Annotated in this window: 51 protein-coding genes and 1 riboswitch (1 of these 52 running past the window's edge); of the genes, 30 read left to right on the forward strand and 21 right to left on the reverse strand. The window is 72.2% G+C overall.

Annotation, left to right across the window (positions count from 1 at the left end):
• Positions 1-453, forward strand: a 453-nt coding sequence (locus BMY61_RS00005; protein WP_177240370.1) for a methionine adenosyltransferase domain-containing protein, incomplete at its 5' end; no start/stop codon positions are given.
• 72 nt (positions 454-525) lie between these two features.
• Here the strand turns inward: BMY61_RS00005 and BMY61_RS00010 are convergent.
• Complete coding sequence (locus tag BMY61_RS00010) at positions 526-1,947, reverse strand: hypothetical protein (RefSeq protein ID WP_042461448.1); 1,422 nt, start codon at positions 1,945-1,947, stop codon at positions 526-528.
• A gap of 155 nt (positions 1,948-2,102) precedes the next feature.
• Positions 2,103-5,264: an FG-GAP repeat domain-containing protein gene (locus BMY61_RS00015; protein ID WP_143094107.1), complete on the reverse strand. Its 3,162-nt coding sequence runs from the start codon at positions 5,262-5,264 to the stop codon at positions 2,103-2,105.
• Between the two features lie 842 nt (positions 5,265-6,106).
• On the opposite strand from BMY61_RS00015, the gene BMY61_RS47290 reads away from it, so the two are divergent.
• From BMY61_RS47290 to BMY61_RS00030, 3 genes are all read left to right on the forward strand, one after another.
• Positions 6,107-6,571 carry a hypothetical protein gene (locus BMY61_RS47290; protein WP_052439584.1) on the forward strand — a complete coding sequence of 155 codons (465 nt, stop codon included), beginning with the start codon at positions 6,107-6,109 and terminating at the stop codon, positions 6,569-6,571.
• Positions 6,572-6,639: 68 nt separating this feature from the next.
• The gene (locus BMY61_RS00025) at positions 6,640-8,796 is read left to right on the forward strand and encodes an SPFH domain-containing protein (protein ID WP_052439583.1); all 2,157 of its coding nucleotides are present in this window, start codon (positions 6,640-6,642) and stop codon (positions 8,794-8,796) included.
• 72 nt (positions 8,797-8,868) lie between these two features.
• Positions 8,869-14,001 carry a DNA repair ATPase gene (locus BMY61_RS00030; RefSeq protein ID WP_075003697.1) on the forward strand — a complete coding sequence of 1,711 codons (5,133 nt, stop codon included), beginning with the start codon at positions 8,869-8,871 and terminating at the stop codon, positions 13,999-14,001.
• Here BMY61_RS00030 and BMY61_RS00035 read toward each other — a convergent pair.
• The 3 genes from BMY61_RS00035 to BMY61_RS00045 all read right to left on the reverse strand — a co-directional run bounded on the left by BMY61_RS00035 (position 13,929) and on the right by BMY61_RS00045 (position 16,331).
• Positions 13,929-14,999 (reverse strand): PucR family transcriptional regulator, encoded by a 1,071-nt coding sequence (locus BMY61_RS00035; protein WP_425314651.1) that lies wholly within the window; start codon positions 14,997-14,999, stop codon positions 13,929-13,931. The two genes, BMY61_RS00030 and BMY61_RS00035, sit on opposite strands and share 73 nt — an antisense overlap.
• A gap of 70 nt (positions 15,000-15,069) precedes the next feature.
• Positions 15,070-15,747 (reverse strand): class F sortase, encoded by a 678-nt coding sequence (locus BMY61_RS00040; RefSeq protein ID WP_236656335.1) that lies wholly within the window; start codon positions 15,745-15,747, stop codon positions 15,070-15,072.
• A 155-nt stretch (positions 15,748-15,902) separates the two neighbouring features.
• Positions 15,903-16,331, reverse strand: coding sequence for a hypothetical protein (locus tag BMY61_RS00045; protein WP_042453530.1), 429 nt, complete (start codon positions 16,329-16,331; stop codon positions 15,903-15,905).
• Between the two features lie 366 nt (positions 16,332-16,697).
• Here BMY61_RS00045 and BMY61_RS00050 point away from each other — a divergent pair, with 366 nt between their 5' ends.
• Positions 16,698-16,904: a DUF4287 domain-containing protein gene (locus BMY61_RS00050; RefSeq protein ID WP_042453532.1), complete on the forward strand. Its 207-nt coding sequence runs from the start codon at positions 16,698-16,700 to the stop codon at positions 16,902-16,904.
• Between the two features lie 25 nt (positions 16,905-16,929).
• On the opposite strand, the gene BMY61_RS00055 is transcribed toward BMY61_RS00050, so the two are convergent.
• Both BMY61_RS00055 and BMY61_RS00060 read right to left on the reverse strand, forming a co-directional pair.
• On the reverse strand, positions 16,930-18,372 hold the full coding sequence (locus BMY61_RS00055) for an acyl-CoA synthetase (protein WP_042453534.1): 1,443 nt from the start codon (positions 18,370-18,372) through the stop codon (positions 16,930-16,932).
• A 34-nt stretch (positions 18,373-18,406) separates the two neighbouring features.
• Entirely contained in the window at positions 18,407-19,720 is a 1,314-nt protein-coding gene (locus BMY61_RS00060; protein WP_042453536.1) for a D-arabinono-1,4-lactone oxidase, read from the reverse strand.
• Positions 19,721-19,844: 124 nt separating this feature from the next.
• Here BMY61_RS00060 and BMY61_RS00065 point away from each other — a divergent pair, with 124 nt between their 5' ends.
• Positions 19,845-21,086 carry an amino acid deaminase/aldolase gene (locus tag BMY61_RS00065; protein WP_042453538.1) on the forward strand — a complete coding sequence of 414 codons (1,242 nt, stop codon included), beginning with the start codon at positions 19,845-19,847 and terminating at the stop codon, positions 21,084-21,086.
• A gap of 67 nt (positions 21,087-21,153) precedes the next feature.
• A complete protein-coding gene (locus BMY61_RS00070; protein WP_042453540.1) occupies positions 21,154-21,747 on the forward strand; it encodes a TetR/AcrR family transcriptional regulator in 594 nt (197 codons plus the stop codon).
• A 4-nt stretch (positions 21,748-21,751) separates the two neighbouring features.
• On the opposite strand, the gene BMY61_RS00075 is transcribed toward BMY61_RS00070, so the two are convergent.
• The 5 genes from BMY61_RS00075 to BMY61_RS47300 form a co-directional block, all read right to left on the reverse strand.
• Positions 21,752-22,237, reverse strand: coding sequence for a group II truncated hemoglobin (locus BMY61_RS00075; protein WP_174514537.1), 486 nt, complete (start codon positions 22,235-22,237; stop codon positions 21,752-21,754).
• Between the two features lie 139 nt (positions 22,238-22,376).
• Positions 22,377-22,652: a hypothetical protein gene (locus BMY61_RS00080; RefSeq protein ID WP_042453543.1), complete on the reverse strand. Its 276-nt coding sequence runs from the start codon at positions 22,650-22,652 to the stop codon at positions 22,377-22,379.
• Positions 22,653-22,758: 106 nt separating this feature from the next.
• Positions 22,759-23,754, reverse strand: coding sequence for an EamA family transporter (locus BMY61_RS00085; protein WP_042453545.1), 996 nt, complete (start codon positions 23,752-23,754; stop codon positions 22,759-22,761).
• Positions 23,755-23,973: 219 nt separating this feature from the next.
• Entirely contained in the window at positions 23,974-25,185 is a 1,212-nt protein-coding gene (gene kynU / locus BMY61_RS47295) for a kynureninase (protein ID WP_439646592.1), read from the reverse strand.
• Entirely contained in the window at positions 25,185-26,000 is an 816-nt protein-coding gene (locus tag BMY61_RS47300) for a tryptophan 2,3-dioxygenase (protein WP_042453548.1), read from the reverse strand. The genes kynU and BMY61_RS47300 overlap by 1 nt, the downstream gene beginning before the upstream one ends.
• Before the next feature lie 153 nt (positions 26,001-26,153).
• On the opposite strand from BMY61_RS47300, the gene BMY61_RS00100 reads away from it, so the two are divergent.
• From BMY61_RS00100 to BMY61_RS00135, 8 genes are all read left to right on the forward strand, one after another.
• Positions 26,154-26,591, forward strand: coding sequence for an Lrp/AsnC family transcriptional regulator (locus BMY61_RS00100; protein WP_042453550.1), 438 nt, complete (start codon positions 26,154-26,156; stop codon positions 26,589-26,591).
• A gap of 14 nt (positions 26,592-26,605) precedes the next feature.
• Positions 26,606-27,397: an alpha/beta hydrolase gene (locus tag BMY61_RS00105; protein WP_042453552.1), complete on the forward strand. Its 792-nt coding sequence runs from the start codon at positions 26,606-26,608 to the stop codon at positions 27,395-27,397.
• Positions 27,398-27,667: 270 nt separating this feature from the next.
• Positions 27,668-29,089, forward strand: coding sequence for a family 2B encapsulin nanocompartment shell protein (locus tag BMY61_RS00110; protein ID WP_042453554.1), 1,422 nt, complete (start codon positions 27,668-27,670; stop codon positions 29,087-29,089).
• Between the two features lie 18 nt (positions 29,090-29,107).
• Positions 29,108-29,866, forward strand: coding sequence for a bestrophin-like domain (locus BMY61_RS00115; RefSeq protein WP_042453556.1), 759 nt, complete (start codon positions 29,108-29,110; stop codon positions 29,864-29,866).
• Positions 29,867-29,942: 76 nt separating this feature from the next.
• Positions 29,943-30,488, forward strand: coding sequence for a DinB family protein (locus BMY61_RS00120; protein WP_042453559.1), 546 nt, complete (start codon positions 29,943-29,945; stop codon positions 30,486-30,488).
• Between the two features lie 124 nt (positions 30,489-30,612).
• A complete protein-coding gene (locus BMY61_RS00125; RefSeq protein WP_042453561.1) occupies positions 30,613-31,119 on the forward strand; it encodes a SigE family RNA polymerase sigma factor in 507 nt (168 codons plus the stop codon).
• A 24-nt stretch (positions 31,120-31,143) separates the two neighbouring features.
• Positions 31,144-32,394 (forward strand): hypothetical protein, encoded by a 1,251-nt coding sequence (locus BMY61_RS00130; RefSeq protein ID WP_042453563.1) that lies wholly within the window; start codon positions 31,144-31,146, stop codon positions 32,392-32,394.
• A gap of 40 nt (positions 32,395-32,434) precedes the next feature.
• Complete coding sequence (locus tag BMY61_RS00135; protein ID WP_042453565.1) at positions 32,435-33,079, forward strand: GNAT family N-acetyltransferase; 645 nt, start codon at positions 32,435-32,437, stop codon at positions 33,077-33,079.
• On the opposite strand, the gene BMY61_RS00140 is transcribed toward BMY61_RS00135, so the two are convergent.
• Complete coding sequence (locus tag BMY61_RS00140) at positions 33,036-33,521, reverse strand: hypothetical protein (RefSeq protein ID WP_042453690.1); 486 nt, start codon at positions 33,519-33,521, stop codon at positions 33,036-33,038. The two genes, BMY61_RS00135 and BMY61_RS00140, sit on opposite strands and share 44 nt — an antisense overlap.
• A 53-nt stretch (positions 33,522-33,574) precedes the next feature.
• Between BMY61_RS00140 and arfB the strand changes: the two genes are divergently transcribed.
• Complete coding sequence (arfB, locus tag BMY61_RS00145) at positions 33,575-34,009, forward strand: alternative ribosome rescue aminoacyl-tRNA hydrolase ArfB (protein ID WP_143094109.1); 435 nt, start codon at positions 33,575-33,577, stop codon at positions 34,007-34,009.
• A gap of 147 nt (positions 34,010-34,156) precedes the next feature.
• On the opposite strand, the gene BMY61_RS47305 is transcribed toward arfB, so the two are convergent.
• A complete protein-coding gene (locus BMY61_RS47305) occupies positions 34,157-34,729 on the reverse strand; it encodes a flavin reductase family protein (RefSeq protein ID WP_042453567.1) in 573 nt (190 codons plus the stop codon).
• 259 nt (positions 34,730-34,988) lie between these two features.
• Here BMY61_RS47305 and BMY61_RS00155 point away from each other — a divergent pair, with 259 nt between their 5' ends.
• Positions 34,989-36,770: a sensor domain-containing diguanylate cyclase gene (locus BMY61_RS00155; RefSeq protein ID WP_042453568.1), complete on the forward strand. Its 1,782-nt coding sequence runs from the start codon at positions 34,989-34,991 to the stop codon at positions 36,768-36,770.
• Positions 36,771-36,963: 193 nt separating this feature from the next.
• Entirely contained in the window at positions 36,964-37,896 is a 933-nt protein-coding gene (locus BMY61_RS00160) for a carbohydrate-binding protein (protein ID WP_052439068.1), read from the forward strand.
• Between the two features lie 69 nt (positions 37,897-37,965).
• On the opposite strand, the gene nagA is transcribed toward BMY61_RS00160, so the two are convergent.
• Positions 37,966-39,213, reverse strand: a complete 1,248-nt coding sequence (gene nagA, locus BMY61_RS00165) for an N-acetylglucosamine-6-phosphate deacetylase (protein ID WP_082015326.1) — start codon at positions 39,211-39,213, stop codon at positions 37,966-37,968.
• A complete protein-coding gene (locus BMY61_RS00170) occupies positions 39,156-40,085 on the reverse strand; it encodes an ROK family protein (protein ID WP_042453574.1) in 930 nt (309 codons plus the stop codon). Before BMY61_RS00170 ends, nagA begins: the two co-directional genes overlap by 58 nt.
• Before the next feature lie 584 nt (positions 40,086-40,669).
• On the opposite strand from BMY61_RS00170, the gene BMY61_RS00175 reads away from it, so the two are divergent.
• From BMY61_RS00175 to BMY61_RS00185, 3 genes are all read left to right on the forward strand, one after another.
• Entirely contained in the window at positions 40,670-41,893 is a 1,224-nt protein-coding gene (locus BMY61_RS00175) for an extracellular solute-binding protein (RefSeq protein ID WP_042453576.1), read from the forward strand.
• Positions 41,894-41,984: 91 nt separating this feature from the next.
• Positions 41,985-42,953 carry a carbohydrate ABC transporter permease gene (locus BMY61_RS00180; protein WP_075003698.1) on the forward strand — a complete coding sequence of 323 codons (969 nt, stop codon included), beginning with the start codon at positions 41,985-41,987 and terminating at the stop codon, positions 42,951-42,953.
• Position 42,954: 1 nt separating this feature from the next.
• The gene (locus tag BMY61_RS00185) at positions 42,955-43,839 is read left to right on the forward strand and encodes a carbohydrate ABC transporter permease (RefSeq protein WP_042453578.1); all 885 of its coding nucleotides are present in this window, start codon (positions 42,955-42,957) and stop codon (positions 43,837-43,839) included.
• A gap of 82 nt (positions 43,840-43,921) precedes the next feature.
• On the opposite strand, the gene BMY61_RS00190 is transcribed toward BMY61_RS00185, so the two are convergent.
• The gene (locus tag BMY61_RS00190; RefSeq protein WP_042453579.1) at positions 43,922-44,266 is read right to left on the reverse strand and encodes a cupin domain-containing protein; all 345 of its coding nucleotides are present in this window, start codon (positions 44,264-44,266) and stop codon (positions 43,922-43,924) included.
• 96 nt (positions 44,267-44,362) lie between these two features.
• On the opposite strand from BMY61_RS00190, the gene BMY61_RS00195 reads away from it, so the two are divergent.
• Positions 44,363-44,605, forward strand: a complete 243-nt coding sequence (locus BMY61_RS00195) for a DUF3263 domain-containing protein (RefSeq protein WP_342342501.1) — start codon at positions 44,363-44,365, stop codon at positions 44,603-44,605.
• Here BMY61_RS00195 and otsB read toward each other — a convergent pair.
• Positions 44,577-45,485, reverse strand: coding sequence for a trehalose-phosphatase (otsB, locus tag BMY61_RS00200; protein ID WP_082015327.1), 909 nt, complete (start codon positions 45,483-45,485; stop codon positions 44,577-44,579). The two genes, BMY61_RS00195 and otsB, sit on opposite strands and share 29 nt — an antisense overlap.
• A 157-nt stretch (positions 45,486-45,642) precedes the next feature.
• On the opposite strand from otsB, the gene BMY61_RS00205 reads away from it, so the two are divergent.
• Positions 45,643-47,325 carry a protein kinase domain-containing protein gene (locus tag BMY61_RS00205; RefSeq protein WP_075003699.1) on the forward strand — a complete coding sequence of 561 codons (1,683 nt, stop codon included), beginning with the start codon at positions 45,643-45,645 and terminating at the stop codon, positions 47,323-47,325.
• Positions 47,326-47,341: 16 nt separating this feature from the next.
• Positions 47,342-48,226: a hypothetical protein gene (locus BMY61_RS00210; RefSeq protein ID WP_052439071.1), complete on the forward strand. Its 885-nt coding sequence runs from the start codon at positions 47,342-47,344 to the stop codon at positions 48,224-48,226.
• A gap of 1 nt (position 48,227) precedes the next feature.
• Here BMY61_RS00210 and BMY61_RS00215 read toward each other — a convergent pair whose 3' ends face one another.
• Together BMY61_RS00215 and BMY61_RS00220 are read right to left on the reverse strand one after the other, a co-directional pair.
• Complete coding sequence (locus BMY61_RS00215; RefSeq protein ID WP_042453582.1) at positions 48,228-49,655, reverse strand: alpha,alpha-trehalose-phosphate synthase (UDP-forming); 1,428 nt, start codon at positions 49,653-49,655, stop codon at positions 48,228-48,230.
• A gap of 18 nt (positions 49,656-49,673) precedes the next feature.
• On the reverse strand, positions 49,674-50,660 hold the full coding sequence (locus BMY61_RS00220; protein ID WP_042453584.1) for a glucosyl-3-phosphoglycerate synthase: 987 nt from the start codon (positions 50,658-50,660) through the stop codon (positions 49,674-49,676).
• Between the two features lie 177 nt (positions 50,661-50,837).
• Positions 50,838-50,980: riboswitch (SAM riboswitch) on the forward strand.
• Here BMY61_RS00220 and thrC point away from each other — a divergent pair.
• From thrC to BMY61_RS00250, 6 genes are all read left to right on the forward strand, one after another.
• Positions 50,974-52,275 (forward strand): threonine synthase, encoded by a 1,302-nt coding sequence (thrC, locus tag BMY61_RS00225; protein ID WP_075003700.1) that lies wholly within the window; start codon positions 50,974-50,976, stop codon positions 52,273-52,275. (Overlaps the previous riboswitch by 7 nt.)
• The gene (locus BMY61_RS00230; RefSeq protein WP_042453588.1) at positions 52,272-52,550 is read left to right on the forward strand and encodes a MoaD/ThiS family protein; all 279 of its coding nucleotides are present in this window, start codon (positions 52,272-52,274) and stop codon (positions 52,548-52,550) included. The genes thrC and BMY61_RS00230 overlap by 4 nt, the downstream gene beginning before the upstream one ends.
• A gap of 379 nt (positions 52,551-52,929) precedes the next feature.
• On the forward strand, positions 52,930-53,133 hold the full coding sequence (locus BMY61_RS00235; protein WP_042453589.1) for a cold-shock protein: 204 nt from the start codon (positions 52,930-52,932) through the stop codon (positions 53,131-53,133).
• A gap of 348 nt (positions 53,134-53,481) precedes the next feature.
• Positions 53,482-55,104 carry a chaperonin GroEL gene (gene groL, locus BMY61_RS00240; RefSeq protein WP_042453590.1) on the forward strand — a complete coding sequence of 541 codons (1,623 nt, stop codon included), beginning with the start codon at positions 53,482-53,484 and terminating at the stop codon, positions 55,102-55,104.
• 120 nt (positions 55,105-55,224) lie between these two features.
• Positions 55,225-55,581, forward strand: coding sequence for a hypothetical protein (locus tag BMY61_RS00245; protein WP_042453591.1), 357 nt, complete (start codon positions 55,225-55,227; stop codon positions 55,579-55,581).
• Positions 55,578-55,835, forward strand: a complete 258-nt coding sequence (locus BMY61_RS00250) for a DUF4031 domain-containing protein (protein ID WP_042453593.1) — start codon at positions 55,578-55,580, stop codon at positions 55,833-55,835. The genes BMY61_RS00245 and BMY61_RS00250 overlap by 4 nt, the downstream gene beginning before the upstream one ends.
• On the opposite strand, the gene BMY61_RS00255 is transcribed toward BMY61_RS00250, so the two are convergent.
• A protein-coding gene (locus tag BMY61_RS00255) for a YcxB family protein (RefSeq protein ID WP_042453594.1) crosses the window boundary here: on the reverse strand, positions 55,832-56,054 show its final stretch. Its footprint extends 239 nt past the window's final position; 223 of the gene's 462 nt are visible here — the last part of the coding sequence; its start codon lies beyond the right edge, outside the window; the stop codon is at positions 55,832-55,834. The two genes, BMY61_RS00250 and BMY61_RS00255, sit on opposite strands and share 4 nt — an antisense overlap.

Raw genomic sequence — 56,054 nt, forward strand, 5'->3', positions numbered from 1 at the left:
CCGATGGGCGACGCCGGCCTGACCGGCCGCAAGATCATCATCGACACCTACGGCGGCATGGCCCGCCACGGCGGCGGCGCCTTCTCCGGCAAGGACCCGTCCAAGGTCGACCGCTCCGCCGCCTACGCGATGCGCTGGGTCGCCAAGAACATCGTCGCCGCGGGCCTGGCCACCCGCGCCGAGGTCCAGGTCGCCTACGCCATCGGCAAGGCCGAGCCGGTCGGCCTCTTCGTCGAGACCTTCGGCACCGAGACCGCCCCCGTCGGCAAGATCCAGGAAGCCGTCACCAAGGTCTTCGACCTGCGCCCGGCCGCCATCATCCGCGACCTGGACCTGCTGCGCCCGATCTACTCCCAGACCGCCGCCTACGGCCACTTCGGCCGCGAGCTGCCGGACTTCACCTGGGAGCGCACCGACCGCGTCGAGGCCCTGAAGAAGGCCGTCGAGGCCTAGGGCCTGTCCAAGACAGCCCGAAAGGGGCACGGAGCGACAGCTCCGTGCCCCTCCTCTCTTCTGCCGTCCGCGTCAGTTGACGGTGAAGTAGTAGTCGTACGGGGCCAGCTGGATGCCGTCCTTGGTGGTCGCGTAGACCTCCAGGTCGTACCAGCCGCTCTGGGGCGGGGTCCAGGAGATCTGGGCCGAGCCGCCGGCGATCGCCTTGACGGTGGTCGGGGTGCCCCAGTTGAAGGAGTAGGTGTAGCTGGCCACGCCCTTCACCTTGGGTGCGAAGGTGAAGGTGCCCGGGACGCCCGAGCCGCCGCTGGAGCCGTTCTCGGCGTAGATGTCGGAGCTGACGGTCGGGCTGGTGTCGACCGGGCCGGTGGTCCACCAGTAGGAGGAGCTGATCCAGCCGTTGGCGCTGGTGCTGGAGACGTAGAAGAAGTCACCGTAGGCGCCGTCCAGGGTGAGGTTCACCTCGGCGGAGCCGTCGCCGGCCGCCTTGACCTGGGTGGTCTGCTGGCCGCTGGCGCCGAAGGTCTGCAGGGTGTAGCTGACGACCGGGGAGATCGCCTGGACGCCCGGGTTCGGGCTGAGGCGGAACGGGGTGACCTTGTCGAACTGGACCTTCGGGACCAGCGGCGTGGCCGTCGGCCCGTCGTACTTCACGAAGAACATGTAGCTGGTCTCGTCCGACGGGTTGCCGGCCCGGTCCAGGCTGCGGACCCACAGGCGGTACAGCCCCGAGCCCTCCGGCGGGATCAGGCTCGCGGTGGCGGAGCCGCCGAGGGTCGTCGCCCGGGCGAAGTGCTTCGGGTCGCTGTACGGGTCCGTCGGCTGCGGGATGCCGTGGTCTCCGATCGGGACGCCGATGACCCCCAGGTCCTGCTGCCAGTCGTACTCGTAGCCGGCGACGTCGCCGACCCCGTTGGCGCCGAAGCTGAACTGGACCGCAGAGCCGCCCTGGTTGAAGACGTTCGGCGGGTAGTTGGGTGAGGTGACCGTCGGCGGCTGGTCCGGGCGGACGTTGTCGACGGTGAAGTAGCAGCTCGCGGACCAGTCCGAGGCGGAGGCGCCGGACACGGTCCGGGCCTGCCAGACGTAGGTCTGACCGTCCGTGAGGGCGGTGGACGGGACGACCGCACCCGCTTCGTTGCCGACCGTGGCGTAGGAGTTCGAGACGGTGGTGACCTGGGTCGGGTCGGAGACCGGCCAGGCCCGGTACTGCACGCCCATGAAGCCGCTGCCCGTCGGGTTCGACGGCGGCGTGCCCTGGGCGACGCCCTCGACGAAGACGCCCTCGCCTCCCCACAGGAAGGTCGGCGCGGAGGCGTCGGTGGAGCAGTGCTGGTAGCCGTTGAAGAGATCGGTCGGCGTGGTGGCGGTCCCGTCGTCCGCATGGGCCGGACCGGTCCCGACCAGCGCGAGCGCGAGCGCGCCGAGGGAGACCAGCCCGGCACGCCATCGGGCGCTGGGCGCGGGTCTCTTGGGTTTCCTGGTGTCAGACAAGGTGTTCCCCCTTCGTCCGGGCCCGACGGTCACCGGTCCCGGACAGTGGGGCCGGGCCGCGGGCGGCGGTCGGAATGCTAGTTGAGCCCGGCCGTCGGCCGGTCCCCATTTCTGTCGCCTGCCGGGCCGAGGCGTGCCGGGATCAGGCGGGAGGATCAGTAGAGGTTGCTGTAGATGTTCCAGCCGCCGCCGACGCGGATCCGGGGCTCGAGGGCGCCGGAGGCGGTGAAGTCGTAGCGCCACAGCACACCCGCGGTGTCGCGGGCGACGACCGAGTTGAGGCCGTGGCCGTCAACGTCGCCGACGCCGACCATCGCGTTGTAGATCCAGTAGCCCGTTCCGAGCTTCACGCGGGCGTCGAAGCCGCCCTTGCCGTTGCCGAAGTAGCGCCACAGGCCACCGTGGGTGTCGACCGCCAGGAGGTCGCTGATGCCGTCGCCGTTCAGGTCGCCGACGCCGATGATCCGGGCGTACGTGTTCCAGCCGCCGCCGATGGCGACCCGGGGCGCGAAGCCGCCCCTGCCCGTGCCCGGGTAGAGCCACAGCTCGCCCGAGGCGTCGCGGGCGAGCAGGTCGTCGTGACCGTCGCCGTTGAGGTCACCGACCGAGACCAGGCTGTTGTAGATGTTCCAGCCGCCACCGATGGTCCTCGGTGTGGCGTTGTTGAGGACGTCGCCGGCCGGCTGGTTCGGGTAGTACTCCAGCTCGCCGCTGCTGGTGCGGACGACGACGTCGTTGTAGCCGTCACCGTTGACGTCGCCGAAGGGCACGACCGCGTTCAGCTGCCCGGGGCCGGTGCCGAGGTTCCAGTACGTCGAGGCGACCGGGCTCGCGTAGGTGCCGTTGCCGTTGCCCGTGTACTCCATGCCGTAGCCGTACCCGTACCCGAAGGCGGGCTTGTTCAGCACCCCGAGCAGGGTGGACTGGCCGTTCTCGCCGTAGGAGTGGAAGGGCATCCGGCCGTAGTAGACGCCCATCGTGCCGGTGGCGGACTGGGTCGGGGTCGTACCGGCGGCGTCCGCGGGGACGGTCAGCAGCTGCCAGTCGTAGGTGCCGTCGAAGGCGGGCGTCCCGCCCTGCAGGAGGCCGTTCCAGCTGTTCGCGCCCGAGGCGGCGGTCGCGCCGCCGGTGTAGCTGTAGACGACCTGGCCGGTGGTGGCCCGACGGATCACCAACTGCCAGCTCGCCAGCGGACGGCTGGCCTCGAAGCCGAAGCCCCACTGCTGCCCCGGCGTGATGCCGTTGTTCCAGGCACCCCCGGTGGCCGTGACCGTGGACGCGGGCACGCCGGTGGTCAGCACGTGGACGACGTTGTCCGTGCCCGTGTACGCGACGTCGCCGGAGGTGCGGTCCACGGTCCAGTCGATGCCGCGGTCGTCGCTCGTGCCGGCCGGCTGCGGGACGGTGGCCAGCACGGAGGTCGCGCCGACGGAGTCCGTGTGGATGTCGGTCAGGCGCAGCTCACCGCTGGCCGCGTCGTGACGGACGAGGTAGCCGTCACCGAGCAGCGCGGGACCGGGGTCGACGCCGAACTCCGTGTCGGTGGACAGGTCGTAGATCCCGGCCGGGCCGGTGCTGCCGCAGCTCCAGTAGAGCCAGTGCTGCGCGACCTGCACCTCGGTGGCCGTGCACGTGGCCCCGGTGCTGATGGTCCGCTTGACGGCGGGGGCGACGGCCAGGCCGTTTTGGGGCAGGCTGGCCTGGAACTGGCCCGGGCCGGTGGCCCGCCACAGCGTGCCCATCCACAGGGCCGCGCCGTTCGCCGTCCCGAGCGTGATCATCGCGTTCTGGCCGGGCTCCCACAGGTGCTGGGTGCCGGCCGAGTCGATGACCACGTAGCTGCTGTCCACGTCCACGACGCGGGTGTCGGGCGTGGTGAAGTTCTCCCCGAACTCCAGACCGTTGACGAACACATCGGCGCTGGTCGCCGTTGTGGTCGTGTAGACCGGCCCGTAGAAGTTGCCGTCCGCCTCGCGGACGCAGGAGGCGTCCAGGGCGCAGGGGCCGGCCTGGAGCGGCGTGAAGCCGCCGTTGTTGAGATAGCCGGTCGAGGTCTTGCCGACGCCCGAGCCGGAGCCGGCCAGCGGGGTGGTGGCCGCCGCGAAGCGCGTGGCCGCGTTGAGCTGCGGGACGGTGAGCATCTGGCGCACCTGGCCGTGCGCCATGGTCAGGGTGACGGTGGTCTCGGCGGGGGCCGGCAGCCCGCGCACGGCGGTGACGTCGACGGTGCCGTCCGCGGCCGCGGTGAGGTGCTGCACCGCCAGGCCGCCGCTCGGGCTGGTGGCGCCGATCGCCAGGATGCCCCCGGGGCCCTGGGCCAGGTAGCCGGGGAACTGGTTCGAGGGGACCGGCAGGGACACGGTGGCGTCGAGCTGGACGGCCGGGCCCCCGGCGATCGGGACGGCGGAGAGCACCTGCGGCGCGCCGGCCGCCACCTGGGTCAGCATCACGACCTGCTGGCCGACGACTCCGTAGTCCAGCAGGGAGCCGGGATTGGCCGGTGACGCGACCTGCGTGGGGGTGGCCGTACCCGCGAGCAGGTCGGCGACCTTGACCACCGAGACGCCGCCGGTCGAGCGCCAGATCAGGTAGTCACCGCGGACGGTCGCGGAGGTGGCGGACAGCGGGATGCCCGAGACCGAGGTGGCCGCGCCCGTGTCCAGGTTCAACAGGTAGTACCCGACCGTGCCGCTGACGCCGCTCTTCGGCGTGCTGCGGACCAACTCGTAGTCGCCCGAGTTCTGGTAGCCGAGAGCGCTGTTGGTGTAGCCCGTGCCGGACGGCAGGCCGGTCAGGGGGAGCTCGGTCGTCGTGCCGTCCGCGTTGAGCTGGAGCAGGTGGGAGATGCCACCGATCTCCTGGACCAGGGCGCGCGTCCCGTTCTGGCTGACGTCGCCGACGATGTGGACGGCGCCGAGAGAGGAGAGGTCGTAGGTGACCCAGCTGCCGGCCACGGTCGGGTCGCCGACGCCGAGCTTCGCACCGTTCTGATAGGCGACGTGGTCGCCCCCGGCCGAGAGGAAGGTCGTGCCGGACGCCGGCACGGCGCTCAGCTGCGGCTGCGCGGTGTCGGTCCCTGACGCGTAGTCGGTCCAGGTGTAGCCCGGGAGTCCCTGCTCCTGGTGAAGGAAGCCGGTGGCGCCGGCGACCAGCGGAATGTCCGCCCGTGAGGCGGCGAGCTGCGGCGCGGGCAGCGTCGCGACCTCCGCCGGGGAGCCGCTCGTGCTCGTCGTGCTCGTCGTGCTTGCGGCAGCGCTCCCCGGTACCGCGCCGGCGATCGCCGCCGCGACCACAAGAGTCGCCAGGCCTGCTGTCAAGCCCCGTCTATGAGCCACGCCCTCACCCACCCCATCGCCGTCCGAAATGTTCGAGTCGCTCCGGTCGCGGCTGGTGGTCACGGCACGGCCGCGGTCGCGGAGCAGTCGGGAGCGTAACAAGGCGAAGTGGCCGTCCTGGTGGCCGGAACCGGACGCTTGCCGGAACGTGATCGCCTTCGTCCTTTTTGGGATGCTCCGTCTGCGGATTCTTGCCCTGCTCTTACACGGGGCCCCAGGTCCTCGGGGTCTCACGCCTGGTCAGCGCCTGCTGGGGGAGACGGCATCGATCCGTCCGGGCCGGTGCGGCGCCCTGAGGTGTGAGCTGAACCAGGACGCTAAGAGGGCGCTAAGACTGCCGGGATCACGCACTGCGGGTGTGCCGCTCGCGCTGCCACCCTGACGCTGCGGGGCCACGGTGTGTGGCCCTTCGGGGGACGTGCAGAGGCAGGCGAGAGCAAGTGCGGGGCTTTCTGGGGGCGGTCACGGGTTTTCCGACCGTGGTCTTCACCTTCGCGCTGGTCGTGGTGGTGGGGTACTGGGTCCTGGTGCTCGTCGGGGGAGCACATCTGCACGGTGCCCGGGGTGGGCACGTCGGCGGTCACGGGGGTGGCCATGGTTCCGGGCACGGGGGTGCCGGTCACGGGGGTGGCCATGGTGCCGGGCACGGGGGTGGTGGGCATGGCGGGGGGCATGCGCACGGGGGGCAGGCCGGCCAGGCCGGCCAGGGGGCCCACGGGGGGAGCGCGCCGCACGGGGGGCACGCGCCGCAGGCGGGCCACGGGGGGAACGGGGAGCAGGCGGCCCACGGCGCGGCGCGCCACAGCCACGGGGGGTGGCAGCGCGTGGTGGGGCTGGGCGGGGTGCCGATCACGGTGGCGGTGTCGCTCGTCGTGGCGTTCGCCTGGTTCACCTCCCTGGCCGGCCGTGCGTGGCTCGGCGGAGGCGGGAACCCGGACGGCAGTGGTGGCGGCAGCGCGGGATGGCTGCTGCCCGTGGCGCTGGTCGGTGGGTGGGTGGGGGCCCGCCTGCTCGCGGTGCCGCTCGGCCGGCTGATGCCGGAGCCGCCTCCGCCGCCGTCCCGGCGGGACTTCGTCGGGCTCGCCTGTGTGATCCGGACCGGTCGGGTGGGGCCCGACTTCGGGCAGGCCGAGGTCCGGTCCGCCGACGGCTCCGCCGCCGTCGTGCAGGTCCGTCAGAGCGTCGACGACGCGGCGGGCGAGGGCCGGGCGCTGCGTACGGGAGCCTCCGCGCTCATCTACGACTACGACGCCGACGGCGAGTTCTTCTGGGTCATGCCGGCGCCGTAGGTGTCCGGATCGATCAGCCACATCCAACTCATTCGCAGCACCAGTGAAGTCCATCCAAGGGAACAGCCATGTCTGTCGTCACCATCGGTATCGGCGTGCTCGTCGCCGTCCTGCTGCTCATCGGTCTGGGCACGCTGCTGCTCTTCGGACGGCTGTTCCGCAAGGTCGTCCAGGGCGAGGCCCTGATCGTCTCCCGACCCAAGAGCGTCGACGTGAGCTTCACCGGAGCCCTGGTGCTGCCGATGATGCACCGCGCCGAGGTCATGGACATCTCGGTGAAGACCATCGAGATCACCCGCACCGGACGTGAGGGGATGATCTGCAAGGACAACATCCGGGCCGACATCCAGATCACCTTCTTCGTCCGGGTCAACAAGACCGTCGAGGACGTCATCAAGGTCGCCCAGGCGATCGGCACCGAGCGGGCCAGTCACCAGGAGACCCTGCAGAACCTGTTCAGCGCCAAGTTCGCCGAGGCGCTGCGCACCGTCGGCAAGCAGCTCGAGTTCGCCGACCTCTACACCCACCGCGAGGAGTTCCGGGACCGGATCATCGCCGCCATCGGCACGGACCTGAACGGCTACCACCTCGAGGACGCGGCCATCGACCACCTCGAGCAGACCCCGATGGCCGAGCTGGACCCGACCAACATCCTGGACGCCCAGGGCATCCGGAAGATCACCGAGCTGACCGCCCTCGAGCACATCCGCACCAACGACTTCCAGCGCAACGAGCAGATGGAGATCACCCGTCAGGACGTCGACGCCCGGGAGGCGGTCCTGGAGCTGGAGCGGCGGCGCGCCGAGGCGGAGATCCGGCAGCGCAAGGGGATCGAGACGCTGAAGGCGCAGGAGGAGGCCGCCACCGCGATGGTCCAGGAGGAGGAGCGGCTCAAGGCGCACGGCGCGCTGCTGCGGACCGAGGAGCTGCTCGGGGTCCAGCGGGAGAACCAGCAGCGGGAGATCGCCGTCGCGGAGAAGAACCGTGAGCGCGTGCTGGCGGTGGAGTCCGAGCGGATCGAGAAGGACCGGCTGCTGGAGGTCGTCAACCGCGACAAGGAGGTGCAGCTCGCCAAGGCCGAGATGGAGAAGCAGGTCGAGGTCGAGCGTCGCGGCGTGGCCGAGGTGGTACGCGAGCGGATCGCGGTGGAGCGGACCGTCGCGGAGCAGGAGGAGGAGATCAAGCGGGTCCGCGTCGTCCAGGAGGCCGAGCGCACCCGGCAGACGGTGATCATCGCCGCCGAGGCGGAGGCGCAGGAGCAGCTGGTCAAGGACATCAAGGCGGCCGAGGCCGCCGAGCAGTCCGCGCACCTGAAGGCCAAGGAGCAGCTGGTGCTGGCCGAGGCCGCGCAGAAGAGCGCCGAGCTGGAGGCGTCCGCCAACGCGCGGCGCGCCGAGGGCGAGCGGGCGTTGGCCGGGGCCGCCGGACTGGCGCAGGCCGAGGTGGCGGAGCGTCAGGCGATGGCCGAGGCCACCGCGATCCGCGCGAAGCTGGAGGGCGAGGCCGCCGGTATGAAGGAGAAGGCCGTCGCCATCGAGAAGGTCGGCCTGGCGGAGGCGGCCGTGGCGGAGAGCAAGGCCAACGCCGAGGCCGCCGCGATCCGGGCCAGGCTGGAGGGCGAGGCGGCCGGTATGAAGGAGAAGGCCGTCGCCATCGAGAAGGTCGGCCTGGCGGAGGCGGCCGTGGCGGAGAGCAAGGCCAACGCCGAGGCCGCGGCGATCCGCGAGAAGCTGCTCGGCGAGGCGGCCGGCCTGGAGAAGAAGGCCGCGGCGATGGCGGCCCTCGACGAGGTCTCGCGGGCGCACGAGGAGTTCCGCCTCCGCCTGGCCGCCGACAAGGACGTCCGGCTCGCCGCGCTGGAGGTGGAGGCCAAGGTGGCCGAGGCGCAGGCCTCGGTGCTGGCGGCCGGCCTCAAGAGCGCGAACATCGACATCGTCGGCGGGGACAGCGTCTTCCTGGAGAAGGTCGTCGGCGCGGTGTCGTTCGGCAAGTCGATCGACGGCGCGATCCAGGGGTCGGAGACCGTCAAGGCGCTGGGCGCCGACTGGTTGAACGGTGAGCGGAGCTTCAGCGACGACGCGACCGAGGTGCTGCGCTCGCTCGCGGCCGGCGGGCCCTGGAACCTGGCCCTGCTGATGAAGCTGCTGAACGGCGCCGGCGCCGACGGCACCCTGCCGGTGGACCCGTCGCGACTGCTCAACGGCTCGACCGGGACCGGCAAGTAGCACACGACAGGTAGCAGGCAGCAGTCAGCAGGCAGCACGTTCAGGCACAGGCAAGGGATACGGGAAGCAGTGATGGGCGTCGAGGACGGCACCTACCAGATCCTTCGGGCGCGGCTCGCCGAGCGCGCGACGGAGCTGGGGCGGCGGGCGGCGGAGGTGAACTCCGCGCGGCAGGAGGCGTTCGGCTCCCGGGCGTTGGAGCTCGCCGCCTCCGCCCGGCCGCGGACCGCGGGCGAGGGCAGGGCGTGCGGCGTGGTCGCGGTCCGACCGGACGTGCTGCTGGTGGGCACGTCGGCGCCGGACCTCGACGCGGGCCTGCTCTCGCTGCACGGGCTGGACGGCTCGGCGCTGGACCCGGGCACCGTGCCGGGCCTGCTCGACGACGAGCGGTTCCACCGGGACCTGGCCGAGCTGCTGCGCTACTACCGCGACGCACGGCTCGTCGACCTGGTCAGGACGGCGACGGGACGGCTGCTGGCGGTCTTCCGCACCGGCGAGAACGACGGCGACCAGCGGGTGCTGAGCTGGCAGCTGGGCGACGGTCAGGTCGAGTATCTCGGCAACCACGGCGAGCGCGACCTGCCGCAGCCCCCCGTCTACGCCCTGCCGTGGACGACGGTCGGCCGTGAGCACCACGACCACGGGCGGATCCGGATCGAGGGTGGTGGCGGAGCGGTCGCGGTCGCCACCACCGGCGGCAGCCTGACCGTCCGGACGGTGCCCGGGGACCGGGTGCTGTTCGAGGAGCCGGTCGACGAGCCCCTGCAGTCGCTCGCCGACGCGACGGTGGCCTACGCGGAGACGGGCCCGCTGCTCCTGCTGCGGATCCGCCCGTACAACGAGCCGGCCGACCGCCACCTGGTCGTCAACGTCCGCACCGGATCGGTGCGCCGACAGGACTCACTCGCTCTCGGCGCCCGACTGCTGCCGGCCGAACAGGGCCTGATCTTCCCCGGCGGCTACGAACTCGCGGACGGTACCCACCGCGCCTTCCACGTCGACGGCGGGGACACCGCCGCGACGGCGACCGGCGAGGGCCAGGACGCGCTGCGCTTCGACGCCGTCGTGCCGGCGCCCAACGGCGAGGACCTGCTCTACGTCCTGCGTCGGCCGGGCCGCGCCCAGGTGCTGCTGCTGCCGTGGAACACGGTGCGGCGCGAGGCCGGCGCAGCCCTGCACGGGGCCGCGTACACGCTGCTCCCCGACGGCACGCTGGTGCTGCTCAAGCCGGACCGCGAGCCGGTGCGCACGCACGAACTCCAGCGTTGGGACACACCGTTCCAGTCCGCCGACCATGCCGCCGCGCAGCCGGTCGGGGACGGGCCGCTGGCCCGCATCGGCAACGCCGACCTGGTGCGCGGCATCGCCGACTGCCTGGACGTGGTCCGCACCGCGGCCGTCGCCGCGCAGGACAGTGAAGCAGCCTCCCGCGCGCCGGAGTTGATCCTCGACGCGTGCGCGAGGGCGGTGGACCGCCACTACTGGCTCGCCGACACCGGTCTGCTCCGGCCACTCGAAGAACTGAGGGATGCCGCGGAGCAGTTGGCCGCCGAGCAGGCCCGCGTGCGGGGGCTCGCCGCCCGCGCCGCGCAGGCGCTGGAGCAGGCCCGCGAGGAGGCGGCGTCCCTCGTCCGCCGCTCCCACGGCGAGCCGCCCGTCGACGCGGACGGCTGGACGCGGCTGCTGGCCGAACTGCGCCAGAGCCAGGGCCGCACCCGCCTGCTGCGCGAGCTGCCGCAGCTGGACGTGGCCGCCCTCGACCGGATCGAGGCGGACCTGGCCGCCGAGCTGACGGCGGCGACGGAGCGCGCCTTCGCGTTCTTCGCGAGCCCCGACGCGTTCGCCGCGCCGCTCGCGACCGCCCGGCGCGCCGCCGAGGAGGCCGAGGCCGTGGCCGGCTCGACGGAGGCCGGTCAGCTCGCCGACCGGCTCGCCGAGCAGGCCGACGCGCTCGCCACCGTCACCGACCTGGTCACCGGCGCCGTCGCCGCCGACCCGGCGGCCGGGACCGCCGTCCTGCTCGCCATCGGGGAGGTGCTGGCGGCCGTCAACCGCGCCCGCGCCGTGCTGGCCAACCGCCGCCGCGCCCTGCTCGACGCCGAGCACCGCGCCGCGCACGCCGCCGAGTCCGCGCTGCTGGCCCAGGCGACCACGGCCGCCCTCACCGCCGCCGACAGCCCGGCGAGCTGTGACGACCAGCTGGCCCGGCTGATGCTGCGGGTCGACGCGCTGGAGGCCCGCTTCGCCGAGGCCGAGGACCTGGCCGCGGATCTGGCGCTGCGCCGCGAGGAGATTCAGCAGGCCTTCGCCACCCGTCGGCAGACCCTGCTGGACGAGGCCGCCGCCCGCGCGGACCGCGTCGCCGCATCCGCGCGGCGCGCGCTGGAGGCGCTGCGCCGCAGGCTCGCGGGCCTGGGCTCCGCCGCCGACATCCACGCCGCCGAGGCCGCCGACCCGATGGCGGTCCGCGTCCGCGCGGCCGCAGGGGAGCTGCGCGGCCTCGACGACCAGGTGCGCGCCCAGGAGTTGGAGGACGGCCTGACCGGGGCCGTCCGCACCGCGCTGCGCGACCTGCGCGACCGCGCCGACCTCTCCGGCGACGGCGGCGCCAGCGTCCGGCTGGGCCGTCACCGCTTCGCGGTGCGGCGCGAGCCGGTGGAGCTGACGCTCCAGCCGGACGGCGACGGACTGGCCTTTCTCGTCACCGGGACCGGCTACCGCCGCCCGGCGCGGCTGCCCGAGCTGCTGGGCGGCCGGGAGTTCTGGACGCAGCCGCTGGTGAGCGAGTCGCCGACGCTGTACCGGGCCGAGTACCTCGCCGCCGCGCTGCTGCGGGACGCGAGGGCGCTGACGGGCCCGGACGTCGGGCCGGACGTGACCGCCGTCCCCCTGCTCGACCAGGTGCGGCGCGCCGCCGAGCGCGCCTACGACGAGGGGTACGAGCGTGGCGTCCACGACCACGACGCCGCCCTGATCCTGGACGCGCTGCTGCGGCTGCGCGCCGGGGCCGGCCTGCTGGAGTACCCGGCGCAGGTGCGCGCCGCCGCGCAGCTGTTCTGGGCGCACGGCGCGACGGACGCGCAGCGTGCCGCGTGGCAGCGCCGGGCGCGGTCCCTGGTCCTGGCGCGCGCCCAGTTCGGCGCGGCGGGAACGGTCGGCGCGCTGACCGAGCTCGGCGCGGAACTCGCGGCGGCGGTCGCCGCGTTCACCGACCCGCTCGGCCTGCCGGGCGCGGCCCGCGCGGGCGACTACCTGGTCGCCGAGCTCGCCGACCCGCGCGACGGCTTCGCCACCGGCCTCGCCGCCCGTGCCCTCCTCGACGGCTTCCGCCACACCGATGCGGCCGCGGCCCTCACCGCGGACCTGCGCGCCCTCGACGCCGACCTGCCGGCCCGCCACCAGCTCGCCACCGCCTGGCTCGCCGCCTACGCGGCGTCCCGCGCGGACGGTGGGGGCAGCGGGAGCGGAGCGGGCGCCGCCGGCGCCGTGGCCGCGCCAGCCGCCGCCTCCGGCGCGGCGCGCACGACCGGCGTGGGCGACGCGGCCGCTTCGGGCGCCACCTTCGACGTGACGCGCACGACCGGCGCCGGGCACGCGGCCGCAGCAGCCGACGCCTTCGGCGCGTCGCGTGGTCACGGCGTGGGGGACGCGGCCCTTTCGGGCGACGCCTTGGGCGCGGCGCGCGGTCACGGCGTGGAGCGCAGTCCCGCGGGCGGCTCCGGCTCCGGCGGCTGGGCCGCGGGAGTGGACGGTCTCGCGGAGGCCGTGGCCGCGCTCGTCGCGCCCGCGCTGACGCGCTACGAGATCACCGCCGCCGTGAGCGAGACCGTCACCGGCCTGCTCGGTGCGCACCCGCGGGTCCAGGACGGCCGGCTGGTCGTGCGCATCGACGAACTGCCCCACCGCGCCCGGGTGTTCCGCGAGGAGCGGGCGCCGGCCTTCCGCGCCTTCCAGCGACAGCGCGCGGACGTGCTGGCGGCCGAGCGGACGCGGTTGCGCCTGGACGACTACCGGCCGCGCCCGCTCGCCGGGTTCGTCCGCAACCAGCTGATCGACCAGGTCTACCTGCCGCTCGTCGGCGACAACCTGGCCAAGCAGCTCGGCACCCTCGACGCCACCGCCACCACCGACCGCAGCGGCCTGCTGCTGCTCCTCTCCCCGCCCGGTTACGGCAAGACCACGCTGCTGGAGTACGTCGCCGACCGGCTCGGCCTGCTCATGGTCCGGGTCGACGGGCCGGCGCTCGGCCACGGCACGACCTCGCTCGATCCGGACCGCGCGCCCGACGCGGCGGCCCGTCGCGAGGTCGAGAAGATCGTGTTCGCGCTGGAGGCGGGCAGCAACGTGCTGCTGCACGTCGACGACATCCAGCACGTCTCGGCCGAGCTGCTGCAGAAGTTCATCCCGCTGTGCGACACCCAGCGGCGCGTCGAGGCCGTCAGTGACGGCGTTGCCCGCAGCTTCGACCTGCGGGGACGGCGCTTCGCGGTCTGCCTGGCCGGCAACCCCTACACCGCCAACGGACAGCGTTTCGAGATCCCGGACATGCTGGCCAACCGCGCCGACGTGTGGAACCTCGGCGAGGTGCTGACCGGGCACCAGGGCCTGTTCGCGCTGTCGTTCCTGGAGAACGCCCTCGCCGCCAACCCGGTGCTGGCCCCGCTCGCCGGCAGCGATCCGGCGGACCTGCGGTTGCTCGTGGCGCTGGCCGACGGCGACCCGGCGGCCCAGGCCGACCAGCTCGGCCGGCCGGTGCCGGACCTGGACCGTGCGGTCGCCACGCTGGCCCGGCTGCGCCGCGTGCAGGAGACGGTGCTGGCCGTGAACGGCGCCTACATCGCCTCCGCCGCGCAGGAGGAGAGCTCGCGCACGGAGCCGCCGTTCCTGCTGCAGGGCTCCTACCGGACCATGGCGCAGCTCGCCGCCCGGATCGACCCGGTGCAGAGCGACGCGGAGGTCCAGGCGCTGCTGGACGACCACTACCTGGCCGAGGCGCGCACCCTCGGCAGCGCCGCCGAGGCGAACCTGCTCAAGCTCGCCCAGCTGCGCGGCCGGGCCACGGCCGAGCAGTCCGCCCGGTGGAAGGTGCTCTGCTCCGGCTACGGCCCGGGCGGCTCCGGCGTCTCCAACGGCTACGGCTCCGACGGCTGGGCGGCGGGCCACCCCAGCAGCCTGGCGCCGAACACGGCCGTCTCCAGGGTGTAGCGCTGCAGCGCGTCGTCCGGGTCCAGCCCGGTCAGCCGGACGATGTGGGCGATCCGGTAGGCCAGCGCCCGGACGCTCAGGCCCAGCCGTCGGGCCGCCTCGGCGGTGACGTAGCGGGACTCGGCGTAGGCGGTGAGGGTCTCCAGCAGCGGCTGCGGTCCGCCGCGCGCCTTGTGCAGCGGCCCGAGCACGCTGCGCACGAGCTGCTCCAGCGCCTCCCGGTCGCGCAGCAGCACCGGCAGCACCAGCAGGTCGGCCGCGTGCAGCAGTCGTTCCGGCAGGCCCAGTTGGTCGGCCTGCTCCAGCGCGGACCGGGCCTCCTCGTAGGAGTGGACCACCCCGCCGGGTCCGCTGTGGGGGCGGCCGACGACCACCCGGCGGCCCTGGGTCAGCTCGGCGAACGCCTTGACGGCCGCGTCCTCGCCGGGGCCGGAGGGCACGATGCACACGAGCCGTCCGTGCTTGACCGCGAGCAGCACCTCCTGCTCGCCGAAGCGGCCCAGCAACTGCCGCTCCAGGGCGCGGACCAGCGGGTCGTCGAGGTCGTAGCCGTCGCCCGCGGCCACGGCGACGACGTGGGCGCAGGCCAGGTTGAGGCCGAAGCGTTCGGCGTGCTCGGCCAGGCGCCCCAGGTCGCTACGGCTGCTCAACAGGTCGGCGACGAACTCGCGTCGCCCCGCCTCCTCGCGGCGCAGCCGCTCCCGGTAGGCGCGGCCGTGCCCGGAGGCGAGCGCGGCCACTCCGGCGCGCAGGGCCGCGAGCGACGCGGCGTCGACGGTGCGTCCCTCCCAGATCCTGCCGGTCGCGGCGAGCCGCTCGTCGATCAGCTCGGCGAGGGCGCGGCCCTCCTCGGCGGCGCGGTCACCGTACTCGCGCAGCGACTCCAGCTCCTCGCGGCGCAGCCGGCGGCCGCTGTGGGCGACGTCCTCCAGCAGCCGCGTCCAGGCGACGTCCTCGGGACCGGACGGCATGTCCGACTCCGCTCTGACGGTGGCCAACTCCCGCTTCCTCCCCCGTGCGCACAGCGACAGCGACGGGTCAGCCTACCCGTCGGGACGGCGGGTCACCCTACTGGTGGGTCCAGGAAGTGAGGTGGGCGAAGACGACGACGTTGCCGAGGTAGTGCTGCGTGGCCTTGTCGAAGCCGGCACCGCAGGTGATCACGCGCAGCTCGGGGCGGGTGGACTGGCCGTAGACCTGCTGGGTGGGGAAGTTCTGGTCGGAGAAGGCCTGGACGGCGTCGATGGTGAACACGGCGGTGGTGTGGTCCGCGCGGACGACGTCGATGGTCCAACCCTTCTTCAGCACGCCCAGGTTGTAGAAGACGGCCGGCCCCTGCTCGTTGTCGACGTGGCCGGCGATGACGGCGGTGCCGGTCTCACCGGGGGTGATGCCCGCCTGGTACCAGCCGGCGAGGTTGCGGTCGGCCTCGGGCGGCGCGGCCAGCTGCCCGCTCGGCAGCAGGGAGAGCCCCGTCAGCGGCGCGTCGACGTTGATCACGGGGATCTTGATGCGGGTCGGCGCGGCGGCGGACATCGGCTGCACCGGCGGCGAGGCGCTCGCGCCCGCCGCGGTGGAGGGTGAGCCGGAGCCGAGGCCCTGGGCCGCCGCCGGCTGCGGGGGCGGCGCGAAGCGCTGACGGCCGTGGACGATCAGGGCGGCGCCCAGCAGGGCGATGATCGCGAGGAGCGCGATCAGCAGGACGGGGTGGTGGCGGCTGGGCCGCGAGGTGTCCACGGTGCTCACGCGGGTCTCCGGACATGCGAACGACGGGAAGGCGGGGAGGGGAAGGCTGGGAGGGGAAGGCGGGGAGAGGGCTGAGTGCCGACACGGGCCCGGCCCCGGGTGCGGGCGCGGCGGGAGCCGCGGCACGCACACGGGGCCGTCAGGGACAGCGAGGGTCAGGCGCGGCCGGCGGCACGACGGCGCTTGACCAGCACACCACCGCCGACACCCGCCAGGGCGATGAGGGCGGAACCGGCCGCGAGGTCGGCGGTGTTCGATCCGGTGCTCGTGGAGCCGACACCGGTGCTCATGCCGCCGCTCGGGGTGACCGGGCAGTCACGCGAGGCGTCCGCGGCGAGCATGTTGGCCCGCTCGCGCAGGTCCTCCAGGTTGGCGCGCTCGGCCTTGCCGGGGTGGCCGCCGTGCTTGATCTGCCACTTGAAGTCCGCCAGTGCCTTCTCGAACGCGTCCTCGGCCTTGTTCGCCTTCCAGACGGCGCGCTTGCAGCCGTCGTGGTCCCAGGCCGTGGCGGCGTGGGCCGGGGTGGCGACCAGCAGGCCGGCAGCGACGACCGCCGAACCGGCAAGGGTGGAGATGGTGCGCATGATGGACCTTTCGTCGAGGGGGTGGGCGGACGGTCCGCCGACATCCCTGTCTGAAATTCATAAGAAATGCCTTTGTGTCCTGATGCATGTCGATCCGTGGCCTGACGGGATGTCGTCTCACGGCGTGTCAGAGAACGAAATGGCAGGTCAGAGGTGATATGTACGGCCGTCGGAGCGGGCCTGGTGATCCCCTCCATCGGAGTAAGCCCAGGTAGCCCCAGCGGGGGAGAGGGGGCCTGGATGAAGATCCTCTGAGAAGTCGGGGCGTGGACTCGTTGTCACACCCGCCCCATAGACTCCGAACAGACTCGACGGCCGCCACCAGGGGCACGCCGGCGTGGCCAACTTACTTACGGGAGCACGCAGATGACTGAACCGGTGAAGGGCCCCGCGAGCTATTTCCCCGCCATCGAGAAGAAGTACGGCCGCCCGGTCTCCGAATGGCAGGAGCTGGTCCGGGCCTCGCCGCTGACCAAGCACATGGAGCTGGTCGCCTGGTTGAAGGCCGAGCACGGGCTCGGCCACGGGCACGCCAACGCGGTGGTTGCCGCCACCCTGGCCGAGCGGGGATGAGGTTGCGTCAGTGGGTGAGGTGGTGTCAGGCGCCGAGGGCGCGCTTCATCACCTTGCCCATGTCGTTGCGCGGCAGTGCGGCGAGGTGACGCACCTCGCGCGGCCGCTTGTGCGGGGCGAGGTGCGCGGCGACGTGGTCGGCCAGCACTTCCAGTGAGGGCGGATCCGCCGGATCGGCCGGGACGATCCAGGCGATGATCCGCTCGCCCAGGTCCGGGTCCGGCTCGCCGGTGACCGCGGCCTCGGCCACGGCGGGGTGCTCCTGCAGCACGTTCTCGATCTCGCCCGCGCCGATCTTGTAGCCCCCGCTCTTGATCAGGTCCGTGGACTTGCGGCCGACGATGCGGACCGCCCCGTCCGGCTCGATCACCGCCATGTCCCCGGTGCGGAACCAGCCGTCCTCGGCGAACGCCTGCGCCGTGGCGTCCGGGCGGCCCAGATAGCCGCTGAACAGGTTCGCGCCGCGCACCTGGATCTCGCCGACGGTCTCACCGTCCCGCGCCTCGAAGGGCAGCCCGCCCTCGTCGACGAGCCGCAGCTCCACGCCGTCGAGCGGGGTGCCGACGGTTCCTGGACGGTGGGCGGCGCCGGGCCGGACGGCGGTGCTCATCAGCGTCTCCGTCATGCCGTAGCGCTCGATCACCTGCCGCCCGGTGGCCTCCTGGATCGCCCGGTGGTCGCGGGTCGCCAGCGCCGCAGAGCCGGAGACCAACAGCCGCGCCCCGGCCAGCGCCTTCACCAGCGCGGGATCGGTGGCGACGTCCTGCGCCAGCCGGTGGTACATCGTCGGCACCCCGAACAGCATGGTGGCCCCGCCGGACAGCTCGTCCCGCACGCCCGCGGCCGAGAACCGGCCCAGGTGCCGCACGGCACCGCCGCGGCGCAGCGGCCCGAGCACGCCGAGGACCAGCCCGTGCACGTGGAACAGCGGCAGGCCGTGGACCAGCACGTCGTCCCCCGTCCACGCCCACGCCTCGGCCAGCGCGTCGAGGGTGGTGCGAACGGCGCGGCGGGAGATGACCGCGCCCTTGGGCGGCCCGGTGGTGCCGGAGGTGTAGATGATCAGCGCGGTCGCCTCCGCGTCCGGCTCCTGCGGCCACGCGCCGTCCGGTCCGGTGCCGGTCACCTCCGGCGCGACGACCGGCAGGCCCGCGAGGTCCACGTCCTCCCCGGCCAGCACGAGCTCCGGCGCGCTGTCCCCGAGCACGTGCGCGAGCTCCCGCTCGCCGCTCCTCGGGTTCAGCGGCACGAGCTCGACGCCTGCGGCCAGCGCGGCGACCGCGCCCACGGCGGTCTCCAGCGTCGGCGTCGCCCACAGGGCGACCCGCCGCGCGCCGTGGATGCGCTCCGCCGTGGCGAGCACGGCGCGACGCAGCTGCGCGTAGGTGAGCTCCCGCTCCCCGAAACGGACCGCTGACGCGGTCCCACCACGGGCCAACGCGGGGAAGAGCGGACGGTCGCTGCTCACGTGTGTTCCTCCTGGGGGCGGCATCCCCTGGAGGCTACGCCCCAGGTGCCCGGCCCAGGACGCGGTCGAGGTACGGGTTGGTGAACAGGCCGGTGGGGTCGAGCTTGTCGCGCAGGGCGACGAAGGAGTCGAAGTGCTCGTATCGCGGTCGGAGCGCCGCCGCGTCGAGGTCGTGCATCTTGCCCCAGTGCGGGCGGCCGCCGTAGCTGCCCAGGATGGACTGACAGGCCTGGAAGTACTTCTGATAGGGCATCCGGTGGTACTGGTGGAACGCGATGTAGCAGTTCTCCCGCCCCTGCGCGGTCGACAGCCAGATGTCGTCCGCCGCCACGAACCGGACCTCCAGCGGGAACGAGACCCGCTCGTCGTTGCGGTCGACCCACTGCTTGATCTCCCGCAGCGCGTCCACCGCGTGCTCCCGCGGGATGGCGAACTCGCCCTCCAGGAACCGCACCGGGCGGGACGAGGCGAAGATCTTGTAGGAGAGGTCGGTCCACTCCCGCGCCGACATCGCCTTGGCCGCGAAGCGGGCGATCGGGCGGACGGTCGACGGGAAGCGCGTGCCGATCCGGCACAGCGCCTCGAAACCGGGGCCGTTCAGGGCCTCGTCCAGGCGGGCGGAGAACGCGCCGACGGGGGTGAGCGGAATGTTCGCCGGCAGGCGGGTGAACTGGCGGGTCAGCGCCACCTCGCTGTGCGGGAACCAGAAGAACTCGAAGTGGTCGTGCTCGTCGGCGAGCTCCTGCACACCGTCGAGGACCTCGGCGACCGGTCGCTGGGTGTCCTGCGCGTGCAGCGCGAACAGCGGGACGCACTGCAGCGTCACCTTGGTGATCACGCCGAGCGCGCCGAGGCCGACCCGGGCGGCGGCGAAGAGGTCGGGGTGGTCGGCGGGGCTGCACTCGACCACCGAGCCGTCGGCCAGCACGAGTTCGAGCGCGCGCACCTGCGTGGCGATGCCGCCGAAGCGGGTGCTGGAGCCGTGGGTGCCGGTGGAGATCGCGCCGGAGATCGTCTGCCGGTCGATGTCACCGAGGATCTGCATGGCCAGGCCGTGCTCGGCCAGCAGCGGGTTCAGCTGCCAGAGCGGCATGCCCGCGCCGACCGTCACCAGGCCCGTCTCGGCGTCGACCGAGATCAGCTGGTTCATCCGGTCCAGCTGCAGCTGCACGCCGGGCGCGACGGCGGTGGGGCTGAAGGAGTGCCCGGCGCCGACCGCCTTGACCCCGTGCCCGTCACGGACGGCGGCGGCGACCTCGGCCGCCACCTCGCCCGCGTCGGCCGGCCGCGCCACCCGCACCGGGTGCGCCAGCTCGTTCCCTGCCCAGTTGCGCCACGCGTTCGTCATGGCACCGAAGACTGAACTTGTTCACTTGTCCAAGTCAAGAGTCCGACACCCTTGACTTGGACAAGTGAACAAGTCACGCTGCGGATCTGCGCACGGCTCCGGCAGTCCAGCGAGAGGCCCTTCGATGACCACCGAAACCGAGATCGTCAAGAACCACACGCCCGCCTCCTTCGCCCAGCTGGAGCAGGCGACCGCCGAGCTGCGTCCGCCGTTCGCCGTCGTCGACCTCGGCGCGCTGCGCGCCAACGCCGAGCGGATGGCCGCCCGGGCTGGTGGCAAGCCGATCCGGCTGGCCAGCAAGTCGCTGCGCTGCCGCACCCTCATCGAGGACGTGCTGCGTACCCCCGGCTACCACGGGATCATGGCGTTCACCCTGCCCGAGGCGCTCTGGCTGGCCCGGACCACGGACGAGTCGCTCGGCGACATCCTCGTCGCCTACCCCTGCGCCGACGTCGCCTCGCTGCGTGAACTCGCCGCGGACGAGCGCGCCGCCGCGCGGATCGCGGTCATGGCCGACTCCGTCGAGCACCTCGACCTGATCGCCGCCGCCGCGCAGGCGGCCTCCGCCGACGGTCCGCAGGTGCGGGTCTGCCTGGACCTCGACGCCTCGCTGCGGCTGCTCGGCGGCCGGATCCACCTCGGCATGCGCCGCTCCCCGATGCACGACCCGGCGGCGGCCGGCGCGCTGGCCCGCGCCGTGCTGGACCGGCCGCGCCTGCGGCTGGTCGGCGTGATGTCCTACGAGGGCCAGATCGCCGGCCTCGCCGACAACCAGCCCGGTTCGCCGCTGATGCGGGCCGGTGTCCGGCTGATGCAGCGCCTGTCGACGCAGGAGCTGCGGATCCGCCGTGCCGCGGCGGTGCGCGCGGTCCAGGAGGTCGCGCCGCTGGAGTTCGTCAACGGCGGCGGCACCGGCAGCCTCGAATCCACCTCGTCCGAGTCCGCCGTCACCGAGCTCGGGGCGGGCTCCGGCATCTACGCGCCGCGCCTGTTCGACCACTACCGGGCCTTCGACCCGCTGCCCGCCGCCTACTTCGCGCTGACCGTGGTCCGCCGCCCCGCGCCGCGCCACGTCACCGTCCTCGGCGGCGGCTGGATCGCCTCCGGCCCGGCCGGCGCGGACCGGCTGCCCACGCCGGTCTGGCCGCAGGGACTGGGCCTGGTCGGCACGGAGGGCGCGGGCGAGGTGCAGACGCCGCTGGTGGGCGAGGCGGCGGACCGGCTGCGGCTCGGCGACCGGGTCTGGTTCCGGCACGCCAAGGCCGGCGAGCTGTGCGAGCGCGTGGACCGGCTCCACCTCGTCGAGGGCGACCGGATCGTCGGTGAGGCGCCCACCTACCGGGGCGAGGGCCACGCCTTCTTGTGATCGATCCGCCGATCTCGCTGGGGTAGCGTGCCCCGAACGTCCCCTACTGCTCGCACCTGGAGTCCCGATGGTCCGCCGATCCGCCGACGAGCGCCGCGAGGAGCTGATCGAGGCGGCGCTGAAGGTGATGATCCGCGACGGTGTCGCCAAGGCGACGACCCGCGCGATCGTCGCGGAGGCGGGCCTGCCGCTCGGGGCGTTCCACTACTGCTTCCGCTCCAAGGAGGAGCTGCTCCACAGCGTCGTCGAGCGCATCATGCAGGGCGCACTGGCGCCCGCTGTCGCGGCGGGTGTCGAGGGCGCCCCGGTCGCGGAGGTCATCCGCTCCACGCTGCGCGCCTACTGGGCCCGGATCGAGGCGACCCCCGAGGAGCACCTGCTCACCTACGAGCTCACCCAGTACGCACTGCGTCAGCCCGGCCTGGCGGAGGTGGCGCGCCACCAGTACGCCCGCTACCTGGCCGTGAACGGCGAGTCCCTCGCCACGATGGCCGGCCTCGCGGGCTTCGAGTGGACGGTCCCGCTGCCGACCCTCGCCCGCTACGGCCTCGCCGTCCTCGACGGCCTCACCCTCACCTGGCTCATCGACCGCGACGACGCGGCCGCGGCGCAGGCCCTGGACGAGTACGCGACCTACCTGATCTCCGTGGCGAAGCAGTAGCGGCTCAGGAGGAGGGGATCCAGGGCGGGGTCTGGTTCCAGGACCAGCGCGGCACGTCCGCGGCGTCGATCGGCGGCGGGTTCTCGCCCGAGTAGACCAGCGCCATCCGGCTGCCCCACTCGATGTAGTAGACGAACACCGCGCGGAACTCCGGGTCCGTCGGCAGGCCGACCTCGTCCGCGGCGTCCAGCAGCAGCGCGACCCAGCGTCGGCGCTGTTCCTCGGTGATGCCGCGACCCAGGTGCTGCCGGGCCATGTGCGGGTGTCCGCCGCGCTCCTCGGTGTAGTGCCGGGGCGCGTCCGGCCCCCCGAAGACCTCGGCCAACCAGAGTGCGACGTGCTGCGGGTGCTCGCTGTCCATGCCGGCGAAGACTGGTGCGAGCAGGGGGTCCTTGAGGACGTGATCGTAGAAGGCGGTGGTGAGCCGCTCGAGTGCCTGCGGACCGCCGGCCCACTCCAGGACGGACGGCGTGCGCTTCTGCTCGCTCACGAGGATGCTCCTCTTGCGTGGCTCCGGATCGCGGTGTCGTTGTAATCATGATTACGTCGTTGCACCGGGCCGCGCAAGCAGTTCGCGCACAGGAGAACCCAGCCCTGCGGCGGGCCGCAGGGCTGGGATCCGGGTGACGTCAGTTCACCGAGGGCGCGGCACCGCGCCAGGCGTCCAGGCCGGCCTGCGAGGCCACCCGGGCCTGGTTCAGGGTGCGCTGAGCCAGTTCGGTGGGCGGGGTCTCCCAGGTCTGGACCCAGCGGCGTCCCGCCACGGCGAGGGAGAGGCCGACGGTGGCGGCTCCGGCCGCGATCACGATCGCACCGACACCGGTCAGTGTGGCGCCGAGAGCGAGCATGCGCCCGTTGGGCTGGAAGCTCGCGGAGTTGCTGTTCGTCATCTGCAGTGCGCTCATGGGACCACGATGCGCGCACCCGCCCGGTCCCGCACGTCGAACCGTCCATCAGCGGGAGCCCCACCGGGCGCCGGCCCGGACGCCGGCCCGGACGCCGGCCCGGACGTCAGCGCGACGCGGTCTCGCTGACCTGCGCGATCTCGCCGTTCACGGCGACCTCGGCGGAGCCCTGCACCGGACGGCTGGTCTGCGCGACGAACGCACCCACCAGTACCAGTGCGCCGCCCAGCAACTGGGGCGTCGCCAGGTGTTCGCCGAGCAGGAACCAGGACAGCACGGTGGCCACGACCGCCTCCAGGAAGGCGACCACGGAGGCGACCGGCGCGGAGAGCCGACTGACGGAGGCGACCCCGGCGAGGTAGGCGACCACGGTGGAGACCAGCACCATCCACAGCGCGAGCACGAACGCCGGGACGCGGTGCGAGCCCATGGTGGCCTCGCCGCCCAGCACGTGCCAGGGCAGGGACCACGGCTGCGCCAGCGGGGCCACCAACACCGCCCCGATCAGCAGGCCGAAGCCGCTGAGCGCGACCGGGTCGATCCGCGCCTCGGGGTCCGCGGAGCCGGCGGCGCGGCCCGCCTTCTCGGAGATCACGAAGTAGCCGACCTGCGAGACGGCCGCGCCGAGACCGCAGAGCACGCCGAGCGGGTCGAGCCCGCCGAGGCCGGTCCACACCTCCACGACGAGCGCGAGCCCGAGCGTCGCGGTCAGCGCGCCGAGTGCCGCCGCCCGGGTGACCGGCCTGCGCTGCACGAAGCGCACGTAGCCCAGGAGCAGCGACGGGCCCAGGTACTCCAGCAGCATGGCGATCGCGACGGGGATGCGGGAGATCGCGAAGAAGTACGACACCTGCACCAGGGAGACCCCGAGCAGTCCGAAGCCCAGCAGCAGCCAGGGGTGCCGGCGCAGCAGGGCGCGGTGGCGCACCGTCACCGGCAGCAGCACCAGCGCGGCACCGGCCATCCGTACCCAGACCACCTGCAGGGGGGTGAGCCCCGCCTCGATCAGCGGTTTCGCGGCGACGCCGGAACCGCCGAAGGAGAACGCGCTGACCAGCGCGAGGGTCAGCCCGAGGCTGGAACGGGAGGTACGGGTGTGCATGCCCGCATTGTGACAGCGGGCGCGGGGAATCGACAGTGGCGTCTCACGATGACGCTACTGACCCCAGGGGCGCGAGGAACTGCGCGAGTAACCCACTCATGGCAGTGAGATCCCGAGCGGACAGGGCCATCCGCCTGGTTCGGGTTGCTCGCGCCCACGCGGCGGAGCCGCACATCAGCAGAGCCTCGCGCCCCTGGAGGGTGCAACCGGGCGTCGTGTCTACGTGACCGCGCCGCGCTCGGCGAAGCGTGCTTCCGCCCACTCGCCGGTCGCCAGCACCTGCCGCAGTGCCTCCGCCGCGTCCCACACGTCCGCGTGGGAGACGTACAGCGGGGTGAAGCCGAAGCGCATGATGTCCGGCTCGCGGAAGTCCCCGATCACGCCGCGCGCGATCAGCGCCTGCACCACCGCGTACGCCGACGGGTGACGCAACGAGATCTGGCTGCCGCGCTCCGCCTCGCCGCGCGGGGTGACCGTCTCCAGGCCCAGCGCGTCCGTCAGCCGCAGGAAGAACGAGGTGAGGCTGAGGCTCTTCGCACGGACCAGGGCGAGGTCCACCTCGGCCCAGACGTCCAGCGCCGCGTCCAGGCCGGCGAGGCTCAGCAGCGGCGGGGTGCCGGTCAGGAAGCGGCCGATCCCGTCCGCCGGACGGTAGTCCGGCGCCATCGCGAACGGCTCCGCGTGGCCGAACCAGCCGCTCAGCGGCTGCCGCGCCGCGGCGTGGTGGCGCTGCGCCGCGTAGAGGAACGCGGGCGCGCCGGGGCCGCCGTTGAGGTACTTGTAGCCGCAGCCGACCGCGAAGTCCGCCTCGCAGGCGTCCAGTTCGACCGGGAGCGCGCCGACGGAGTGGCACAGGTCCCAGACCATCAGCGCGCCGGCCGCGTGGACCTGCTCAGTGACGGCCGCCATGTCCTGAAGCCGGCCGGTGCGGTAGTCGACGTGGGAGAGGAGCACCACCGCGGTGTCCTCGTCGAGCAGCTCCGCGAGCGACGCGCCGTCGCGGCCGATCAGCAGTCGGCGGGCGGGCGAGAGGCCCTCGGTCATGTAGAGGTCGGTCGGGAAGCTGCCCAGCTCGCTGACGACGGTCGACCGTCCGGGTCGCAGCCGCAGGGCCGCGCTGAGGACCTTGAACAGGTTCACCGAGGTGGAGTCGCAGACGACGACCTGGTCCGGTGCGGCGCCGACCAGCGGGGCGAGGCGGTTGCCGAGGCCGCGCGGGAGGTCGTACCAGCCGGCCTCGTTCCAGCTGCGGATCAGGCCCTGGCCCCACTCCTCCTCGACCATGCGCCGCAGGCGTTCCGGCGTGTGGGCCGGGAGCGCGCCGAGGGAGTTGCCGTCGAGGTAGAGCACGTCCTTGGGGAGCGTGAACCGCTCCCGGAACCCGCGCAGCGGGTCGGCGGCATCGAGGGCGAGCGCCTCTTCACGAGTGATCACAGGGCGTCCCGCACGGCCCACAGGTCCGGGAAGACGTCCTGCTCGGCCGCGTGCCGCAGCCAGCTCAGGCCGCTGGAGCCACCGGTGCCGGGCTTGGCGCCCATGCACCGCTTGACCGAGGCCAGGTGGCGCTGGCGCCAGCGGGTGACGCGCTCGGCGACGTCCATCAGCAGCTCCGCGAGCTCGCACAGGTCGCGCTGCTCGGGGTCGTTGTAGACCGAGAGCCAGGCGGCGACGGGGGAGGAGACGTCCACCCCGCACCGCTCCACGTACGCGACCGCGTCGTCGTACAGGCTCGGGGCCTCCAGCGTGCGCCGGAGCTCGGCGTGCACGTCGGGGTTGCCCGCGTACAGGCGCAGCAGGCGCTCGTGCTTGTTGCCGATCATGAACTCGAGGTGCAGGAACATGTACGACTGGAAGCCGCTGGCCTCGCCGAGGACCGGCCGGAAGGAGTTGAACTCCACCGGGGTCATCGACGCGAGCAGGTCCCAGGAGTTGACCAGCACGTCCTGCGCGTGGAGCCCGCGCCGCAGCGCGGCGACGGCCGTCGGCAGGTCGTTGTCGCGCAGCGCCTGCTGCGCGAGGGTCCACTCGTGCCGGACCAGACCGAACAGCAGCTCCATCACCTGGGTGGCGACGATGAAGGTGGTCTCGGCCGGTTCCTTGCTGAGCGGGTTCAGCAGGGCGTGCAGGGTGTCGATCCCGGCGTAGGCGGCGTACGGCGTGGTCGCGGCGGCGAAGTCGACCTTGGGTGTGGTCTCGTCGGTCGCGGCGGTGGTGTCGCCGAGGGTGGGGGCGGGCGTCGCAGGCATGGGTGTCCTCCAGGCGCGGTTTGGCACCATTCATTCTGCTGCGCGCGTGCCGTTCACAGAATGGGCGACGAGCTGTCCGACGGCCGCTCGGCTTAGTCTGGGAAAGGCGATCAGCCGATCGGCTTAACGAATGAAAAGTATGAGGTGAGAGGCGTGCTGGACGCGGTGGACCGGCGCCTGCTGGCGGAGCTGCAGGACGACGCCCGGTTGTCCTACAACGAGCTCTCGCGCCGGGTGAACCTCTCCGCCCCGGCGGTGGCCGAGCGGGTCCGGCGTCTGGAGGCCGCCGGCGTGCTGGCCGGCTACCACGCCGAGGTGGACCTCACCCGCGCCGGACGCGTGGTCACCGCGCTCGTCCAGGTCCAGTGCTACGGCCCGCGCTGCGTCCTGCGGGACCCGTCGGTCGCGACCTGGCCCGAGGTGATGCAGCTGCACCGGGTCACCGGCGGGGCCTGTTGCGTGCTGATGGTGGCGGTCGCCACCATGGCGGAGTTCGAGGGCCTGATCGACCGACTCGCCGAGTACGGCCAGCCGTCGAGCACGATGATCCTCTCGACCCCGCTGCGCTGGCGGCCGGTCGAGCCGGTTTAGGAGGGGGACGGGCAGTGCTGGACGAGGACGCGCTGGGCGCGCTGCGCCTGCAGGCCGACCACACGAACACCTACGGCGGGCACCCCGAGCAGGTGGTGGACTTCCTGTTCCCGCGCGGGACGGGCGGCCCCGGCGCCGAGGGCAAGACGATGGTGGTGCTCTTCCACGGCGGCTTCTGGCGTCCCCGCTGGGACCGTCACCACACCGCGCCGCTGGCCGAGGCGCTGGCGGCGGAGGGCTTCCTCGTCGCCGTGCCCGAGTACCGTCGCGCGACGGGCTGGCCGGAGATCTTCGACGACGTCGCGGTCTGCGCGGAGGCGCTGCCGATGATGACGGCCGCGCAGGGCCTGCGGCCGACCCGGGTGGTCTACGTCGGGCACTCCGCGGGCGGCCACCTCGCGCTCTGGGCGGCGGCGCGGCGCCGCCTGCCGGCGGGCTCGCCGTGGCGCTCCGAGGGCCACCCCGACGCCGCGGTGGCCCTGGCGGGCTGCGCGTCGTTGCGCCTCAGCGACGAGTGGGAGCTGGGGGGTGGCGCGGCCCGCGCGATGATGGGCGGCAGCGTCGACGCTCTCGCGTCCCGCTACGCGGACTGCGATCCGGCGGCGCTGCTGCCACTGGGCGTGCCGACCACGCTCATCCACGGCGAGGACGACGACTCCGTCCCCCCGACCATGTCCCGCGCGTACGCGCGCGCCGCGCGCGAGTCGGGCGACGAGGTCCACCTGATCGAACTCCCCGACGTGGAGCACTTCGGCGTCATCGACCCCACCTCCCCGGCCTGGCCGCACCTCCTCGCCGCCCTGTAGTTCGTCAGGGGCGCGGGGAACTGCGCGACAAGCCACCCACATGCGGATGGTCCTCAACGCGCAGGGTCATCCGCACAGGGTGGTTGCTCGCGCAGTTCCCCGCGCCCCTGGATAGTGCAACCGGCCCTCTGTGAAAACACTGGGCCGAACAGGTGATCGTGGCTACCCCGTCAATGTCCATGCCATTCCCGCTCGTTCGGGGAATACCCCCGATTCCGCGCCACCCCCACCCTGGAAGAGTCGATCCGCTCCCAGGGGAGGGCCCCGAACATGTCCGTCGACGCTGGTATTGACGCCACGTCAGACAACGCCGCAGCGCAGCAGTCCGCGCTGAACACCGCCGCGGCCAAGAACCTCGCCACCACCACCAAGACGCCGCCGCAGATGCAGGGCATCACCTCCCGGTGGCTGCTGCGCATGCTGCCGTGGGTGGAGGTGTCCGGTGGCACCTACCGGGTGAACCGCCGGCTCAGCTACGCCGCAGGGCGCGGGCGGCTGAGCTTTGCGCAGACCGGGGCGGAGACCCGGATCGTGCCGCCCAGCCTCGTCGAACTGCCGCTGCTGCGCGGGCTGGACGACGGCGCGCTGCTCGGGGAGCTGGCCTCGCGCTTCGCGCAGCGCGACTTCCAGCCGGGTGAGGTGATCGCCGAGTACGGCGAGGTCGTCGACCACCTGATGGTCATCGCGCACGGCAAGGTCAACAAGATCGGCACCGGCAAGTTCGGCGACAGCCACGCCGTGCTGGGCGTGCTCGCCAACGGCGACCACTTCGGTGACGAGGCCCTGCTCGGCGGTGACGCGCTCTGGGAGTGGACCGTCAAGGCGGCCACCGCCGGCACCCTGCTCTCCCTGCCGCGGCAGGCCTTCACCGACCTGCTGGGCCGCTCGCCCGAACTGCGGTCCCGCCTGGAGGCGTTCACCGCCGCCGGCGCCGCCGCGCAGGACTCGCACGGGCAGGCGGCCATCGAGCTCGCCGCCGGCCACGACGGCGAGCCGGAGCTGCCGGGCACCTTCGTCGACTACGAACTCGCGCCCCGCGAGTACGACCTGAGCGTCGCGCAGACCGTGCTCCAGGTGCACACGCGCGTCGCGGACCTCTACAACCAGCCGATGAACCAGATCGAGCAGCAGCTCAAGTTGACCGTCGAGGCCCTGCGCGAACGCCAGGAGTACGAGATGATCAACAACCCGGAGTTCGGGCTGCTGCACAACGCCGACTACGACCAGCGCATCCACACCCACGGCGGCCCGCCCACCCCGGACGACATGGACGAACTGCTCGCCCGGCGCCGCGGCAACAAGTTCTTCCTGGCGCACCCGCGCGCCATCGCCGCCTTCGGGCGGGAGTGCAACCGGCGCGGGCTGTACCCGGAGTCGGTGGACGTCGCCGGCGACCGGATCCCGTCCTGGCGCGGGGTGCCGATCTTCCCGTGCAACAAGATCCCGGTGAACGGCGGACACACCAGCTCGATCCTGGTGATGCGCACCGGGGAGAACGACCAGGGCGTCGTCGGCCTGCACCAGACGGGCCTGCCGGACGAGTACGAGCCCAGCCTCTCCGTCCGGTTCATGGGCATCAACGAGCGGGCGGTGATCCAGTACCTGGTCAGCGCCTACTACTCCTGCGCCGTGCTCGTCCCCGACGCGCTCGGGGTGCTGGAGAACGTCGAGGTGGCCCGGCCGCGCGACTGAGCCCCGGAGCGACGACACGTGAGTTGGAGCGACGTCTTCATCCTGCTCGGCACGCTCGCGGTCTCCGCGATCGCGCTCTGGCTGCTGCAGCACTTCGTCCCGCACCGGCTGCGGGAGACCCACAACGACGTGGCGGGGTTCATCTTCGCGGCGGTGGGTGTGATGTACGCGGTGCTGCTCGCCTTCGTGGTCATCGCCGTGTGGCAGAACCTGGACTCCGCGCGGCAGACCACCTTCAAGGAGGCCGACGCCCTGGCCGGCGTCTACTGGATCTCGCGGGAGCTGCCCCTCCCGCTGGGATCGCAGTTGGAGCACAACACCCTGGAGTACGCCCGGACGGTCCAGGACACCGAGTGGCCGCTCATGTCCCAGCACAGGAGCAGTCCGCAGGCGACGCAGCTCGTCTACGCGATGCGCTCGGAGGTCCTCGGGTTCACCCCGGCCGACGCACGGCAGCAGGTGCTCTTCGAGCACGCCGTGACCCACGTCGAGGAGCTGGCCTCCGAGCGGCGTGAGCGGCTCACCGAGGTCGACGACTCGGTGCCGACCATCATGTGGGTCGCGCTGATCGCCGGCGCCCTGCTCACGGTCGGGTTCACCTACCTCTTCGGCCTCTCCAACACCCTCGCCCACGGCCTCATGGTGCTGACGCTCACCGCGTTGGTCGTGGTCTCCCTGCTACTGATCAAGGAGATGGACTTCCCCTTCACCGGCGTCACCCGGGTCGAACCCACGGCGTTCGAGGTCTTTCTGAGCAGGTTGCCTCCGCCACGCTGATAGAGGACAGACGCTGTCCTAGATCCTTCCTACAGTGGGGACCACGGAAGCCCGAGAGAGAGCCGAGGTGGTCCCCATGCCGACCGTTGTCAGCGCCGAGTCCGACGAGCGCGAAGCCCTGCTGAACTTCGTCGAGGCGCAGCGCGCCGCCGTCCGCCGGGCGGTCGGCGGGCTGAGCCGGGAGCAGCTGACGGCCCGTCCCACCGTCAGCGAGCTCACCCTCGGCGGCATCGTCAAGCACCTCGCCGAGGTCGAGAGCAACTGGACCCGGGTGATCCTGGCCGGTCGCGAGCCGCTGGTCGAGCGCAGCATGGAGACGTGGGGCGACTCGTTCAAGCTCCTCGACGGAGAGGAGATCGCGGGCGTCCTGAAGTTCTGGGACGAGGTCGCCGCCGAGACCACCGAGATCGTGAACGGCCTGCCGGACCTGGAGGTGACGGTCCCGCTCCCGGACCGGCCGTGGAACCCCAAGGGCGCCCACCGCTCCGCCCGCTGGATCATGCTGCACCTGATCGAGGAGATCGGCCGCCACGCCGGCCACGCCGACTTCCTGCGCGAGGCCACCGACGGGGCCACCGCGTTCAGCCTGCTCGGCGCCGCCCAGCTGCGCCCCAACGACTGAGCTCCACAGGCTCGGTGAGCCCTCCGCCCCACACGGCGGAGGGCTTTTCCGTGTCCCTGTAACGTCCCGCGGGGCCTGACGCGTCGAAGAGGTCGTAGGGGACGGCGAGAGGGCGGGGGCGCGGATGAAGGCGGCGGACGAGAGCGACTACCTGGATTTCGCCACCGCACGGACGGGCGCGCTGTACCGGTCGGCGGCACTGCTCAGCTCGGGCGATCCGCATCTCGCGGAGGACCTGGTCCAGGAGACCCTCGGCCGGATGTACGTCCACTGGCGCCGCGTGTCCAAGGCGGACAACCCCGCCGCCTACGCGCACACGGTGCTGGTGCGGGTCTTCCTCAGCCACCGGCGCAGACGCAGCACCACCGAACAGCCCACCGGCCGGCTGCCGGAGGGTGTCGTGCCCGAGGGCGACGCCACCCTGCGCCTCACCCTGCTCGACGCGCTGGCCCGCCTCGGTCCACGCGACCGGGCGGTGCTGGTGCTGCGGTTCTGGGAGGACCGCAGCGTCGAGGAGACCGCCCGGGTACTGCGCAGCTCCAGCGGCGCCGTCCGGACCCAGACCTCCCGGGCGCTCGGCCGGATCCGTTCGATCCTCGGCGACTCCCTGCCCGACCTCGCCCGTTCGTGACGCTCACTCGGATTGGTGGCAGACATGCCTTTTGAAGACCGGCTCGCGCAGTCGATGCGCGACACCGGCGAGGACTTCGCTCCCCGTGACCTCGTCGGCCTCGTCAACGGTGGTGTGACGGACGGCCGCAAGCGCCGACGCCGGCGCAACGTCGCCGTCCTCGGCGGCTCCGCGGCGCTCGCCCTCGTCGCCGTCGGCGGCGCGATGGTGCCCTCGCTGCTGAACACCACCGGCGCGCACCACGTCGCCGGCCCGGCGGCCCAGCCGAAGATGTCGCTCACCGCCTCCGCGAAGCCCGTCAGTGACGGCGAGTTGGCGAAGCAGATGATCGACACCTTGAAGGGCCTGCTGCCGAGCGGAGGCAGGATCACCGACGCGACCGGCCGGTGGGTCATGCCGGGCGGCAGGATGCTCGCTCCGCTGGCCTCGCTCGTCTACGACGACGGCCACGGCGCGTCGGCGATCGAGGTCGGGCTCACCCACAACCGGCCGGGCGGGCAGCTGCCCAGCTGCGCGAACCCCGCGTACGCGCCGAACGACGTGTGCCACACCTACCGGCTGCCCGGTGGCGCCTGGCTCTACCTCGACCAGGGCTACGAGTACCCCTCGCACGGCTACGGCACCAAGGACTGGCACGCCACGCTGATCAAGGCCGACGGCTCCCAGATCGACGTGGACGAGTGGAACGCCGCGGCGGAGAAGGGCGCCCCGGTCACCCGGGCCACGCCGCCGCTCTCGGCCGACCAGCTCAGGGCCCTGGCCACCAGTACGGCCTGGCGGCCGCTGCTCGCCGCCCTCCCGGCGCCGAAGCCGATCCCGCCGCGTCCCTCCGGCCTCGGCCCCGACGGCGGCGCCATCCTCAGGACGCTCAACGGCCTGCTGCCGCACGGCGTCACCGGCCACAACCCGGACAGCCAGTCGGGTTACGCGGAGGAGCAGCTGAGGGACGGCAAGGCCGGGGCGGGCCTGATCGGCGTCAACGTCCAGCTCTTCAACTCGAGCGAGGACGCCGGGATCGTCTCCCAGCTCTTCGCCGGCGCGACCACCCTTCCGGACGGGAGCAGGATGGTCGTCCGGCAGCAGGCCGCGGAGAAGGGCGGCTCCGGCGCGGTCCAGTGGGTCGTCGACCTGATCCGTCCCGACGGGGAGCGCGTGGTGGCCCAGGAGTTCAACTCCCCCCGCCAGGGCGTGGCGGCCGACCGCTCGCAGCCGGTGCTCAGCATCGACCAGCTCAAGGCCCTCGTCACCGACCCGGCCTGGACCAAGCTGGTCTGACGCCGGGTGGGCGCGGGCCCGGCTCGGCTAGCCTGGGGCGATGCCGCTGAGCATCCGCCCGTACCGCCCGGGTGACCGGGAGGACCTGTACGAGATCTGCGTCCGCACCGGCGACAACGGTGCGGACGCGAGCTCGTCGTACCCCGACCCGCGCATCCTGCCCGACATCTTCGTCGGCCCCTATCTGGCCCAGGAGCCCGAGCTGGCCTGGGTCGTGGCCGACACGGACGGGGAGGACCGGGCGCGCGGGTACATCCTCGGCACCGCCGACACCCGCCGCTTCGTCGCCCGCTATCTCGCCGAGTGGCTGCCCGGCGTCGAGGGCCGTCACCCCGACGACGGCGACGGCCGCGGCCACGAGCTGCGCCACCCTGAGGCGATGCTCGCCGCGGGTGTCGACGCCTACCCCGCGCACCTGCACATCGACCTGCTGCCCGAGGTCCAGGGTCAGGGCCTGGGGCGGGAGTTGATGCGCACCTACCTCGCCGCCCTGCGCGAGCGCGGCGTACCCGCGGTCCACCTCGGCATGGGCGCCGCCAACCACGCCGCCCGCGCGTTCTACGACCGCCTCGGCTTCCGGGAGTTGGCGCGGCCGACCCCCCACCTGGTGGTCCTCGGTCGCAGCACGGCCGAGGACGGCCTCACGCCACCCGGGGGAAGCGGGACCTCAGCTCCCAGAAGGTGAGGTTGTGGTCCAGCTCTTCGTGCAGGTCGACCAGGTCGGCCAGCAGGTCCTGCAGGAAGTCCCGCGCCTCGCGCCGCAGCACGCCGTGGTCCACGATCAGCGGTCGCTCGTCGCGGATCCAGTCCGCGCGCAGCTCCACCCAGTCCCCGCGCCGGGAGAAGCGCAGCCGGTCGGTGGACTCGGTGAGGTCCAGCTCGGCGCGGGGCATCCGCAGGCCCGGCAGCACCTTGTCGAGCTCCTCGACGATGTCGCACAGCGCCCAGGCGAAGTCCAGCACGGGCACCCACCCCCACCGGGTGGACAGGTCGCGTCCGCCCTCGCCCTCGACGAAGACGTCCCCGCAGAACAGGTCGTGCCGGAGCGTCCGCGCGGACGCGGACGCGTAGTCCGTCTGCGGCGGGTCGGGGAAACGGGGGGAGAGGGAGTAGCCGAGCTCGATCACCACTTGATTAAACCTCTCGCGCGGGCGGGTCCGTGAGCGGGATCATGGGTCGCATGTCCGTGAACCCTGTAGCCGTCAGCGTCCGGGGCGTCGTCGTGCCCGACGCCGAGCTGCAGTGGCGCTTCTCCCGCTCCTCCGGGCCGGGAGGCCAGCACGTCAACACCAGCGACAGCCAGGTCGAGCTGCGGTACCCCCTCGCGGCGAGTGCGGCGCTGCCCGCGGTGTGGCGGGAGCGCGCCCTCGGCAACCTCGCCGGCCGGCTCGTCGACGGCGTCCTCGTCGTCCGCGCGAGCGAGCACCGCTCGCAGTGGCGCAACCGGGAGGCGGCGGCCGTCCGCATGTCGGCTCTGCTGACGGAGGCGGTCGCACCCCCGCCCCGCGCCCGCCGCGCGACGAAGCCCTCCCGCGGCATGATCGAACGCCGCCTGGAGAACAAGCGCCGCACCGCGGAGCGCAAGCGCACCCGCGGCTCCGTCAAGGACTTCTGAGGTAGTTGCACCACCAGGGGCGCGAGGCTCTGCCGATCTGCGGCTCCGCCGCGTGGGCGCGAGAAACCACCCCGTGCGGATGGCCCTGCGCGTTGAGGACCACCTGCGCATCAGTGGTTTCTCGCGCAGTTCCTCGCGCCCCTGGGGTTACCCCAGGTGCCGGTACTGGCCGCGGAAGTAGGTGAGGGGGCCGCCCGTCGGGGCGCCGACGCGGGCCTCGAGGACGTGGCCGAGGACGAGGACGTGGTCGCCGGCGGGTATGCGTTCCACCGCGCGGCACTCGACCGTGGCCAGCGCGCCGGTCACCAGGGGCGCCCCGCTCGCGGTGCCGCGGGTGTGCGGGACCTCCGCGAAGAGCAGGCGGTCGCTGACGCGGCCCTTCATCGCGAAGCGCGCAGCGGTCGTCCGCTGGTCCGCGGCGAGGACGGAGACCGCGAAGCGGTCGACCCGGGAGAGGACGTCCTCCATCCGGGAGTCCTCGCGGACCGAGACCAGGACCATGGGAGGGTCCAGGGAGACGGAGAGGAACGCCGTCGCGGTCATGCCGATGTCCTCGCCGCGCGGGCCCTCCTCGGGGTCGTGGGCGGTCACCAGGACCACGCCGGAGGCGAGCTGGCCCAGGGCGGCCCGGAACTCCTCCGGGGAGGCCTCAGGGCCGTCCAGCGCGTTCGGCGGGGCGGGGGTCGTGGCAGTGGCTGCGGCGTCGTACACGTAAGGCACGCTATCTGCGCTCGCCCCGGGCTCGCATCGGACCTTGGGCTTAGGACGGGCGTCTGATTGCTCACGTTGCGGGAGGGAACCGGAGTGCACTCCGGTTCGATCAAGGATTACACACGTCAGACGTGTGAGTTGAGTCACAAGTGGCACTGATTTGCTGACCCAGAGTGTCGATCGGTGTGCACCCTGTGATTCAGTTTGTCTGGCAGTCCGACCATCTGCCATCTGCACGCGGGCCGGTCGAGGGGAGGGGAGGCAGGCGATGGACACCGAGCCGGAGCCCTACGTCCGTCTCGCGACCCTGCGGACCCTCCACCGCGTCATCGCCGACCTCAACGCCGCCCGCAGCCTCGCCGGGACGTTGCAGGCCGTGGTCGAGGGGGCGGTCACCGGTCTCGGCTTCGACACCGCCGTGGTCAACATGGTCCGGCCGGACGGGGATCTCGTGGTCGCCGCCGTCTGGGAGGTCGGCGTCGAGGGGGAGTCCGACGAGGGCATCAACAGCCTGCTCGGGCAGATCGGCTCACGCGAGTCCTGGACGCGGCTGCTGAACGCCGGGGATTCGTGGGGGAGCCTGGTCTTCCTGCCGCAGGAGCGCGGCTGGGCCCGGCCGGTCGACATCCCCCTGTGGGGCGGTGGCGGGGCGCGCTTCGTGCCCGAGGGCTCCTGGCACCCGGACGACATGCTGCTCGCCCCGATGTACAGCTTCGGCGGGGAGCTGCTCGGCGTGCTCTCCGTCGACCGCCCGCGCAACGGACGCCGTCCGGGGCCCTGGACGCGCGAGGCGCTGGAGATGTTCTCCCAGCAGGCCGGCATCGCGATCGGCAACGCCCGGCTGCGGGCCGAGATGCAGCGTGCGCTGATCCGGCTGGAGCGTGAGCAGCAGGCGCTCGGCGCCAGCGAGGAGAGCTACCGGCAGGCCTTCGAGTACGCGCCCAGCGGCATGGCCATCACCGAGCTGCACGGGGAGTCCCGAGGGCGGCTGACCCGCGTCAACGACGCGCTGTGCCGGCTGCTCGGCCGCTCCAGATCCTCGCTGCACCGCTACTCCTTCGCGGAGCTGGTGCACCCGGAGGACGCCGGCCGGCTGCGCGGCATCGCCACCGAGAACGGCCGCGCCGAGGTGCGCCTGGCCCGCCGCGACGGCGGCTGGCTCTGGGTCAACCTGCGCAACTCGGTGATCTCCGACGCCGTCGAGGGCGCGATGTACCTGCTCACCCACGTCGAGGACATCGAGGACCGCAAGCGGCACGAGCTCCAGCTCGCCCACCGGGCCAGCCACGACGCGCTGACCGGTCTGCCGAACGCGGCCGAGCTCAAGGCCCGGCTGCGGATGCGGCTGTGCGAGCACCCGGGCTCGCTCCCGGCTGTCGCGCACCGCCCCGGCGGCCTCGGCGCCTTCGGCGGGTTCGAGGGCTACGACCTGTACGAGGGGGCCGAGCAGGGCTGGCAGGAGGGCCGCCACGGGGACCACGGGGGCTTCGCCGACCACGGCGGTCTGGCCGGAGCGCTCGCGGGCGGGCAGGGCGCCGACGCCGGCCGGGGCCATGCCTACGGCCACCCCGCCGTCGCCGACGGCCCGGGCTTCGAGCACGTCCACGCCGTCCCGCCGGACGAGGCCGGCGCGCCGCCCGGCGGCCGGGCGCTCGCGGTGCTCTTCTGCGACCTCAACGGGTTCAAGAACATCAATGACCGCCACGGCCACGCCGCGGGCGACGCGACGCTGATCGAGGTCGCCCGGCGCCTGCAGCACGCGGTGCGCGAGGGCGACACGGTGGCCCGGATGGGCGGCGACGAGTTCGTCGTCCTGGCGGACGGCGTGGACCGCGCCCGCGCCAAGGACCTCGCGGACCGGCTGCGGACGGCGATCGCCCCGCCGATCCGCTGGGAGAACCGCACGCTGCGGGTCGGCGTGAGCATAGGCATCGGCTGGGCCGGTTGCGGCATGAGCATCGACGAGGTACTGCACACCGCCGACGAGCTCATGTACGTCGAGAAACGCGCCCGTGCGGGCGGCGGCCGCTCCCACCGGCGCGCCGGCTGACCGGCCGGTGGCAAGCCCGCGCAGGCTCCACAGACGCTAGTGGAACCGGCTGCTCCTGTACTCCGTCCTTACCGTCGTGTCACCCGGTCGGGGTAGTGTGCGGTGGATACGCGTGCCTGTTGTGCGGTACTCCGGGCGCGACAGCCGACCATGAACGCATATCCACGGATCACGACTCGGGAGTGAGCACTCGATGACAGCCGAGAACAACGGCGTGCCCGAGGACGACGATCCGTTCGCGTACCTGTACCGGGCCGAGAACGGCGCCGACGGCGCCGACGGCGCGGCTCCCACAGCGCCCATGCCCGGTGTGCCGCGCACCTCGTACCAGCAGGCCACCCAGGTCGGCCGGCACCAGTACGGGCAACAGGCCGGCTACGGCCAGCAGCAGCCCTCCTACGGCCAGCAGCCCTCCTACGGTCAGCAGCAGCCCGGCGGCTACGCCGGCGTGCCGCACCAGGCCCAGCCGCCGGCCGGCGGCGGCCGCGCCGCGGCACGCTCCGCGGGCGGCTCCGGTGGCGGCAGCTCGCGCGGCGTGATGATCGGCGCGGTGGCCGTGGTGGCCGCCGTCGCGATCGGCATCGGCATGGCGCTGTTCAACGGCAGCGGCGACAAGAACAACAGCGCCGCCGGCTCGTCCTCCTCGGCCAGCACGGGCGCCACGGGCAGCTCCTCGGCGTCCGCCGCGCCCTCGCAGACGGGGGCGCTGCCGGGCATCACGGACGCGTCCACGATGAACCCCAAGAACACCGCGGCCGTCGCCACCCCGGCCGGGGCGAAGGCCGCAGCCGGTTCCGTGCCGATCACCAACGGGCAGCAGAGCATCACTTGGACGGTGACCATCCCGACGGCCGGTCAGTACTACGTCCACATCCGCTACAACAACCCGGCCCCGGGCACCGAGGCCAAGGACCTGCTGCTGGTCAACGGCACGAAGAGCCGCGAGACATCCTTCAAGAACTACGGTGGCAAGGACCCGTCCCAGACGTGGTTCCACACCTACAACCAGCCGGACCTTCCGGCCGGTCAGGTCACCATCACCATCCAGGGCGTGGACGGTCAGCCGCCGGTCTCCATCGACCAGCTGACCATCACCGACAACAGCAGCAACCCCTGGGGCAGCTGACCCTCGGCCGACGACTGCGGCCCGCGCCCCTTCGAGGGGGCGCGGGCCGCAGTCGTTTCGCGGGGAGCGTCAGTTCGGCACCGGCACGCGGTCCTTGAGCTTCTCCGCGCCGACCGCCCAGCGGCCCTCGCGCATGACCGCGACGACGTCGTAGGACGCGTCCAGGACCACCAGGTCCGCGCGCTTGCCGGCCTCCAGCGAGCCCAGCTTGTCGGAGAGGCCGAGCTGCCGGGCCGGGTTGAACGAGAGCATCCGGCTGACGGTGTCCAGCGGCAGGCCGTTGACCGTCACCGCGCGCTTGAACGCGACGTCCAGGGTCAGCGTCGAGCCCGCGATCGAGCCGCCCTCGGCGAGGCGGGCGACGCCGTCGCGGACCTTCACCGCCATGGGGCCGAGCATGTAGTCGCCGTCGCCGAAGCCGGCCGCGTCCATCGCGTCGGTCACCAGCGCCACCCGGGAGGCGCCCGCGCCGCGGAAGGCGAGGTCGACCACGGCCGGGTGCAGGTGCACGCCGTCGCCGATCAGCTCGACGGTGACCCGTTCGTCCTCCAGCAGCGCCGCGATCGGGCCGGGGGCCCGGTGGGCCAGGCCCGGCATCGCGTTGAACAGGTGGGTGGCCACCGTCGCGCCCGCGTCGACCCCGGCCAGCGTCTTGTCGTAGGACGCGTCGGTGTGGCCGATCGCGGCGATCACGCCGCGCTCGGTCAGCATCCGGATCGACTCGATGCCGCCCTCGAGCTCGGGGGCCAGGGTGACCATCCGTGCCGCGCCGCGCGAGGCGTCGATCAGCTTGCGGACCACCGCCGGGTCCGGGTCGCGCAGCAAGTCCGGCTCGTGGGCCCCGCAGCGGTTGATGCTGATGAACGGGCCCTCGAAGTGGATCCCGGCCAGCACCCCGTCCTCGACCAGCTCGCTCAGCATCGACGCCTGACGGCACAGGTCGTCGATCTCGCCGGTGACGGTGGAGGCGATGGTCGTGGTGGTGCCGTGCCGGAGGTGCGTGTGCGCGGCCTTGATCACCTGCTCGGCGGTGCCGGAGTGGTAGGACTCGCCGCCGCCGCCGTGGACGTGCATGTCCACGAAGCCGGGGACCACGGTGTAGCCGGTGAGGTCGAGGGCGGGGGCCGCGCCGTCCGGAGGGGTGACCGGCGCCGCGATCTCGGTGATCACGCCGTTCTCGACGGCGATCTTCCCGTTCTCCACGACGCCGGTGGGCAGGACGAGCCTGGCCCCGGTCAGCACAGTGCGCTCCGCGTTGCTCACGCGGTCACCTCCAGTGAGAGCAGGTCCCAGGCGAGGAGTCCCGCGCCCAGGCATGCGGCGGTGTCTTTGAGCATCGCCGGTACGAGCGCGGGCGGCATCTGGAACGAGAGACGTTCGGTGACCGCGACCCGCAGGGGTGCGAACAGGGTGTCGCCGGCCTCGGCGAGGCCACCGCCGATGATGACGGTGCCGGTGTCGAGCAGGGTGTGCGCCATGACCAGTCCGTCGGCGAGCGCGGACAGGGCCTCCGTCCACACCCCGACGGCCCGCGGGTCGCCGGTGGCGACGGCGCGGGCGCAGTCGGCGGCGGTGGCGGTGGGGTCGCCGGAGGCGGTGGCCCAGGCCCGGCCGACGGCCGAGGCGGAGGCGATGGTCTCCAGGCAGCCGCGGGCGCCGCAGCCGCAGGCGGGTCCGGCCGGGCGGACCATGACGTGGCCGATCTCGCCGCCGTTGCCGTGGAAGCCGGCCTCGATCCGCCCGTCGATGCCGATGCCGCCGGCGATGCCGGTGCCCAGCGCGACGAACAGGAACCGGGAGACCCCGCGCCCGGCGCCGAGCCGGCCCTCGGCGAGTGCGCCGGTGCGCACGTCGTGGCCGAGCGCGACGGGCACGCCGAGCCGCTCGCCGAGCAGCTTGCGCATGGGTAGGTCGCGCCAGCCCAGGTTGGCCGAGAAGACGGCGACGCCCTCGGCCTCGTCGATGGTGCCGGGCACCACGACGCCGGCCGCCTGCGCGGTCTCCCCGAGACGCTTCCGGCCCTCGTCGCGCAGGTCGGCGGCGAAGTCCAGGATTCCGGCGACCACGGCGGAGGTGCCGTGTTCGCGTCCGGTGGGGCGGCGGTCCTCGTACAGGAGCGTGCCGTCGGGGGCGACCAGGGCGGCCTTCATGCCGGTCCCGCCGACATCGAGAGCGATGACGTGCTTCACGACGCAGCAGTCTCCCTCGTTCGAGCCGCAGAGGTCTAGTCCAGTTTGCAGATTGGTCTGGTCCATGACCAAACTCGGCCGCGCGGACCGGGCACTATGTCATAGAGTACCCGATTTGGCATAGCAAGTTACGGAGAGTAGTCGAGGCTGATTGCGGTCGCTGACCTGCGCACATGCATTGGTTTGGACCTTTGTGGTCTAGACCAAGTAGAAGCGCAGGTGGGAGTGGGGCTGATTAGGCAAGATCCTTCGGGAAAACAATCCGAGGAACTTCTTCGACGGTCACTGAGGGGCACTTGGCGCGACAAAAGTTCTCGACGATCGGCGAAGATTCTCGACGAATGACCGAATTGTCGTTGCGCAGGATGCAACGACAACCGCCTTTTCGGTAAATGGTGTAGACCTCTTGTCCGGGAGCTGGCCAGACTGACCGTCACACCGGGACGGGCAGGGTCCACTCGGCCGGCCGGCGGTGCCCCCACCTCCGCCGACCGCCCTCCTTCCGTCCTCCTACTTCGCGAAGGCGGTTGGTTTTCTTGAAGCGTCGTTTGCTTGCCCTCACAGCAATCGGTGTCGCCGGGGTCATGTCGCTGTCCGCGTGCAGCAGCAGCTCCTCTTCCTCGGGCTCGGGATCCTCGGGCGGCAACGTCACCATCAAGCTGCTGGCCGCCGACTACGGCACCGCCGGTACCTCGAACAGCACCCAGGCCTACTGGCAGGGGCTCGCGGACACGTTCCACAAGAGCCACCCGAACATCACCGTGCAGGTGCAGACGATCGCGTGGACCAACTGGGCCCAGGTCGCGACGATGATCCAGGACAAGCAGTACCCGGACATCCTCGAGGGCGACGCGCCCCAGCAGTTCGCGGCCGACGGCCTGCTGTACAAGCTGACCGACGTCATGTCGTCCAGCACCATCAGCAACCTGATCCCGGTCTTCGCCAAGCAGGAGGACGGCACCGACGGTGCCGCCTACGGTGCCCCGTTCACCACCAGCGCCCGCGGCCTGTTCTACAACAAGAAGCTGTTCGCGGCCGCCAAGATCGCCAACCCGCCGCAGACCTGGGCCGACATCCAGGCCGACGCCGCGAAGATCAAGGCGCTGGGCGGCGGCAACATCGGCTACGGCCTGCCGCTCGGCCCCGAGGAGGCCCAGGGCGAGTCGTACCTGTGGATGCTCGGCAACAGCGGTGGCTACGTCGACTCCAGCGGCAAGTACGCGATCAACCAGCCGGCCAACGTCGAGACCTTCAACTTCCTGAACACCCTGGTCAAGGCCGGCGACACCGAGCCCGGCCCGGCCAGCACCAACCGCCAGCAGATGTGGGACGCCTTCTCGGCGGGCCAGGTCGGCATGGTCGGCGGCTCCGGCGCGCTGATCCCCGACATCGTCAAGAACGGCAAGCTGACCACGTCCGACTACGGCGTGGTCCCGATGCCGGGCAAGAACGCCCCGCTCACCCAGACCCTGGGTGTCCACGACGACGTCGTGGCCTTCAAGCAGGGCGGCCACGCGGACCAGGTCAAGCAGTTCCTGGACTTCGTCTACTCCGACCAGAACCAGATCGCGTTCGACCAGGAGTACGACCTGCTGCCCGCCACCACCTCGGCCTCCGCGGCGCTCTCCGCCAAGGACCCGGTCGCGGCCGGCTTCCTGAAGAACGTGCCGAACTCCGTCGTCTACCCGTCCAACACCAACTGGAACACGGTGCTGGCCAAGCTCAAGCAGACCCTGGGCACCGCCGCGTCCGACAACGCGTCGTCGGTCCTGAACGGCCTGCAGACCTTCGCCACCAGCAACTCGTAATCCGCCCGGCCTAGAACGCACAGCCGGGACGGCCGACCGGCGGGTGATCCCCGCCGGTCGGCCTCGCGGCGCGTACGCGATGGAGCAGACCATGACGCAATCGACCCAGGCCGGCCTGCTGGAGCCGGCACCCGGGAGCGACGCCCCGCAACGAAGCGGTGTCCGTCCCGTCGGCGGCGGCCGACGCGTGCTGCGCGCGCTCGCCCCCCTGCCGTGGCTCATGCCCGCGACCGGCCTCATCCTCTTCGTGGTGATCTGGCCGGTGGTCTCGATGTTCCTGACCTCACGTCAGCACTTCGACTCGATGGGCTTCGACCAGGGCAGCGCGGGCTGGAGCAACTTCACCCGGCTGTTCGACGAACCGGACCTCCCGGGGGTGCTGATGCGCACCGTCATCTGGGTGATCTCCGTGGTCGGCCTCACCATCCTCATCTCGCTGGGCGTCGCCCAGATGTTCAACAAGCAGTTCCCGGGCCGGAAGATCGCCCGGTGGATGCTGATCGCGCCCTGGGCCGCCTCGGTCGTGATGACCTCCATCGTCTTCAAGTGGATGCTCAACCCGAGCAACGGCACGATCCTGGTGCTGATGCACGACCTGGGCTTCATGAAGAACTACAACAGCGTCAACTGGCTCTCCCAGCAGACCCCGGCGTTCATCTGGGAGATCGTCGTCGCGATCTTCGTCTCGGTGCCGTTCACCACCTACGCGCTGCTGGCCGGCCTGCAGGCGGTCCCCGAGGACGTCTACGAGGCCTGCCGCCTGGACGGCGCGGGCGCCGCGCGCACCTACTGGTCGATCACGCTGCCCCTGCTGCGTCCGGCCCTGCTGGTGGCGGCGCTCATCAACATCATGAACGTCTTCAACTCGTTCCCGATCATCTACGAGATGACGGGTGGTGGCCCGGGCAACCAGACCTCCACGACGACCCTGTTCATGTACAACACCCAGCAGACCAGCATCGGCGAGGCTGCGGCCATGTCCGTGGTCAACTTCGGCTTCATCATCGTGGTCGTCCTGCTCTTCCTGCGGGCGTCCCGGTGGAACTCCGCGGAGGACTGAGATGACCACCCTGACCGCCCCCGCGTCCCCGGCCGCCCCCGCGTCCGCCAAGAAGCCCCGCACCGCTCGCAAGCTTCCCCCGCTGCGCACCGTCGCCCTGGCGGGCGGCGCCTACCTGATCGGCGTGATCTTCCTTCTCCCGTACCTGGAGATGGTCGTCACCGCGATCCGCCCGGGCAACGAGCTGCACGACCGTGACCTCTTCCCGTCGCACCCGACGCTGGCCAGCTTCACCGACATCTGGTCCACCGGCCTCGGCACCAACCTCGGCACCAGCCTGGAGATCGCCTTCGGCTCCACGGCGCTCGTGCTCCTGGTCGCCATCCCGGCGGCGTACTACACGGCGCGCCGCGACTTCCGCGGCAAGGGCCTGTTCCTGCTGCTGGTGCTGATCACCCAGATGTTCCAGCCGACGGCGATGATCGTCGGCATCTACCAGCAGTTCGTCCAGTTCAACATGATCGACTCGATCTGGTCGCTGATCCTGGTCAACGCCGGCTTCAACATGGCCTTCGCCGTGTGGATCCTCAACGCCTACTTCTCCGCGATCCCGAAGGAGATCGAGGAGGCGGCGATCGTGGACGGCTGCTCCCGCATCGGCGCGATGTTCCGCGTCATCCTCCCGCTGGCCGCGCCCGGCATCGTGACCGCCCTGATCTTCACCTTCATCGCGGCCTGGAACGAGTTCATCGTCGCCCTGACCCTGACCACCCAGAGCGGCCCCCGCACCCTGACGGTCAAGATCTCCAACTTCGTGGGCGAATACGCCACGGACTGGCAGCACCTCTTCGCCGCCTCCGTGATCGCCACGATCCCGGTGATCATCCTGTTCGCCCTGATCGAGGGCAAGGTCGCCTCCGGCCTGACCGCCGGATCGGTCAAGTGACGTACCCGGCGAAGTAGTCGCGGCAGTGCGAAACGAAGGGGCGCCCGGCCTGAGCCGGGCGCCCCTTCGTTTCGCCTGATCGCTACGGCAGGGTGATGTGGTACGCCTTGCGCAGCGTCTCGTGGACCGTCCAGGTGGTCTCGTCGCCCTCGCGCAGGACGCAGGCGTCGCCGGGGCCCACGTCGAAGGTGTCGCCGCCCGCCACCGCGATGGTCGCGCGGCCCGAGACGACCACGAAGAGCTCGTTGGCCTCGGTGTCGGTGACGACGCCCGGGGTGATCTGCCAGATGCCGCGGATCTGCTTGCCGTCCTCCGACTCCCACAGGACCTTGCCGGAGACCTCGGGCGTGCCCGAGACGATCTGGCCGGGGTCGAGCGGGTCGGGCTCGAGCTCGGCGTCGGGGATGTGCACGGCGAAACTGGTCATGGCGTCGACGGTAGTCCGTGCTGGTGACCGGTGCAGGTGACAGGTTGCGTCAGAGGGACGCGGCAGAATGACAAGTCGTATGGTCGGCCGGGGCGGGTGAAGGGAGCGAGCGTGGACGAGCTGACGCAGCGCGAGCGCGCCGTGCTGGCCTTCGAGGCGCGGCCGTGGCGGGCGCGCGGCGCCAAGGACGCCGCGATCCGCGAGGAGCTCGGGCTCTCGCCCACCCGCTACACCCAGCTTCTCAACGCCCTCCTCGACCGCGAGGCGGCGCTCGCCTTCCAGCCCGTCCTGGTCAACCGACTGCGGCGGGTCAGGGACGAGAAGCGAGCGCGTCGCTGAGGACCGCCAGCAGCGCGGCGACACCGGGCGGGCCCGCCACCACCAGATCGGCCCGCTCCGCGAGCGCGGCCAACGGCGGCTCGCCCGTCGTCGGCGCGCTGTAGCCGAGCACGCCCGGTCGGCCCAGCGCGCGCAGGTCCTCGACGGCGTCGTACGCGGCCACGTCGCCCAGGTCGTCACCGACGTAGAGGACGGCGCCGGCCTTCCGCTCCTCCAGGAACGCCGTCAGCGCGGCGCCCTTGTCCACACCCGGTGGACGCAGCTCCAGCACCATCCGCCCCGGCTCGACCGCCAGCCCGTGCCGGGCGGCCAGCGCGCGCAGCGGCGCGTCCAGCGCGGCGAGCGCGCCGTCCGGGTCCTCGGCGCGCCGGGTGTGGACGGCGAGAGCGCGACCCTTGTCCTCGATCCAGGTCCCCGGCGCGGCGCCCGCCCGCTCCAGCGCCCGCGGCAGCTCGGCTCGGAGCGCGGTGACACCGGGGTGCGCCTCGGGTGCGTGCACCTCGCCGGTCGTCGCGTCCCACCGCTCGGCGCCGTAGTGCCCGAGGATCGTCAGGTGCTCCAGGCCCGGCGCACCCACGAACCCGCCGTACTCGGCGGCGAGCCCCGCCGGGCGCCCGGTCACCACGACCACCGCGCCCAGCCGCGGCGCGAGCCGCTGCAGCGCGGGCAGGATCGCCGGGTGCGCGCGGGCCGCGTCCGGGTCGGCGACGATCGGCGCGAGCGTGCCGTCGAAGTCCAGCGCCACCACCGCCCGCTCCGGCTCGGCCCGCAGCGCCGCGAGTCCGGCGGCGCCTTCCTCGGTCCGCGACGTGGGGAGAACGTGGGGGAGACCTTCGGGGAGGCCTCCCGGGAGACCTTCGGCCAAGCCTTCGATGCCCATGGGACGACCCTAACCGCTTGCCGCCGGTCTTCCTGGGTTGTCATCAAGGTGTATGCGGAGCATAAGCGTTCCACTCCTAGGCGGTAACTGTGCTGTCACGGGACCTGTCGCTGTTCCGCCCGGACCGCTACGTTCGCGGCAAAGGGGGCGGGTCGTCATGGAGTGGATCGTTCCGGGGTATCGGCATACCCGGGAGCTGGGATCGGGTGCGAGCGGCCGTGTGGTGCTCGCGCTGCACGAGGAGACCGGCACGCCGGTCGCCATCAAGTACCTCGGCGACGACCTCCGGGCCGACCCGGACTTCCTCACCGAGTTCCGCGAGGAGGCCCGGCTTCTCGGCGACCTCGACACCCCGTACGTCGTCCGCCTCTACGAGTACGTCGAGGGCCCGGCCGGCGCGGCGATCGCCATGGAGCTGGTCGACGGGATCGCGCTCCGGGCGCTGCTGAAGCAGGCCGGTGCGACCGGCCCCGAGGCGGCGCTGGTCGTCCTGAAGGGCTCTCTGCTGGGCCTGGCCGCAGCCCACGCGCTGGGCGTGGTCCACCGGGACTACAAGCCGGAGAACGTGCTCGTCGCGGCGGACGGCTCGTCCAAGCTGGTCGACTTCGGCATCGCCGTGAAGACCGGGAACGCGGGCGGCATCGCCGGCACCCCGCCGTACATGGCCCCCGAGCAGTGGACCGGTGACCCCGCGTCCCCCGCGGCGGACGTCTACGCGGCGACGGCGACGTTCTTCGAGTGCCTGACGGGCTCGCGCCCGTTCGCCGGGGCGACCTTCGCCGAGCTGGTGGTGCAGCACACCACCGCCCCCATCCCCGACGAGCTCGCCCCCGAGGCGGTCCGGCCGCTGATCCGGCGCGGCCTCGCCAAGCAGGCGGCCGACCGGCCGGAAGGCGCGGCGGCGTTCGTCGCCGAGCTGGAGGCGATCGCGGGAGCGGCGTACGGCCCGCAGTGGGAGGAGCGCGGCCGCAAGCGCCTGGCCGCGATCGCGGCGCTGCTGCCCCTCCTGTTCCCCTCCGCGGGCGGCGCGCCCACGAGCGGCACGACGGCCCTGGCCAGCACCACCCTCGGCCCCCCGCGGCGCGCTCCGCGCATCCCCCGCAAGCTCCTCGTCGGAGCGGGCGGCGGCGTCCTCCTCGTCGGCGCCCTCGGCGGCGTCGCCGTCGGCGTGGGCGGCCACCAGGCTCCCCACGTCACGGGCGGCCCCACGCCGATCGCGATCACGTCCATCACCCCGAGCGGCCCGGTCTCCGTCTCGGCGTCCGCGTCGGCGTCCGCGTCGGCCAGCGCCTCCGCCTCGGCCTCCCCTTCGGCCTCACCGTCCGCGTCGCCGTCGTCGAGCGCGAGCCCGTCGGCTTCGGCGAGCCCCTCGTCCACCCCGAGTTCCACCCCGTCGTCGAGCCCGACCACAGCGCCTCCCACGACGATCAACGTGCCCACGGTGCTCGGCCTGCTGCCGGGCTCCGCCGAGAGCAAGCTGATGGCAGCAGGCTTCCGGCGCGGGAACATCAGCGTCGCCTACGACTGCAGCGGCGCGGCGAACGGCAACTTCACCGTGCACTCGCAGGACCCGACCGGCGGCAGCGTCGTGTCCCGCTCGGCGAGCATCGCGCTGGCGGCCACCTCGCGCAGCTGTCTGCTGCTGCCCGACGAGACCGGCCAGTCCAGCGCCAAGAACGCGCAGCTCGCGCTCGAGCAGGCGGGGTTCACCGACGTTGCGCTCAACCCGTCGGCCTGCAACTACGGCTGGGCCCAGGTGACCAGCCAGTCCCCGGCGGGCGGCCAGTACCTGATGCCGAGCACGCCGATTCAGCTCAACTCCTACTGCATCCCAGGCTGACGAGGGGCCCAGCGCGATGAGCAACAACAAGGATCCCCGGGAAGCCGCATCCCTGGACGGCGGCACGATGCACCTGCGTGCGCAGCCGGAGGACGCTCCGCAGGACGCCGTGCCGCCGGCCGAGGCAGGGACGGTGCGGCTCGGGCGAGCGGCGGTCCCCGCTCCCGCGGCCGACCCCGAGGTCGTGCCGACGGTGAGGCTCTCCGCCCCGCCGGAGCCCACGGCCACCGTCCGGCTGGGTGCCGATCCCGATGTGATCCCCACCGTGCGGCTCCCCGCAGGGACGCAGGCGCCGGTGCCCACGCCGACGCTGCACCTGCCCGTCGAGCCGGAGATGTCCGCCGCCGCCCCCGCCGCCGCGCCGGAGGCGTCTGCCGAAGCCGCGCCCGACCCCGGGCTGATCCGGTTCGGCCCCGGTGTGCCCGACCCCAAGACGGCGCGGACCATCGCCGTGTGGAAGGGCGAGGTCGCCCCCGAGCCGGAGGTCCAGGAGGAGAAGAAGCGGAACGGCTGGCTGTTCTGGGTGCCCGTTCTGCTCGTGTTCCTCGGGTTGCTGGCCTGGTGGCTGTACGGCCTGCTCGCGCCCGCGCAGCTCAAGCTCACCGCCGCGTCCGTCCAGGTGGCCCCCGCCGCCGTCAGCTGCGGCGGGAAGGCCACCGTCACCGCGACCGTCACCACGGACGGGTCCGGAGGCAGCTTCCACTACCGGTGGCTGCGCAGCGACGGCACGGACAGCGGGTGGCTGACCGAGACGGTCGCGGTGGGGACGCGCACCGTGCAGCTGCCGTTGATCTGGTCGCTGTCGGGGCCGGGGACGTTCGCGGGCCGGGCGACCCTGGAGGTCCAGGACCACCCCGCCCTCACCCGGACCGGCTCGTTCAGCTACTCCTGCGCGGGCTGACCTACGACTGAGGCTGACCGCCCGTCAGGGCGTGCAGCTGCTGCAGGAACCACGCCGTCGGCGGGAGCGCGGTGCTCGCTTCCGCCAGGCGCTTGGTGCGGCTGGTGCGTTCGTCCTCCGGCATGGTGAGGGCCGCGTGCAGGGCGTCCGCCGTCTGGATCACGTCGTACGGGTTGACCGTCAGCGCGTCCTCGCCGAGCTCCGCGTGGGCGCCGGCCTCCCGTGAGAGCACCAGGGCGACGCCCGCGTCCGAGACCACCGGCACCTCCTTGGCGACGAGGTTCATGCCGTCCCGGATCGGGTTGACCAGGGCGACGTCCGCGAGCCGGTAGGCCGCGAGCGAGCGCGGGAAGTCGTCGTTGACGTGCAGGATCACCGGCTGCCAACTCGGGGTGCCGAACTCGTCGTTGATCTCCTGGGCGGTGCGCAGCACCGCCGCCGTGTACTCGCGGTACTCCGGCAGGTCGTGCCGCGAGGGGTAGGCGAAGGCGATGTGCACGACCCGGTCGATCCACTCGCTGCGCGTGCGCAGCAGGTGCTGGTAGGCCTGCAGCCCGCGGACGATGTTCTTGCTGAGCTCGGTGCGGTCGACCCGCACGATCGTGCGACGCTCGCCCACGGCCTCGCGCAGCGCGGCCAGGCGCGCGTCGACGTCCGGCTGGTGGGCGCGGTCGCGCAGGAAGTCGGCGTCGGCGCCGAGCCCGTGGACGCCGAGCTGCGTCGCGCCGCCCTCGTGCGTGACGACCAGGTCGTCTGACACGGACGCCCCGAGCACCTCGCGGCAGCAGTCGGCGAAGGCGCGGGCCCACCGCTCGGTGAGGAACCCGGCGCGGTCCGCGCCGAGGATGCCCGTGAGCACCTGGCGGGCCACGTCGTCAGGCAGCAGCCGGTAGTAGTCCGGCGGCGCCCACGGAGTGTGCGAGAAGTGTCCGATCCGGACGTCCGGCCGCAGCTCGCGCAGCAGCAGCGGTGTCAGTGACAGGTGGTAGTCCTGGACGAGTACCGCCGCTCCGGGCTCGGCGCTCTCGGCCAGCGCCTGGGCGAAGGCGCGGTTGTACGCCTCGTAGGAGGCCCACTCCCGGCGGAACTGCCCGCCGAAGACGGGCTTGGTCGGCGTGTCGTACAGGAGGTGGTGGACGAACCAGAGCGTCGAGTTGGCGATGCCGTTGTAGGCCCGGGCGAAGGTGCCCGCGTCGATGTCGAGCATCCGCACGTCGGGCTCGGTCAGGCCCTGCCGGGCGGCCGCGCGGTCGCCGTCGGAGAGGGCCGCGCAGACCCAGATGCTGCGTTGCCCGGTGCCGATCGCGGACAGGCCCGAGACCAGTCCGCCCCCGCCTCGGCGTGGCGTCAGCGCGCCGTCGTCGCCGACGGTGAACGAGACGGGGCCACGGTTGGACGCGAGAACGACGGGGGCGGTGGTCGAAGCCATATCAGTCACCCTTGCCTCTCAGGGATGCGGGCAAACCTCCCGCTGCACGGCTCCCGGCCGCGCGCGGTACTCGGGTACCGACGCCATCGGCGGGCGTTCCACCGTGGTGACCTCGGTGCTGGCCGGGGTGAACCCGGCCTCCGTGCGGGTGAACTGCACGAGCTCGGAGCGCACCGCGTCCTCGGGCGTCTTCAGCCGCTCCAGCGCGGTGCGGTAGATGGTGGCCGCCATCCGGCCGAGCGCCTGCGCGTCCTGGTGGCGGTGGTGCCGCACGCCCACGTCGACCTGGGCCAGTGCGTCCAGGCCGACCAGGCCGAGCGCGTCGACGAGCAGACCGAGCTCGACGCCGTAGCCGGTGGGGAAGGGCAGCCGCTCCAGCAGTGAGCGCCGGGCCGCGTACTCGCCGCCGAGCGGCTGGACGAAGCCGGCCAGCAGCGGCCAGTGCAGGTTGAGCAGGGGACGGGCGACCAGTTCGGTGACCCGGCCGCCGCCCGCCGGGATGGAGCCGGTCTCGGTGTCGAAGGGCCGGTCGTACATGGCCTTGACGAAGGCGACGCCGGGCTCGGTCAGCAGCGGGCCGACGATGCCGGAGACGAAGGTGGAGTCGAAGGCCCGCAGGTCGGAGTCGACGAAGCAGACGATGTCGCCGGTGGTGGCGAGCAGCGAGCGCCAGAGCACCTCGCCCTTGCCGGGCTCGGTGGGCAGCCGGGGCAGGATCTCGTCGCGGTGCACCACCCGGGCGCCCGCGGCGGCGGCCTCGTGCGCCGTGCGGTCCACCGAGCCGGAGTCGACCACGACCAGCTCGTCGACCAGCGGCACCCCCTCGACCAGGTCGCGGCGGATGGCGGCGACGATCTCGCCGACCGTCTCCTCCTCGTCCAGCGCCGGCAGGACGACGCTGACCGTCTGGCCGGTGCGGCGCTTGGCGTCCAGCAGCTCGGGCAGGGGTCGGTCGGCGGCGCTCCAGGATCGGCGGCGCAGCCAGTCCTCGACCTGGTCCAGCACGGGGCTCCTTCGGGTCTTCGCGGCGCGGGGCGCTCGCTGTCGGTGACCGTCTCGCGTCTCGGACGGTACTCGGCGCGCTGTGGGGCTTCGGTTACAGTCTTGAGGACGAGGCGTGGACATCGCACATTGGGGTCGGCCTCGAACAAACGCGACGCGCGCGGAAGCGCGGCGCCATAGCGCTCATCCAGAGGGACTGAGGGAACGGCCCGTTGAAGTCCCGGCAACCCCCCTGCCAAGCGGTTCGCGTCGAACGACGTGCGCCCGGCCGGGAAGGTGCCAATTCCGGCCCGTGGCGAAACGCGCCCCGGGGAAGATGAGGAGAGAGGTTCTCGCCATCATGGCTCTTGTCAGCCACACCGTCGCACCCGACGCCTTCGGCCCCGCCGTGGCCCTGTCCTGTCGCGAGTGCGGAGCACGCACCCCCCTCGCCCCCGACTTCGCATGTGTCGAGTGCTTCGGCCCGCTGGAGGTCGCCTACGAGCTTCCGGCCGGCGACCCGGAGGGCCTGCGCAAGCAGATCGAGAACGGCCCGCTCAACATCTGGCGCTACGCGCCGCTGCTGCCGGTCTCCCCGGACGTGGCCGAGCGCCCGAGCCTGAACCCGGGCCTGACCAAGCTGGTCAAGGCCGACAACCTGGCCCGTGAGCTGGGCGTCACCGGCTCCCTCTACGTCAAGGACGACTCCGGCAACCCGACCCACTCCTTCAAGGACCGGGTCGTGGCCATCGCCGTCGAGGCGGCCCGCACCTTCGGCTTCACCACGCTCTCCTGCTCCTCCACGGGCAACCTGGCCGGCGCCGTGACGGCCGCCGCCGCCCGCACCGGCCTGCGCGCCTGCGTCTTCATCCCGCACGACCTGGAGGCCGGCAAGGTCGTCATGGCCGCGGTCTACGGCGGCGACGTGGTCGGCATCGACGGCAACTACGACGACGTGAACCGCTTCTGCTCCGAGCTGATCGGCGACCCGGCCGGCGAGGGCTGGGGCTTCGTCAACGTGAACCTGCGCCCGTACTACGGCGAGGGCTCCAAGACGCTGGCCTACGAGATCTGCGAGCAGCTCGGCTGGCGCATCCCGGACCAGCTGGTCATCCCGATCGCGTCCGGCTCCCAGCTGACGAAGATCGACAAGGGTCTCAAGGAGCTGATCGCCCTCGGCCTGGTCGAGGACAAGCCCTACAAGATCTTCGGCGCCCAGGCCGAGGGCTGCTCCCCGGTCTCCGCCGCCTTCAAGGCCGGCCACGACGTGGTCCGCCCGCAGAAGCCGGACACCATCGCCAAGTCGCTGGCCATCGGCAACCCGGCCGACGGCATCTACGTGCTCGACATCGCCCGTCGCACCGGCGGCGCGGTCGAGGACGTCAACGACGAGCAGGTCGTCGACGCGATCCGGCTGCTGGCCCGCACCGAGGGCATCTTCGCCGAGACGGCGGGTGGCGTGACCGTCGGCGTGCTGCGCAAGCTGATCGAGAACGGTGTGCTCGACCCGGCCGCCGAGACCGTCGTCCTCAACACCGGGGACGGCCTGAAGACCCTGGAGGCCGTGGCGGACGCCGCCCGCCCGACCGCCGTCATCCGCCCCACCCTTGACTCGTTCCGAGAGGCAGGCCTCGCATGAGCGTCACCGTCCGCATCCCCACCATCCTGCGCACCTACACGGGCGGCAACGCGGAGGTGAGCGCCGAGGGCGCCACCCTGGCCGACGTCATCAAGGACCTCGAGGCCAACCACACCGGCATCTCCGCCCGCCTGCTGGACGACAGCGGCAAGCTGCGCCGCTTCGTCAACGTGTACGTCAACGAGGACGACGTGCGTTTCGCCGAGGGCCTGGAGACGGCCACGCCGGACGGCGCGGGCGTCTCGATCATCCCCGCGGTCGCCGGCGGTTGCTGAACCCTACCGACCGGTCAGGTGCGAAAGCCCGGCCACCCCTTACCGGGGTGGCCGGGCATCTGTCATTTCCGGATGTTTAAGAGGAGTAGAGTGCTCCTGTCCCGTCCGTTGAGACGGTTGACGTGTTCTTTTTCGCCCGGCGATCTGTCCGGAATCATCCCGATATGCCCGGCCCGAATTGCTCCCCTTCGCCGCCGCGCGCCGCTTATGTCTCATTACTCCCCGTGAGAATTGGCTGTCGAAGGCTCTGTTGCTCAGGGCATCGGAGTGGATACATTCAGCGTCGGCCGAGCACCGGCACTGCAACTCCGCAGCGTCAGAGTCCGGCCCGGTCCGCGGTGTGCGGACCGTGAAAGGGCCAGTAATAGGGGAGTTTGGAATGGCTCAGGGCACCGTCAAGTGGTTCAACGCGGAGAAGGGGTACGGCTTCATCGCGGTCGACGGTGGTGCGGACGTGTTCGTCCACTACAGCGCGATCCAGATGGACGGGTACCGGGCTCTCGAAGAGGGCCAGCGGGTGGAGTTCGAGATCTCGCAGGGCCAGAAGGGCCCGCAGGCCGACATGGTCAAGGTCATCGGCTGAAGCACCACCACCGGCTCACTTCGGCGGCGATCGCCGACTGATTGGGACCCGCAGAGCTCGTTCCAGACGAAACGATGCATCCACGCAGGTCTTCCGAAGGACCCCTGCCCCGCATGTGGGCAGGGGTCCTTCGTCGTGTCGGAGTCCGGCCCGGGTTCGGTTGAGCTGCTTGCACTCAAGGGGGTCGAGTGCTAATCATTGGCGTTAGCACTCTGAGGTAGAGAGTGACAACGGGCCGGGTCGGTGAGACCCCGGGCGCGGCGGTAAGGAACCGTCGCAGGCCGAGGTCGTCCGTCGCGGGCGCCAGCGCGGTCCAGAAGCAGCCAGCTGTCCAGGAGGACCACTTCCATGGCCAAGATCATTGCGTTCGACGAGGAGGCTCGTCGCGGCCTCGAGCGCGGCATGAACCAGCTCGCCGACGCTGTCAAGGTCACGCTGGGCCCCAAGGGCCGCAACGTCGTTCTGGAGAAGAAGTGGGGCGCCCCCACGATCACCAACGACGGTGTCTCCATCGCCAAGGAGATCGAGCTCGAGGACCCGTACGAGAAGATCGGCGCCGAGCTCGTCAAGGAGGTCGCCAAGAAGACCGACGACGTCGCGGGTGACGGCACCACCACCGCCACCGTGCTGGCCCAGGCTCTCGTCCGCGAGGGTCTGCGCAACGTCGCCGCCGGCGCCAACCCGATGGCTCTGAAGCGCGGCATCGAGAAGGCCGTCGAGGCCGTCTCCGCCCAGCTGCTCGAGCAGGCCAAGGACGTGGAGACCAAGGAGCAGATCGCCTCCACGGCCTCCATCTCGGCCGCCGACACCCAGATCGGCGAGCTCATCGCCGAGGCGATGGACAAGGTCGGCAAGGAAGGCGTCATCACCGTCGAGGAGTCCCAGACCTTCGGTCTGGAGCTGGAGCTCACCGAGGGTATGCGCTTCGACAAGGGCTTCATCTCGGCGTACTTCGCCACCGACCTGGAGCGCATGGAGACGGTCTTCGAGGACCCCTACATCCTCATCGCCAACTCCAAGATCGGCTCGATCAAGGACCTGCTCCCGCTGCTCGAGAAGGTCATGCAGTCCGGCAAGCCGCTGCTGATCATCGCCGAGGACGTCGAGGGCGAGGCGCTCTCCACCCTGGTCGTCAACAAGATCCGCGGCACCTTCAAGTCCGTCGCCGTCAAGGCCCCGGGCTTCGGTGACCGTCGCAAGGCCATGCTCGGCGACATCGCCATCCTCACCGGTGGCCAGGTCATCTCCGAGGAGGTCGGCCTCAAGCTGGAGAACGCCGGTCTGGAGCTCCTGGGCCGCGCCCGCAAGGTCGTCGTCACCAAGGACGAGACCACCATCGTGGACGGCTCCGGCGAGAGCGACCAGGTCGCCGGCCGCGTGGCGCAGATCCGTGCCGAGATCGAGAACAGCGACTCGGACTACGACCGCGAGAAGCTGCAGGAGCGCCTGGCCAAGCTGGCCGGTGGCGTCGCCGTCATCAAGGCGGGCGCGGCCACCGAGGTCGAGCTCAAGGAGCGCAAGCACCGCATCGAGGACGCCGTCCGCAACGCGAAGGCCGCCGTCGAGGAGGGCATCGTCGCCGGTGGTGGCGTGGCCCTGCTGCAGGCCGGTGTCGCGTTCGAGAAGCTCGAGCTCGAGGGTGACGAGGCGACCGGTGCCAACATCGTGCGCGTCGCGCTCGAGGCCCCGATCAAGCAGATCGCGACCAACGCCGGCCTCGAGGGTGGCGTCGTGGTGGAGAAGGTGCGCAACCTCCCCGCCGGTCACGGCCTGAACGCCGCCACCAACGAGTACGTCGACCTCATCGCCGCGGGGATCATCGACCCGGCCAAGGTCACGCGCTCCGCGCTGCAGAACGCGGCCTCCATCGCCGCGCTCTTCCTCACCACCGAGGCCGTCATCGCCGACAAGCCGGAGAAGGCCGCTGCGGCCGCCGGCGGCGGCATGCCGGGCGGTGACATGGACTTCTGATCCTGACGGATCGGATCGTTCATCCGGGCGGCCGCCCACCCCTCGCGGGGTGGGCGGCCGCCCTGCTGTTCCCGGCGTCACGTCGGGTTGCGTCGGGTCACGTTGGGAGAGACTGGAGCGATGGAGAACCGTTTGGAAGCCGCTCTGCACGGGGCGCGGAGCGCGCTGCTCAAGGATCTGACCGCGCGGGACGTCGCCGACGCGGCGATCGTCTCGGCGCTGGAGGACGCGGTCGCGCAGCGGCGCTGGTGGGTCGAGCAGTGGCCGGACGGGGTGGACTACCTGCTCGGCCTGGTCGCCCAGGACGTGCAGGACGCGCTGCTGGAGGGCTGGGGCCGCTGGCCGCTGTGCCAGGACTGCGCCGCCGACGGGGACCCGCACGCGCTCTCGGTGGAGCCCGAGCTGGGCCCGGACCCGCACTGGGTCTGTGGCAAGGAGGGCCGCGTCGTCGCGGCCGTCGGCGAGCTCACGCCATGATCCTGATCGACCCCCCGAGCTGGCCCGGCCACGGGCGGCTCTGGTCGCACCTGGTCTCCGACGTCTCCTACGACGAGCTGCACACCTTCGCGCGTCGCCTGGGCGTGCCGGAGCGCGGCTTCGACGGGGACCACTACGACGTGCCGGAGCGGCTGTACGCGGACGCGCTGGCGCTCGGCGCGTCGCCGGTCCGCAGCCGCGAGATCGTCGCCCGGCTCACGGCGGCCGGCCTGCGCCGCCCCAAGCACCGTTAGCGCATGAGCTTCTGTGTGGTGAGCCAGGCCGTCAGCTCCTCCAACTGGACCTCGCTCAGCGCGCGCATGGGGAACGCGACGTCACCGACGCTGCGGGTGCCCTCGAAGACCAGCCAGCCGCGCTCGCGCCGCACCCGGCGTACGGCCGGCCAGCGGACCTGGTGCGAGACGAACTGGTTGCGCCAGGACAGTCCCGCCTCGGTGAAGCGCAGCGACATC

The sequence above is a fragment of the Streptacidiphilus jiangxiensis genome (genome assembly GCF_900109465.1).
Lineage (GTDB): Bacteria > Actinomycetota > Actinomycetes > Streptomycetales > Streptomycetaceae > Streptacidiphilus > Streptacidiphilus jiangxiensis.

What these genes read in the sequence shown, in the direction of transcription:
- BMY61_RS00245 (WP_042453591.1), top strand. Translation starts at nt 55,225, where the DNA reads ATGGAGAACCGTTTGGAAGCCGCTCTGCACGGGGCGCGGAGCGCGCTG.
- BMY61_RS00190 (WP_042453579.1), bottom strand. Translation starts at nt 44,266, where the DNA reads ATGACCAGTTTCGCCGTGCACATCCCCGACGCCGAGCTCGAGCCCGAC.
- BMY61_RS00210 (WP_052439071.1), top strand. Translation starts at nt 47,342, where the DNA reads ATGAGCAACAACAAGGATCCCCGGGAAGCCGCATCCCTGGACGGCGGC.
- BMY61_RS00215 (WP_042453582.1), bottom strand. Translation starts at nt 49,655, where the DNA reads ATGGCTTCGACCACCGCCCCCGTCGTTCTCGCGTCCAACCGTGGCCCC.
- thrC (WP_075003700.1), top strand. Translation starts at nt 50,974, where the DNA reads ATGAGGAGAGAGGTTCTCGCCATCATGGCTCTTGTCAGCCACACCGTC.
- BMY61_RS47300 (WP_042453548.1), bottom strand. Translation starts at nt 26,000, where the DNA reads ATGCCTGCGACGCCCGCCCCCACCCTCGGCGACACCACCGCCGCGACC.
- BMY61_RS00030 (WP_075003697.1), top strand. Translation starts at nt 8,869, where the DNA reads ATGGGCGTCGAGGACGGCACCTACCAGATCCTTCGGGCGCGGCTCGCC.
- BMY61_RS00125 (WP_042453561.1), top strand. Translation starts at nt 30,613, where the DNA reads ATGAAGGCGGCGGACGAGAGCGACTACCTGGATTTCGCCACCGCACGG.
- nagA (WP_082015326.1), bottom strand. Translation starts at nt 39,213, where the DNA reads ATGCCTGGGCGCGGGACTCCTCGCCTGGGACCTGCTCTCACTGGAGGT.
- BMY61_RS00065 (WP_042453538.1), top strand. Translation starts at nt 19,845, where the DNA reads ATGACCACCGAAACCGAGATCGTCAAGAACCACACGCCCGCCTCCTTC.
- groL (WP_042453590.1), top strand. Translation starts at nt 53,482, where the DNA reads ATGGCCAAGATCATTGCGTTCGACGAGGAGGCTCGTCGCGGCCTCGAG.
- BMY61_RS00060 (WP_042453536.1), bottom strand. Translation starts at nt 19,720, where the DNA reads ATGACGAACGCGTGGCGCAACTGGGCAGGGAACGAGCTGGCGCACCCG.
- BMY61_RS00135 (WP_042453565.1), top strand. Translation starts at nt 32,435, where the DNA reads ATGCCGCTGAGCATCCGCCCGTACCGCCCGGGTGACCGGGAGGACCTG.
- BMY61_RS00155 (WP_042453568.1), top strand. Translation starts at nt 34,989, where the DNA reads ATGGACACCGAGCCGGAGCCCTACGTCCGTCTCGCGACCCTGCGGACC.
- BMY61_RS00120 (WP_042453559.1), top strand. Translation starts at nt 29,943, where the DNA reads ATGCCGACCGTTGTCAGCGCCGAGTCCGACGAGCGCGAAGCCCTGCTG.
- BMY61_RS00110 (WP_042453554.1), top strand. Translation starts at nt 27,668, where the DNA reads ATGTCCGTCGACGCTGGTATTGACGCCACGTCAGACAACGCCGCAGCG.
- BMY61_RS00050 (WP_042453532.1), top strand. Translation starts at nt 16,698, where the DNA reads ATGACTGAACCGGTGAAGGGCCCCGCGAGCTATTTCCCCGCCATCGAG.
- BMY61_RS00080 (WP_042453543.1), bottom strand. Translation starts at nt 22,652, where the DNA reads ATGAGCGCACTGCAGATGACGAACAGCAACTCCGCGAGCTTCCAGCCC.
- BMY61_RS00235 (WP_042453589.1), top strand. Translation starts at nt 52,930, where the DNA reads ATGGCTCAGGGCACCGTCAAGTGGTTCAACGCGGAGAAGGGGTACGGC.
- BMY61_RS00045 (WP_042453530.1), bottom strand. Translation starts at nt 16,331, where the DNA reads ATGCGCACCATCTCCACCCTTGCCGGTTCGGCGGTCGTCGCTGCCGGC.
- BMY61_RS00230 (WP_042453588.1), top strand. Translation starts at nt 52,272, where the DNA reads ATGAGCGTCACCGTCCGCATCCCCACCATCCTGCGCACCTACACGGGC.
- BMY61_RS00175 (WP_042453576.1), top strand. Translation starts at nt 40,670, where the DNA reads ATGTCGCTGTCCGCGTGCAGCAGCAGCTCCTCTTCCTCGGGCTCGGGA.
- BMY61_RS00205 (WP_075003699.1), top strand. Translation starts at nt 45,643, where the DNA reads ATGGAGTGGATCGTTCCGGGGTATCGGCATACCCGGGAGCTGGGATCG.
- BMY61_RS00025 (WP_052439583.1), top strand. Translation starts at nt 6,640, where the DNA reads ATGTCTGTCGTCACCATCGGTATCGGCGTGCTCGTCGCCGTCCTGCTG.
- BMY61_RS00085 (WP_042453545.1), bottom strand. Translation starts at nt 23,754, where the DNA reads ATGCACACCCGTACCTCCCGTTCCAGCCTCGGGCTGACCCTCGCGCTG.
- arfB (WP_143094109.1), top strand. Translation starts at nt 33,575, where the DNA reads ATGTCCGTGAACCCTGTAGCCGTCAGCGTCCGGGGCGTCGTCGTGCCC.
- BMY61_RS00180 (WP_075003698.1), top strand. Translation starts at nt 41,985, where the DNA reads ATGACGCAATCGACCCAGGCCGGCCTGCTGGAGCCGGCACCCGGGAGC.
- BMY61_RS00185 (WP_042453578.1), top strand. Translation starts at nt 42,955, where the DNA reads ATGACCACCCTGACCGCCCCCGCGTCCCCGGCCGCCCCCGCGTCCGCC.
- BMY61_RS00130 (WP_042453563.1), top strand. Translation starts at nt 31,144, where the DNA reads ATGCCTTTTGAAGACCGGCTCGCGCAGTCGATGCGCGACACCGGCGAG.
- BMY61_RS00250 (WP_042453593.1), top strand. Translation starts at nt 55,578, where the DNA reads ATGATCCTGATCGACCCCCCGAGCTGGCCCGGCCACGGGCGGCTCTGG.
- otsB (WP_082015327.1), bottom strand. Translation starts at nt 45,485, where the DNA reads ATGGGCATCGAAGGCTTGGCCGAAGGTCTCCCGGGAGGCCTCCCCGAA.
- BMY61_RS00160 (WP_052439068.1), top strand. Translation starts at nt 36,964, where the DNA reads ATGACAGCCGAGAACAACGGCGTGCCCGAGGACGACGATCCGTTCGCG.
- BMY61_RS00070 (WP_042453540.1), top strand. Translation starts at nt 21,154, where the DNA reads ATGGTCCGCCGATCCGCCGACGAGCGCCGCGAGGAGCTGATCGAGGCG.